This is a genomic window from Streptomyces sp. H39-C1 (assembly GCF_027158125.1).
Classification (GTDB): Bacteria; Actinomycetota; Actinomycetes; order Streptomycetales; family Streptomycetaceae; genus Actinacidiphila; species Actinacidiphila fildesensis.
Genome location: NZ_JAPVLS010000063.1, coordinates 1 through 57,671, shown reverse-complemented (window position 1 = coordinate 57,671; position 57,671 = coordinate 1). Strand labels below are relative to the sequence as shown.

General features: G+C 70.9%; 47 protein-coding genes and 1 tRNA gene (1 of these 48 running past the window's edge). 33 read left to right on the top strand and 15 right to left on the bottom strand.

What is annotated here, in order from left to right:
• From hisI to O3W51_RS32775, 7 genes are all read left to right on the top strand, one after another.
• Nucleotides 1-236, top strand: the 3' portion of a protein-coding gene (hisI, locus tag O3W51_RS32805; RefSeq protein WP_138356923.1) for a phosphoribosyl-AMP cyclohydrolase. Its footprint begins 148 nt before the window's first position; only the last 236 of its 384 coding nucleotides appear in the window; its start codon lies off the left edge, out of view; the stop codon is at nt 234-236.
• A 121-nt stretch (nt 237-357) separates the two neighbouring features.
• Nucleotides 358-657: a hypothetical protein gene (locus O3W51_RS32800; RefSeq protein ID WP_138356922.1), complete on the top strand. Its 300-nt coding sequence runs from the start codon at nt 358-360 to the stop codon at nt 655-657.
• Nucleotides 654-1,304: a hypothetical protein gene (locus tag O3W51_RS32795; RefSeq protein WP_138356921.1), complete on the top strand. Its 651-nt coding sequence runs from the start codon at nt 654-656 to the stop codon at nt 1,302-1,304. The genes O3W51_RS32800 and O3W51_RS32795 overlap by 4 nt, the downstream gene beginning before the upstream one ends.
• Nucleotides 1,301-3,124 (top strand): putative T7SS-secreted protein, encoded by a 1,824-nt coding sequence (locus O3W51_RS32790; protein ID WP_198357164.1) that lies wholly within the window; start codon nt 1,301-1,303, stop codon nt 3,122-3,124. Before O3W51_RS32795 ends, O3W51_RS32790 begins: the two co-directional genes overlap by 4 nt.
• Before the next feature lie 8 nt (nt 3,125-3,132).
• The gene (locus tag O3W51_RS32785; protein ID WP_138356919.1) at nt 3,133-3,486 is read left to right on the top strand and encodes a hypothetical protein; all 354 of its coding nucleotides are present in this window, start codon (nt 3,133-3,135) and stop codon (nt 3,484-3,486) included.
• Nucleotides 3,483-4,166: an enhanced serine sensitivity protein SseB C-terminal domain-containing protein gene (locus O3W51_RS32780; RefSeq protein ID WP_138356918.1), complete on the top strand. Its 684-nt coding sequence runs from the start codon at nt 3,483-3,485 to the stop codon at nt 4,164-4,166. Before O3W51_RS32785 ends, O3W51_RS32780 begins: the two co-directional genes overlap by 4 nt.
• A 36-nt stretch (nt 4,167-4,202) precedes the next feature.
• Nucleotides 4,203-5,726 carry an anthranilate synthase component I gene (locus O3W51_RS32775; RefSeq protein ID WP_138356917.1) on the top strand — a complete coding sequence of 508 codons (1,524 nt, stop codon included), beginning with the start codon at nt 4,203-4,205 and terminating at the stop codon, nt 5,724-5,726.
• A 76-nt stretch (nt 5,727-5,802) separates the two neighbouring features.
• Here the strand turns inward: O3W51_RS32775 and O3W51_RS32770 are convergent, their stop codons facing one another.
• A complete protein-coding gene (locus O3W51_RS32770) occupies nt 5,803-7,110 on the bottom strand; it encodes a S53 family peptidase (RefSeq protein WP_138356916.1) in 1,308 nt (435 codons plus the stop codon).
• A gap of 283 nt (nt 7,111-7,393) precedes the next feature.
• Between O3W51_RS32770 and O3W51_RS32765 the strand changes: the two genes are divergently transcribed.
• The 12 genes from O3W51_RS32765 to O3W51_RS32715 all read left to right on the top strand — a co-directional run bounded on the left by O3W51_RS32765 (nt 7,394) and on the right by O3W51_RS32715 (nt 21,617).
• On the top strand, nt 7,394-8,116 hold the full coding sequence (locus O3W51_RS32765; RefSeq protein WP_443048365.1) for a TIGR02234 family membrane protein: 723 nt from the start codon (nt 7,394-7,396) through the stop codon (nt 8,114-8,116).
• Between the two features lie 135 nt (nt 8,117-8,251).
• Entirely contained in the window at nt 8,252-8,461 is a 210-nt protein-coding gene (locus O3W51_RS32760; RefSeq protein ID WP_138358680.1) for an HGxxPAAW family protein, read from the top strand.
• Between the two features lie 92 nt (nt 8,462-8,553).
• Complete coding sequence (locus O3W51_RS32755; RefSeq protein ID WP_381587654.1) at nt 8,554-9,042, top strand: DUF2752 domain-containing protein; 489 nt, start codon at nt 8,554-8,556, stop codon at nt 9,040-9,042.
• Between the two features lie 296 nt (nt 9,043-9,338).
• The gene (trpC, locus tag O3W51_RS32750) at nt 9,339-10,148 is read left to right on the top strand and encodes an indole-3-glycerol phosphate synthase TrpC (RefSeq protein ID WP_138358678.1); all 810 of its coding nucleotides are present in this window, start codon (nt 9,339-9,341) and stop codon (nt 10,146-10,148) included.
• Nucleotides 10,149-10,153: 5 nt separating this feature from the next.
• Complete coding sequence (gene trpM / locus O3W51_RS48990) at nt 10,154-10,297, top strand: tryptophan biosynthesis modulator TrpM (protein WP_368860168.1); 144 nt, start codon at nt 10,154-10,156, stop codon at nt 10,295-10,297.
• A 57-nt stretch (nt 10,298-10,354) separates the two neighbouring features.
• Nucleotides 10,355-11,602 carry a tryptophan synthase subunit beta gene (gene trpB, locus O3W51_RS32745; RefSeq protein ID WP_138358677.1) on the top strand — a complete coding sequence of 416 codons (1,248 nt, stop codon included), beginning with the start codon at nt 10,355-10,357 and terminating at the stop codon, nt 11,600-11,602.
• On the top strand, nt 11,599-12,435 hold the full coding sequence (gene trpA, locus O3W51_RS32740; protein WP_138358675.1) for a tryptophan synthase subunit alpha: 837 nt from the start codon (nt 11,599-11,601) through the stop codon (nt 12,433-12,435). The genes trpB and trpA overlap by 4 nt, the downstream gene beginning before the upstream one ends.
• Before the next feature lie 82 nt (nt 12,436-12,517).
• Nucleotides 12,518-13,324: a DsbA family protein gene (locus tag O3W51_RS32735; protein ID WP_138358674.1), complete on the top strand. Its 807-nt coding sequence runs from the start codon at nt 12,518-12,520 to the stop codon at nt 13,322-13,324.
• 109 nt (nt 13,325-13,433) lie between these two features.
• A complete protein-coding gene (lgt, locus tag O3W51_RS32730) occupies nt 13,434-14,414 on the top strand; it encodes a prolipoprotein diacylglyceryl transferase (protein WP_138358672.1) in 981 nt (326 codons plus the stop codon).
• Nucleotides 14,415-14,585: 171 nt separating this feature from the next.
• Nucleotides 14,586-15,320: a VIT1/CCC1 transporter family protein gene (locus O3W51_RS32725; RefSeq protein WP_138358671.1), complete on the top strand. Its 735-nt coding sequence runs from the start codon at nt 14,586-14,588 to the stop codon at nt 15,318-15,320.
• Nucleotides 15,321-15,625: 305 nt separating this feature from the next.
• The gene (gltB, locus tag O3W51_RS32720; protein ID WP_138358669.1) at nt 15,626-20,164 is read left to right on the top strand and encodes a glutamate synthase large subunit; all 4,539 of its coding nucleotides are present in this window, start codon (nt 15,626-15,628) and stop codon (nt 20,162-20,164) included.
• Nucleotides 20,157-21,617 (top strand): glutamate synthase subunit beta, encoded by a 1,461-nt coding sequence (locus O3W51_RS32715; RefSeq protein ID WP_138358668.1) that lies wholly within the window; start codon nt 20,157-20,159, stop codon nt 21,615-21,617. The genes gltB and O3W51_RS32715 overlap by 8 nt, the downstream gene beginning before the upstream one ends.
• A gap of 114 nt (nt 21,618-21,731) precedes the next feature.
• Here O3W51_RS32715 and O3W51_RS32710 read toward each other — a convergent pair whose 3' ends face one another.
• On the bottom strand, nt 21,732-22,628 hold the full coding sequence (locus tag O3W51_RS32710) for a hypothetical protein (RefSeq protein WP_381587666.1): 897 nt from the start codon (nt 22,626-22,628) through the stop codon (nt 21,732-21,734).
• A 214-nt stretch (nt 22,629-22,842) separates the two neighbouring features.
• Here O3W51_RS32710 and O3W51_RS32705 point away from each other — a divergent pair, with 214 nt between their 5' ends.
• The 7 genes from O3W51_RS32705 (at nt 22,843) to O3W51_RS32675 (ending at nt 34,610) form a co-directional block, all read left to right on the top strand.
• Nucleotides 22,843-23,526 (top strand): response regulator, encoded by a 684-nt coding sequence (locus tag O3W51_RS32705; protein WP_269287994.1) that lies wholly within the window; start codon nt 22,843-22,845, stop codon nt 23,524-23,526.
• Complete coding sequence (locus tag O3W51_RS32700; protein WP_307811231.1) at nt 23,523-24,668, top strand: sensor histidine kinase; 1,146 nt, start codon at nt 23,523-23,525, stop codon at nt 24,666-24,668. The genes O3W51_RS32705 and O3W51_RS32700 overlap by 4 nt, the downstream gene beginning before the upstream one ends.
• A 267-nt stretch (nt 24,669-24,935) precedes the next feature.
• Nucleotides 24,936-28,034, top strand: a complete 3,099-nt coding sequence (locus tag O3W51_RS32695; RefSeq protein ID WP_138358663.1) for an endo-alpha-N-acetylgalactosaminidase family protein — start codon at nt 24,936-24,938, stop codon at nt 28,032-28,034.
• 82 nt (nt 28,035-28,116) lie between these two features.
• Complete coding sequence (locus tag O3W51_RS32690) at nt 28,117-29,010, top strand: helix-turn-helix domain-containing protein (RefSeq protein ID WP_269287996.1); 894 nt, start codon at nt 28,117-28,119, stop codon at nt 29,008-29,010.
• Nucleotides 29,011-29,042: 32 nt separating this feature from the next.
• Nucleotides 29,043-31,562 (top strand): aminopeptidase N, encoded by a 2,520-nt coding sequence (gene pepN / locus O3W51_RS32685; protein WP_187144831.1) that lies wholly within the window; start codon nt 29,043-29,045, stop codon nt 31,560-31,562.
• Nucleotides 31,563-31,806: 244 nt separating this feature from the next.
• A complete protein-coding gene (locus O3W51_RS32680; protein ID WP_198357166.1) occupies nt 31,807-33,195 on the top strand; it encodes a pyridoxal phosphate-dependent decarboxylase family protein in 1,389 nt (462 codons plus the stop codon).
• On the top strand, nt 33,192-34,610 hold the full coding sequence (locus O3W51_RS32675) for a lysine N(6)-hydroxylase/L-ornithine N(5)-oxygenase family protein (RefSeq protein WP_269287993.1): 1,419 nt from the start codon (nt 33,192-33,194) through the stop codon (nt 34,608-34,610). The genes O3W51_RS32680 and O3W51_RS32675 overlap by 4 nt, the downstream gene beginning before the upstream one ends.
• Here O3W51_RS32675 and O3W51_RS32670 read toward each other — a convergent pair.
• Entirely contained in the window at nt 34,582-36,411 is a 1,830-nt protein-coding gene (locus tag O3W51_RS32670) for a bifunctional metallophosphatase/5'-nucleotidase (protein ID WP_138359079.1), read from the bottom strand. The genes O3W51_RS32675 and O3W51_RS32670 overlap by 29 nt on opposite strands.
• Before the next feature lie 130 nt (nt 36,412-36,541).
• Here O3W51_RS32670 and O3W51_RS32665 point away from each other — a divergent pair, with 130 nt between their 5' ends.
• Together O3W51_RS32665 and pyk are read left to right on the top strand one after the other, a co-directional pair.
• Nucleotides 36,542-37,255, top strand: a complete 714-nt coding sequence (locus tag O3W51_RS32665; RefSeq protein WP_138359077.1) for an SIMPL domain-containing protein — start codon at nt 36,542-36,544, stop codon at nt 37,253-37,255.
• A gap of 160 nt (nt 37,256-37,415) precedes the next feature.
• Complete coding sequence (gene pyk, locus O3W51_RS32660) at nt 37,416-38,849, top strand: pyruvate kinase (protein WP_138359075.1); 1,434 nt, start codon at nt 37,416-37,418, stop codon at nt 38,847-38,849.
• A 19-nt stretch (nt 38,850-38,868) separates the two neighbouring features.
• Here pyk and O3W51_RS32655 read toward each other — a convergent pair whose 3' ends face one another.
• Together O3W51_RS32655 and O3W51_RS32650 are read right to left on the bottom strand one after the other, a co-directional pair.
• On the bottom strand, nt 38,869-39,633 hold the full coding sequence (locus tag O3W51_RS32655; RefSeq protein ID WP_269287992.1) for a helix-turn-helix domain-containing protein: 765 nt from the start codon (nt 39,631-39,633) through the stop codon (nt 38,869-38,871).
• A gap of 108 nt (nt 39,634-39,741) precedes the next feature.
• A tRNA-Leu gene (locus tag O3W51_RS32650) sits at nt 39,742-39,814 on the bottom strand.
• A gap of 147 nt (nt 39,815-39,961) precedes the next feature.
• On the opposite strand from O3W51_RS32650, the gene O3W51_RS32645 reads away from it, so the two are divergent.
• Nucleotides 39,962-40,537, top strand: coding sequence for an ANTAR domain-containing response regulator (locus tag O3W51_RS32645; protein WP_232484844.1), 576 nt, complete (start codon nt 39,962-39,964; stop codon nt 40,535-40,537).
• Between the two features lie 63 nt (nt 40,538-40,600).
• On the opposite strand, the gene O3W51_RS32640 is transcribed toward O3W51_RS32645, so the two are convergent.
• From O3W51_RS32640 to O3W51_RS32605, 8 genes are all read right to left on the bottom strand, one after another.
• Entirely contained in the window at nt 40,601-41,317 is a 717-nt protein-coding gene (locus tag O3W51_RS32640; RefSeq protein WP_138359069.1) for an ABC transporter ATP-binding protein, read from the bottom strand.
• On the bottom strand, nt 41,314-42,183 hold the full coding sequence (locus tag O3W51_RS32635; protein WP_269287991.1) for an ABC transporter ATP-binding protein: 870 nt from the start codon (nt 42,181-42,183) through the stop codon (nt 41,314-41,316). Before O3W51_RS32635 ends, O3W51_RS32640 begins: the two co-directional genes overlap by 4 nt.
• An 8-nt stretch (nt 42,184-42,191) precedes the next feature.
• Complete coding sequence (locus O3W51_RS32630; RefSeq protein WP_138359065.1) at nt 42,192-44,033, bottom strand: branched-chain amino acid ABC transporter permease; 1,842 nt, start codon at nt 44,031-44,033, stop codon at nt 42,192-42,194.
• A gap of 4 nt (nt 44,034-44,037) precedes the next feature.
• Nucleotides 44,038-44,967, bottom strand: a complete 930-nt coding sequence (locus tag O3W51_RS32625) for a branched-chain amino acid ABC transporter permease (protein WP_138359063.1) — start codon at nt 44,965-44,967, stop codon at nt 44,038-44,040.
• 117 nt (nt 44,968-45,084) lie between these two features.
• Complete coding sequence (locus O3W51_RS32620) at nt 45,085-46,320, bottom strand: branched-chain amino acid ABC transporter substrate-binding protein (RefSeq protein WP_138359061.1); 1,236 nt, start codon at nt 46,318-46,320, stop codon at nt 45,085-45,087.
• Between the two features lie 273 nt (nt 46,321-46,593).
• Nucleotides 46,594-47,262 (bottom strand): hypothetical protein, encoded by a 669-nt coding sequence (locus O3W51_RS32615; protein WP_138359059.1) that lies wholly within the window; start codon nt 47,260-47,262, stop codon nt 46,594-46,596.
• A 183-nt stretch (nt 47,263-47,445) separates the two neighbouring features.
• Nucleotides 47,446-47,919 carry a PaaI family thioesterase gene (locus O3W51_RS32610; RefSeq protein ID WP_138359385.1) on the bottom strand — a complete coding sequence of 158 codons (474 nt, stop codon included), beginning with the start codon at nt 47,917-47,919 and terminating at the stop codon, nt 47,446-47,448.
• A gap of 83 nt (nt 47,920-48,002) precedes the next feature.
• Nucleotides 48,003-50,291 carry an FdhF/YdeP family oxidoreductase gene (locus O3W51_RS32605; protein WP_138359381.1) on the bottom strand — a complete coding sequence of 763 codons (2,289 nt, stop codon included), beginning with the start codon at nt 50,289-50,291 and terminating at the stop codon, nt 48,003-48,005.
• A 113-nt stretch (nt 50,292-50,404) separates the two neighbouring features.
• Between O3W51_RS32605 and polA the strand changes: the two genes are divergently transcribed.
• Nucleotides 50,405-53,143, top strand: coding sequence for a DNA polymerase I (gene polA / locus O3W51_RS32600; protein ID WP_269287990.1), 2,739 nt, complete (start codon nt 50,405-50,407; stop codon nt 53,141-53,143).
• Here polA and O3W51_RS32595 read toward each other — a convergent pair.
• Nucleotides 53,074-53,937 carry a DUF4184 family protein gene (locus O3W51_RS32595; protein ID WP_269287989.1) on the bottom strand — a complete coding sequence of 288 codons (864 nt, stop codon included), beginning with the start codon at nt 53,935-53,937 and terminating at the stop codon, nt 53,074-53,076. The genes polA and O3W51_RS32595 overlap by 70 nt on opposite strands.
• A gap of 138 nt (nt 53,938-54,075) precedes the next feature.
• Between O3W51_RS32595 and O3W51_RS32590 the strand changes: the two genes are divergently transcribed.
• The 3 genes from O3W51_RS32590 (at nt 54,076) to O3W51_RS32580 (ending at nt 56,746) form a co-directional block, all read left to right on the top strand.
• Nucleotides 54,076-55,359, top strand: coding sequence for a lytic transglycosylase domain-containing protein (locus O3W51_RS32590; RefSeq protein ID WP_269287988.1), 1,284 nt, complete (start codon nt 54,076-54,078; stop codon nt 55,357-55,359).
• Between the two features lie 179 nt (nt 55,360-55,538).
• The gene (locus tag O3W51_RS32585; RefSeq protein ID WP_138356297.1) at nt 55,539-55,673 is read left to right on the top strand and encodes an SPW_0924 family protein; all 135 of its coding nucleotides are present in this window, start codon (nt 55,539-55,541) and stop codon (nt 55,671-55,673) included.
• A 74-nt stretch (nt 55,674-55,747) separates the two neighbouring features.
• On the top strand, nt 55,748-56,746 hold the full coding sequence (locus O3W51_RS32580) for a DUF3068 domain-containing protein (protein WP_138356298.1): 999 nt from the start codon (nt 55,748-55,750) through the stop codon (nt 56,744-56,746).
• A 27-nt stretch (nt 56,747-56,773) separates the two neighbouring features.
• Here O3W51_RS32580 and O3W51_RS32575 read toward each other — a convergent pair.
• Nucleotides 56,774-57,671, bottom strand: an 898-nt coding sequence (locus O3W51_RS32575; protein ID WP_331284106.1) for an ATP-dependent helicase C-terminal domain-containing protein, incomplete at its 5' end; no start/stop codon positions are given.

Genomic DNA, 57,671 nt, shown 5'->3' with positions numbered 1-57,671 from the left:
TGGACGACGAGGCGCTGCACCGCACGCTCACCACCGGCCGCTGCACGTACTGGAGCCGCAGCCGTGGCGAGTACTGGGTCAAGGGCGACACCTCGGGGCACGTCCAGCACGTCAGGTCCGTCGCCCTCGACTGCGACGGCGACACCCTGCTCGTCAAGGTCGACCAGACCGGTGCCGCCTGCCACACCGGCGACCGCACCTGCTTCGACGCCGACCCGCTGCCGCTGGGCCCCTGACCCCCTGATGCGGGGGGTCCGCCCTCGTCCGTCCCACCATCCCGGTGACCTTCCGGCCTGGCCGTAAACGTTATCGGCCACTGTGGCAAGCTGTCGGTCCGCGGATCGATGGGAGGGTTCGATGACGGACCTGGGGTACGACCTGGGGGCACTGGACGCGTTCACCGGCCAGCTCACCCGGATCAAACAGGGGCTCGAATCCAGCCACTCGGTGATCGACTCCTTCGACTCCGACTACGGCGACGGCCGGGTCCGCGACGCGATGCACCACTTCGAGAAGCGCTGGCGCGACGGGCGCGGCCATGTCGAGAACACGGCCGGCGTCCTGTCCTCCATGGTCACCGAGGCCGTGAAGGCCTACACCAAGGTCGACGAGGACCTCGCCAAGCAGCTGCGCGACGGCACCAAGGCACCGCAGTGAGCGGCCCCAGGTTCGACACGGGCGTCGGCTACACCCTGCGCGTCCCCGGCAGCTGGTTCGAGGTCGACGTCCGCCCCGCGACCCGCGCCGCCTCGGCGGCCGACCTCGTCAGCCGGCGCCTCACCGATCTGCCCGAACTGCGCGAGCGCCGCTCCGACATCGTCCGGCTGCTGCGCAACCAGGCGGCGGCCGCCTGGAACGCCGGCGCGGTCTACTGCGCGGTGATGGCGGAATCGGTCGCGGACGGCCTGCTGCCCGCCTGCGTCACCGTCTCCTTCGTCGCCGGGCCGGTCGACGCGAGCAGCGACGCCGAGGACCGGCTGTCCCCGCTGCTCGCACCGCTCACCGCGAAGACGGCCAAGGCCGAGGGCGACACCTGGACCGAGCTGTCCACCGTCGAACTCCCGGACGCCGGGCCCGCCGCCCGCAGCCACGGGGTCGAGGACATCGAGGACGAGTCGGGCCGCCCGATGCGCGTCGTCACCATGCAGACCTTCGTACCGCTGCGGGACGTGAACCGCGTCGCCATCGTCTCGTGCAGCAGTCCCGCCGTGGAGGTGGCGCCGGCGCTGCTCGACGTCTTCGACGCGATCAGCTCCACCTTCCGCCTGTTCCGCGCAGCCGACCTCGTGGAGACCACATCGTGAGCCGCCCGGCCGACTGGTACATCCTCGACCTGCACGAGGACCCGACCCCGGGGGACGTCTTCCGGGTCCGCCAACTCGCCACCACCACCCGCCGGATCGCCGACGACGCGGAGGCCGCGTCCCGCAACGTCCGGGCCCTCGCCGGTGACCACGCGACGATGACGTGGGTGGGCGCCGCCGGTGACGTCTTCAAGGAGGCGATCGGCAAGTTCCCCGGGCAGCTCGACAAGGTCGCGCACTCCCACCACCTGGCCGCCGACGCACTCGACGGCTACGCGACGTCCCTCGACTCGGCGCAGAGCCAGGCGGACCGGGCGCTCTCCCAGGGCCGCCAGGTCTACGACCAGGTGAAGAGCCTGCACGCGCAGCTCGTCACGGCCAACGGCTCGCTCACGACGCTGGACAAGGCGGTCGCCCCGCCCGACCCCGACCAGGTCAAGGAGCAGGCCCGCAAGCACACCGCCGCCCAGGGCCAGGTCACGTCCCTGCAGTCGCAGCTCAGCGGTCCCCAGGCACAGCTGGACGCCGCCAAGCGGCTCGCCGGGCAGGCGGCGGAGCTGCGGAACACCGCCGCCGACACCGCGAGCAGGTCACTGCACGAGGCCGCCGACGCGGGCATCCCGCCGGACTCGTTCTGGCACAAGCTCGGGGACCTCGCCGCCAAGGCGTGGAACGGCGTCATCGTCGTCGCGAAGATCGTGGTCGCGGTCGGCGGCATCATCGCGCTCATCATCGGCGGCCCGATCGCGTGGATCGTCTTCGCGGCGGCACTGCTGGTGCTCGCGGACACCATCGCCAAGTACACCCAGGGGAAAGCGACCCTGTGGGATGTGGCCCTCGCGGCGCTGAGCTGCATTCCCATGACGAAGGGCCTCACCTCGCTGGGCGCGCTGAAGGGCGCCTTCGCGGCCGAGGGGCTGCTCGGCGTGGGCAGCCATCTGCTGGGTGCCGGATGGGGTGCGATCAAGGGCATCGGCACCGGCGCGATGGCCCTGTGGAAGGGCCGCTCGGCCATCCCGGGACTGCTGCGCGCCCTGCCGTTCACCGCACTGGGCAAGCTGACGTCGATGGCCACCGAGCTGCGGTACGGGGCCTCCGGCGCGCTGACCGGGTTCGGGGCCGGCTTCGGTGACGGGGCGGGGCTCTTCGGCTCGTTCCGGTCCAGCCTCTCCGAGGGTCTCCAGGGCTGGCGCGGCGGCACCCAGGCGGCGTCGGAACTGCCGTCCCAGGGAGCGCGCGCCTGGCAGGGCTCGGGCGGCTACCCGGGGATCGACCTGTGGCACGACACCGTCATCCCGGCAGGCACCAACACGGAGGCGCTGCACCCGCGCATCACCGGATTCGTGATGCCGGAGGGGACGATGGCGTCACTGGGCGCGGATTCCACCGAGATCAGCAAGGGAGTTCAAGTAGGACCGTCCGACAAGGGCGGCTTCATCCTGCATGAGTACCGGACCGAGGGCGTCACCCTGCGGTTCAACTCCGACGTGCCGGCGGCCGGCGCCTACGCGAACGCCAACCCGCAGTTCGGAGGAGGCGGCCTGCCGCAGTACTTCGTTCCCGACGTGATGTCGCACATCGACTCCGGCGCCATCTCGGTCATCGACCACAGCGGCAACGTCCTGCCGGTCGCGCCGAACGGTGTCGCCACGGTCGGTCCCGGGCAGAACATCCCGCTGAACAACTTCGACCGGGTGCCCGGCTCGCCCATCCTGACCAACAACGTCACGGCCGCTACGGCCCGGGGCGGTATCACCATCGTCGGCGGGATCACCCAAGGAGCGGTCCACGGCGCCAGAATCACCGAGCCGAGCAGGTGAGCGAAGAGATGACGGAAGACCCCCGGCTGCGTATCGCGGCTTCGAGTGCGGGCGGGACCGAGTGGGCGCACCTGGACGCGCTGGTGGCCGCCGAGGTGTCCTGGGGAAACCGGGTCAAGAAGTACTGGTATGTCGTCGACCCGCACTTCGGGGACTGGGAACTCACCTTTGACAAGCCCTTCCACGTGGCCCGGCTCAGGGAGACGTTCATCTTTCCCCCCAGCATTCAACTGATGACCGTCGAGGCGCAGCCGAACGGCCTCGGTGCCAGGATGTTCCTGAGCGACAACCTGAACAGGCTCGGGATCTCGGCGCCGCTGTCCAAGGACCTGCCCGCCGTCAACGCGGAGATCGAGCTATGAGCGAGCACGCCGAACAGGGTCCCCGGCCGATCGAGGTCTCCCCGCTGATCTACCGGCTGGCCGACAGCGTCGTGCTGATCGGTGTGCGGACGGGCGACCGCGGCCCGGAACCGCTCTACACGGATGTCTCCGGAGCGCTGTGCGCCGTCGCGTACACCGACCCGGAGGAGATCCGGCGCGATCTGCCCGAGGGCTACCGGCTGTTCCAGATCACCGTTCCCGAACTGCTCGCCCAACTGCCGCCCGCGGCCGGGCTGATCATCGATCCGCGCGCCGCCTCGCCGATCCACGTGGCCGCCGAGGAGCGCGATGTGGTGATCGCGGCGGGCCTGCCGTTCCCGGCCGGCGCGTACATCAAGGTCAAGGCGTCCGCGGACCCGCAGCCCCGGCTGCTGGCCGCCGCACTGCCGCGGATCGAGGCGCTGGCCGCGGTGCGGCGGCTGTACCTCACGCGCTACCGGGTCGCGGACGCCCGGGAGAAGATCCTGGTGGTGTACGAGGTCGACGCGGTGCCCGGAGCCGACACCGCGGCCGCGGACGCGGTGATGGCCGCCGCGGCCGACATCGCCCTGGCCGACCCGATGCAGATCGTGGCCCTCGGCGACGTTCCGGAGGACCTGCGCGCCGTCGTTCTCGCCGACGTCGAGCCCGCGTACGTCCGGCCGGATCTGCGGGGCTGAGCGGGCGCCCGCCCGCAGGCCCATTACGCTGCCGCTATGACCACCGCTACTGTCGCGCCCGACCTCGAAACGTTCCGCAAGCTGGCGGAGGACCGCCGGGTGATCCCCGTCAGCCGGAGGCTTTTGGCGGACGGCGACACCCCGGTCGGGCTGTACCGCAAGCTCGCGGGCGAGCGTCCTGGGACGTTCCTGCTGGAGTCGGCGGAGAACGGCCGCTCGTGGTCGCGGTACTCGTTCGTCGGGGTGCGCAGCGCCGCGACGCTGACCGAGCGCGACGGGCAGGCGCACTGGCAGGGGACCCCGCCGGTGGGCGTGCCCACCGGCGGCGATCCGCTGGAGGCGCTGCGGGTCACGGTCGAGACCCTGCACACCCCGCGCGACCTGCACGCGGGCGGCGGGCTGCCGCCGTTCACCGGCGGGATGGTCGGCTACCTCGGCTACGACATCGTGCGCCGCCTGGAGAAGATCGGCGAGCACGGCGAGGACGAACTGCGGCTGCCCGAGCTGACGATGCTGCTCACCTCGGACCTGGCGGTGCTGGACCACTGGGACGGCAGCGTGCTGCTGATCGCGAACGCGATCAACCACAACGACCTGGCCACCGGCATCGACGAGGCGTACGCCGACGCCGTCGCCCGGCTGGACGCGATGGCCGCGGACCTGGCCCGGCCGGCCGGGTCGGCCGCCGTCGAGCTGCCCGCCTCGGAGCTGCCGGAGTTCACCGGGCGCTGGGGATCGGCGGCCTACCAGGCGGCCGTCGAGGACATCAAGGAGCGGATCCGGGCGGGCGAGGCGTTCCAGGTGGTGCCCTCGCAGCGGTTCGAGACCCCGTGTCCGGCGAGCGCGCTGGACGTGTACCGGGTGCTGCGGGCGACCAACCCGAGTCCGTACATGTACCTGTTCCGCTTCGACGGCTTCGACGTCGTGGGCTCCAGCCCCGAGGCGCTGGTCAAGGTCGAGGACGGCCGGGCGCTGGTGCACCCGATCGCCGGCACCCGGCCGCGCGGTGCGACCCCGCAGGAGGACGCGGCGCTCGGGGAGGAACTGATGGCGGATCCCAAGGAGCGTGCCGAGCATCTGATGCTGGTGGACCTGGGCCGCAACGACCTGGGGCGGGTGTGCGAACCGGGCAGCGTCGAGGTCGTGGACTTCATGTCCGTCGAGCGCTACAGCCACGTCATGCACATCGTCTCGACCGTCACCGGCCGGGTGGCCGAGGGCCGCACCGCCTTCGACGTGCTGACGGCCTGCTTCCCGGCCGGCACCCTCTCGGGCGCCCCCAAGCCGCGCGCGATGCAGATCATCGACGAGCTGGAGCCGGTCCGCCGCGGTCTGTACGGCGGCTGCGTCGGCTATCTGGACTTCGCCGGCGACTCCGACACCGCGATCGCCATCCGCACCGCGCTGCTGCGCGACGGCACCGCGTACGTCCAGGCGGGCGCCGGTGTCGTCGCCGACTCGGACCCGGTCGCTGAGGACACCGAGTGCCGAAACAAGGCGGCGGCGGTGCTGCGCGCGGTGGCGACCGCGAGCCGGCTGCACACCGACGCGCAGGCGTGACCGCGGGAACGCCGGTGGGAAAACGCGAAGGCGGGGCGGCCCGGATCGGGCCGCCCCGCCGTGCTTCACGGGGCCGTCAGCCCGTGAAGGCCGAGGTGCCGTTCGGGGTGCCGAGTCCCGTCGGGCCGTCGTATCCGGCCTTGGCGGTGCACAGGTACGAGCCCGAGCAGCTGCCGTTGGAGCCGCTCGTCACGTCGTTGAGCGCCGAGGTGTGGGCGTACGGGAACGAGGTCGGGTACGAACCGGACGACGGGGCGCCGGCGATGGCGTACACACCCGCGATGATCGGCGCCGAGGCGCTGGTGCCACCGAAGGTGTAGTAGCCGGCGGCGATCCCGTACGAGTCGTAGATCGCGACACCGGTGGCCGGGTCGGCGACCGCCGAGACGTCGGAGATGGTCCGCTTGGCGCAGCCGGTGTCCTGCTGCCAGGACTGCTTGGCGTCGTAGGCGGAGCAGCCGGAGCCGGTGCCCTCGGTGCTGTTCGTGGACCAGACGGTCTCGGTCCAGCCGCGGGCGTTGGAGGCGGTCTTGAGGGCGGTGCCGCCGACCGAGGTCACGTACTTGGAGGCGGCGGGGTACTCGGCGCCGTAGGCGGAGTCACCGGCGCTGACCGTGATCGCCACACCCGGGTGGTTGAAGTAGCTGCTGTCGTAGGAGGCGTCGGAGGAGGACTCCCCGCCGCCGTAGCTGTTCGAGACGTACTTCGCGCCCAGGGTGACGGCACGGTTCACCGCGGTGCCGAGGTTCGCCATCGAGGGGGTCTTGGCCTCGACGAGCAGGATCTTGCACTTGGGGCAGATCGCGCTGGCCATGTCGAGGTCGAGGGATATCTCCTCCGACCAGCCGGCGTCGGCGGTGGGCAGCGCGGTGGTGCTGCCGGTCTGACTGACCTTCTTGAAGCAGCCGTTGGCCGTGGTGCAGGCCGGCAGTCCGTAGTGCGCGCGGTAGACGCCGAGGTCCGCCTCGGCGTTCGGGTCGTCGTAGGCGTCGACGATCGCGATCGTCCGCCCGGCGCCGTTGGCGGCCGCCGCGGAGGTCAGCCCGTAGGCCTTCTGAAGATCGCTCGGGCCGTAACCTGTGGGGGCGGCGGCCGCATTGGGGGTGATCGTCGTGCCTCGGACGTTGGTGGTGTGCACCGTGCCGCTGGTGACGCGGAGCGCCTTGCACGCCATCTCGCCCGCCTTGGGCAGGGCACAGGCGCGCGCGGTGTGCACGGCCTGGTCCGCGTTCACTGCGACGTTCCGGGCGGTCGCGGCGGTCCGCGCGACCGGCTGCGCGTCGGCGGACGGGGCGATGGCGAAGCCCGCCAGGGCCAGTGCCGCGACGGCGGTGAGGGAGAGTCCGGCGCGCCGAAGCGACGCCGGAGTAAGGGTTGTGCGCAACGTACTGCCTCCTGGGGCGGTAACCCGGGGGCTGTGCGGGGGGAATTGATCCGCTGGAGCGAGGTGGTCGCACGGGGGATCGGCGCGAACGTATGGTGACGGGCGCACGTCAACAAGACGGCAGACGGAGTCTCTACCTCCGCTTTGCTTTCGGCAGTGATCGCATGGGTGAAAACTTGCTCACTCATGGGCTGGTCGGTGCATGAAATCGACTCGTGGTGGTCTGTCCCTGATCGGTCCCCCGCCTGTGCCGCCCGCGGGCCGACGCGCGATAGTGGTCTACGTGACTGCCGTGCCCCAGCCCCGCCCCGCCGAAGAATCCGCGACCACCGCGACCGTCCCGGTTCCGCCCGCGCCCGCCCCGGAACCCGCCGCCGACCCCGTGGTGACGGGGCCGCCGGCGCGCACCCGCGCCGCGGGCCGCCGCAGCCTGGCCCTCGCGCTGCTGCTCGGCGTCGCCGGCGCCGCCCTCACGCTGCTCGCGGCGGGCAAGACCTGGGCCCACGGGACCGCGAAGTACGCCGAGGGCTCGGTGGCGCTCACCGTCTCCGGCAGCGAGATCACCGGCGTGCCCGGCGCGCTCGCGCTCGTCGGCCTCGCCGCGCTGGTCGCCGTGTTCGCCGTCCGCGGGATCGGCCGCGCCGTCGTCTCGGGACTGCTCGTGCTGTGCGGCGCGGGCATCGTGACCGCAGCCCTCACCGACGGCCCCGGCTCCGCCCTGGACGCGGCCGCCACGGCCGCCACGACGCTGGCCAGTACGACCGTCGTCGGTGAGAGTTCCACCACATGGCCATGGGCCGCCGCCGCCGGGGGAGCGCTGCTGCTCGCGGCCGGAATGCTGGCCGTGCTGCGCGGCCGCCACTGGCCGGGGATGTCCAACCGCTACGACCGGGACGGGGCCACCGGCCTGCCGTCCCGCAAGGCGCAGCGCCCCGCCCCGGACCCCGAGCGCCCCGAGGAGCTGTGGAAGGCCCTCGACCGCGGCGAGGACCCGACCGGGGGCTGACCGGGGCTGACCGGGGGCCGGCGTGGGGCCGACCTGGGGCCGGCCCACGCCGCACCCCCGTGCACAAGGCGCTCCGGGAGCGCGCAAGAATGGACGAGGACAACTTCCCCGACCGAGAACATAATGGGAGCACTCATGGCGGGCACCAACCACGGCCACACCCCTGCCGCCTGGACCGGCGTCATAATCGCCTTCATCGGATTCTGCGTCTCGGGTGCCTTCATGGTGATGGCCGAGCCGCTCGGATTCTGGGCGGGCCTGGTCGTGGTCCTGCTCGGCGGCGTCGTCGGCCTCGTGATGCGCGCGATGGGCCTGGGCCAGCCCCGGAAGCCCGCCCACAGCTGACGTCCGGCTCCAACGGCACGACACGCACGACAGGCGCGGCCCCGGCTGATCCGGGGCTGCGCCTTCGTACGTCCCGGGGCACAATCAGGCACGTGACCGACAAGCTGACCGCCGTGCCGCCGCCCGCCGGCACCGCCGCGCCGCATCACGAGCCGTGGTCCGCCCCGGAGCCCGCGCCGCCCGCCGGCCGGCTGCGGCGGGCCGCCGTCCCGCTGGGGGTGCTGGCGGGAGTCGTCGCCGCCTTCGCGTACGTCGGAGCGGTCGACCCGAACACCCCCGGCCACTACCCGGTCTGCCCGCTGCTGAAGTACACCGGGATCTACTGCCCCGGGTGCGGCGGGCTGCGCAGCGCCCACGCGGTCGCGCACGGTGACTTCGGCGCGGCTCTCGGTCTGAACGCGCTGGCGGTGGCGGCCTATGTGCTCTTCGCCGTGGTCTGGGTGGTGTGGCTGTCGCGGACGCTGCGCGGCCGTCCGTTCGAGATCCGGATGCGGCCCGCGTACTGGTGGGCGATCGGCGCGGTGGCGCTGTTCTTCAGCGTCGCCCGGAACCTTCCGTTCGGATCGGCGCTCGCCCCGTAGCGCTCCAGCGCTCCAGCGCCCCGGTACGCCGGGTGATGGCAGGAACCGGCCATCTGCTGTCCGGTCCGCCCCCCTGGCGGCCGGAGGAACCGTGCCACGCAGGGCGGACGGATACCCCCGGTGGCCGCATTTGTCCAGGTAGTGGGACCGGGATCGACCGGATGCGCGCCCTCCGCCCTCGGCCGGATACCATCAGTGAGCCGAAGCAGGCATTTGCCGGCTTGATCGTTGACTGGCTTGATCGTTTCGGTGTACGGACCGTGCTCCACCACCCAGCCCGGAAGGGGACCGCTCGCGTGAGTGTGCTCGACGAGATCATCGACGGAGTCCGCGCCGACCTCGCCGACCGGCAGGCTCAGGTCTCCATCGACGAGCTCAAGGAGCGGGCCGCCAAGGCACGCGAAGCGATGGACGGAGTCGCCGCGCTGCGCGGTGACAGCGTCAAGGTCATCTGCGAGGTCAAGCGCTCCAGCCCCTCCAAGGGCGCGCTGGCCGCCATCGCCGACCCGGCCGGGCTCGCCGCCGACTACGAGGCGGGCGGCGCCGCGGTCATCAGCGTCCTCACCGAACAGCGCAAGTTCGGCGGCTCCCTCGCCGACCTCGAAGCGGTCCGCGCCAAGGTCGACATCCCGGTGCTCCGCAAGGACTTCATCGTCACCGCGTACCAGCTGTGGGAGGCCCGCGCCTACGGTGCCGACCTCGCCCTGCTGATCGTCGCCGCCCTGGAGCAGGACGCGCTGGTCTCGCTCATCGAGCGTGCGACCTCGATCGGGCTCACCCCGATCGTCGAGGTGCACGACGAGGAGGAGGTCGCCCGCGCGGTCGACGCCGGCGCCCGGATCATCGGCGTCAACGCCAGGAACCTCAAGACCCTCGAGGTCGACCGCGGCAACTTCGCGCGCATCGCGCCCGAGATCCCGGACGAGATCGTGAAGATCGCCGAGTCCGGTGTCCGCGGCCCGCACGACCTCATCGCGTACGCCAACGACGGCGCCGACGCCGTGCTCGTCGGCGAGTCCCTGGTGACCGGCAAGGACCCGCGGGCGGCCGTCGCCGACCTCGTGGCCGCCGGCGCCCACCCCGCCCTGCGGTTCGGGCGGAAGTAACCCCCATGTCGATCTCGACGCGCCTCGCCCCCGGTTGCCGCCCCCGCGGCTGCCGGGCGCCGGCGCGTCGCGTATTGGGCCGTCGGGTGCGTTATGTGATCGGCGGCGAGCCCGGACAGGTCAACGGAATGCGATGGCGTCGCGGCTGAGCCGCGACACTTCCATCAGCCATCGCATTTCACTGTCAGGGGACTCCTGTGTCTGCCATGTCAGAATTCTTCATTCCCGATCCTGAGGGTCGGATCCCGAGCGCCGAAGGCTACTTCGGCGCGTTCGGCGGCAAGTTCATCCCGGAGGCGCTGGTCGCCGCCGTGGACGAGGTCGCCGCGGAGTACGAGAAGGCCAAGGCCGATCCGGCCTTCGCCGCCGAGCTGAACGACCTGATGGTCAACTACACCGGCCGGCCGAGCGCGCTCACCGAGGTCGCGCGGTTCGCCGAGCACGCGGGCGGCGCCCGGGTGTTCCTCAAGCGCGAGGACCTCAACCACACCGGCTCGCACAAGATCAACAACGTGCTGGGCCAGGCGCTGCTCACCAAGCGGATGGGCAAGACCCGCGTCATCGCCGAGACCGGCGCCGGCCAGCACGGCGTCGCCACCGCCACCGCGTGCGCGCTCTTCGGCCTCGAGTGCACCATCTACATGGGCGAGGTCGACACCAAGCGCCAGGCGCTGAACGTCGCACGGATGCGGATGCTCGGCGCCGAGGTCGTCTCCGTGACGTCCGGCAGCCGCACCCTCAAGGACGCCATCAACGAGGCGTTCCGCGACTGGGTCGCCAACGTCGACCGCACCCACTACCTCTTCGGCACGGTGGCCGGACCGCACCCCTTCCCGGCGCTGGTCCGTGACTTCCACCGGGTCATCGGCGTCGAGGCCCGCCGGCAGATCCTGGAGCGCACCGGACGGCTCCCGGACGTCGCCGTCGCCTGCGTCGGCGGTGGCTCGAACGCCATCGGGCTCTTCCACGCCTTCCTCCCCGACGCGGGCGTACGCCTCGTCGGCTGCGAGCCCGCAGGCCACGGCGTGGAGACCGGCGAGCACGCCGCGACCCTCAGCCAGGGCGAGCCCGGCATCCTGCACGGCTCCCGCTCCTACGTCCTGCAGGACGACGAGGGGCAGATCACCGAGCCGTACTCGATCTCGGCGGGACTGGACTACCCGGGCGTCGGCCCGGAGCACTCCTACCTCAAGGACACCGGCCGCGCCGAGTACCGCGCGGTCACCGACGACGACGCGATGCAGGCACTGCGCCTGCTGTCGCGCACCGAGGGCATCATCCCCGCGATCGAGAGCGCGCACGCGCTCGCCGGAGCGCTGGAGATCGGCCGCGAACTGGGCCCGGACGCCCTGCTCCTGGTGAACCTCTCCGGACGCGGCGACAAGGACATGGACACCGCGGCCCGCTACTTCGGTCTGTACGAGAACGAGAACGAGCAGGGGGAAGCCAAGTGAGCGGCAACATCGCGCTGTTGAACGCGGCCCTGGCCGCGGCGAAGGCCGAGAACCGGGCCGCGCTGGTCGGCTACCTCCCGGCCGGATTCCCCACCGTCGACGGCGGCATCGAAGCCGTCAAGGCGATGCTCGAAGGCGGCTGCGACGTCGTCGAGATCGGCCTGCCGCACAGCGACCCGGTGCTCGACGGACCGGTCATCCAGACCGCCGACGACATCGCGCTGCGCGGCGGCGTCCGGATCAAGGACGTGCTGCGCACCGTCCGCGAGGCGCACGCCGCCACCGGAGCGCCGGTGCTGGTCATGACGTACTGGAATCCCGTCGACCGGTACGGCGCCGATCGGTTCGCCGCCGACCTCGCCGAGGCGGGCGGCGCCGGCTGCATCCTGCCCGACCTGCCGGTCGAGGAGTCCGAGGTGTGGCGCAAGGCCGCGGAGCTGCACGGTCTGGCCACCGTCTTCGTGGTCGCGCCGAGCAGCCGCGACGCGCGGCTCGCCAAGATCACCGCGGTGGGCACCGGTTTCGTCTACGCGGCGTCGCTGATGGGCGTCACCGGCACCCGGGTGAGCGTCGGCGAGCAGGCGGCCGACCTCGTCCTGCGCACCCGCGCCACCACGGACCTGCCGGTCTGTGTCGGCCTGGGCGTCTCCAACCCCGAGCAGGCCGCCGAGGTCGCCGCCTTCGCGGACGGCGTCATCGTCGGCTCCGCGTTCGTCAAGCGGCTTCTGGACGCGCCCGACCTGGAAGCGGGTCTGGCCGGGGTGCGGGAGCTGGCCGGCGAGCTGGCGGCGGGCGTCCGCAAGCGCACCGGGGCGGTCCGGCAGAGCCGGTAGGACAGATCGTTTTAGTCCCTCATTAGGGCGAATCAGGACCGGGGAGGCGCAGCGGCGCCTCCCCGGTTCGTTGTCCAGGGGTGTGAGCCAGAAGAACCGTGAGGGAAAGCGCACCGCCCGTGAGGCGATGCATGGACAGCGCGAGAAGGACAAGGCGCGCGACAAACGCAAGAGGACACTGATCGTCGGCGGTGCCGTCGTCGTGGTCCTGGCGATTGCCGGGGTGGTGGCCGGGGTGCTGGCCAACCACAAGAGCGAACCGGCCAAACCGGTGGCGTCCCCCAAGGGCGCGACCGGCAACGACAACCTCGTCATTCCCACCGGCGCGGCCGACGCGCCGTCCACCCTGACCGTCTACGAGGACTTCCGCTGCCCCGGCTGCGGCATGTTCGAGAAGACCTTCCGCGACACCGTGCACTCCCTGGAGGACAGCGGCGCGCTGAAGGCCGACTACCACCTGGTGACGATCATCGACGGCAACATGGGCGGTACCGGCTCGCTGAACGCGGGCAACGCCGCCGTCTGCGCGCAGGACGCGGGCAAGTTCCGGGCGTTCCACGACGTTCTCTACGAGAACCAGCCGGACGAGCGGGAGGACAAGTTCGGGGACAAGGCGTATCTGCTGGAGCTCGCCGACAAGGTGCCGGGGCTGAAGACCGACACCTTCACCGCGTGTGTGAACAACGGCACGTACGACAGCTGGATCAAGAAGTCGGCCGCCGCCTTCGGCGGCTCCGGCTTCAGTTCCACCCCGACCGTGCTGCTCAACGGCAAGAGCGTCTACGGAAACCAGACCGACCCGCTGACCCCGGACAAGCTCAAGCAGCAGGTCGAGGCGGCCAACAAGGGCAAGAAGGCGGGCACCGTCACGCCGACCCCCACGTCCTGACACCCGTCCCGACCGCATCACGACCGCATCACGACGGCAGGGCCGTTACGCGTCCGTAGCCGGGCTGGTTGCCACTCCACCCGCCCGGCACGGTAGCGTCGGCCCTGCTATGGAGATCCTCGCTTTCATTCCCAGTCCGTCCAGCGGTGTGGTGTACCTCGGACCCATCCCGCTCCGCGGCTACGCGTTCTGCATCATCATCGGCGTCTTCGTAGCCGTCTGGCTCGGAAACAAGCGGTGGGTGGCCCGCGGTGGCCAGAAGGGGACCGTCGCGGACATCGCCGTGTGGGCGGTGCCCTTCGGACTCGTCGGCGGCCGGCTCTACCACGTCATCACCGACTACGAGCTGTACTTCGGTGACGGCAAGGACTGGGTCAACGCGTTCAAGATCTGGGAGGGCGGCCTCGGCATCTGGGGCGCGATCGCGCTCGGTGCGGTCGGCGCCTGGATCGGCTGCCGCCGCCGGGGCATCCCGCTGCCGGCCTGGGCGGACGCCCTCGCCCCGGGCATCGCGCTGGCGCAGGCCTGCGGCCGCTGGGGCAACTGGTTCAACCAGGAGCTCTACGGGCGCGCCACCGACCTGCCGTGGGCGCTGAAGATCAGCGCCACCGACAGCCACCCGGGCGGCACCTACCACCCGACGTTCCTGTACGAGTCGCTGTGGTGCGTCGGTGTCGCGCTGCTGGTGATCTGGGCGGACCGCAAGTACGGCCTCGGCCACGGCCGGGCCTTCGCGCTGTACGTCGCGTCGTACTGTGTGGGCCGCTTCTGGATCGAGTACATGCGCGTCGACGACGCCCACCACATCCTGGGTCTGCGGCTGAACGACTGGACCTCGATCGTCGTCTTCATCGGCGCCGTGGTCTACATGGTGCTGTCGGCGCGGTGGCACCCGGGCGTCGAGACGGTCGTGGAGCCGGCGGCGGCGGGCGGCGACGTGAGCCTGGACAAGGGCACCGCGGACGCGGACGCCGGGAAGAACGGCAAGGACGCCGATTCCCAGGGCTCCGACGCCGAGGATTCCGAAGCCTCGAACTCTGGCGCGAAGGTGTCGGAGAACGACGGCGCAGAGGCGTCCAAATCCTCCTGAACCCCCTCGCTCCTCCCGCGGCCGCCGGCTCTTCCGAGTCCGGCGGCCGCGGTGTTTTCGCAGGTAGGACAGCCTTTCCTAGCTGGAATGCGGCGGAATTCGCGCGTACCTTCGGGGTGTTCGCAGGGAGGGGACCGGGGCGCGTGCTCCGGTCGGAGGGAGTACCGCCACATGTCGACGGCCGTCGAGACCGACGAGAAGCCCGCGCCGTACCACGTCGCGCACCACACCCACCGGGACGTCAGCGGTGGCTGGCTGCGGCCCGCGGTGTTCGGGGCGATGGACGGACTGGTGTCGAACCTCGCGCTGATGACCGGTGTCGCCGGCGGTGACGTCGACACGAAGGTGATCGTGGTCACCGGGCTGGCGGGGCTGGCGGCCGGCGCGTTCTCGATGGCGGCGGGGGAGTACACCTCGGTGGCCTCGCAGCGCGAGCTGGTCGAGGCGGAGCTGGCCATCGAACGGCTGGAGCTGAGCCGGCACCCCAAGGACGAGCTGCGGGAGCTGGCCGCGCTGTACGTGTCCCGCGGTGTGGAGCCCGAGCTGGCGATGGAGGTGGCCCGGCAGATGTCGGCCGACCCCGAGCAGGCGCTGGAGATACACGCCCGCGAGGAACTGGGCATCGACCCGGCGGACCTGCCGTCGCCGCTGGTGGCGGCCGGCTCCTCGTTCGTGTCCTTCGCGCTCGGCGCGCTGCTGCCGGTGCTGCCCTATCTGCTGGGCGCCACGGCGCTGTGGCCCGCGCTGGTGCTGGCGCTGATCGGGCTGTTCGGCTGCGGTGCCGCGGTGGCCCGGGTGACGGCCCGCTCGTGGTGGTTCAGCGGAATCCGGCAGCTCCTGTTGGGCGGAGCGGCTGCCGGGGTTACCTTCGTACTGGGTTCATTCATCGGTACCGCCGTCGGCTGAGCCGCGTGATCGAGGCCACAAGCCTCCTGTTGTTTCCCTCTCGTTTCAGGTACCGCGCCACCGGGCATCAGACCGTGGCGCCGGGCGGGATCCGTCCCGGGCAACTCTGTAACGACATGGTCCGTAGGTACTGCGTACTCCCTGCATACACCGCACCTTGTCCACATGATGGAACTGAGTATCCGCTTCTCGAACACTCGGTCATCATGTAACCTGCACGAAATCGCAGAGGGCCAACGTCGTCCCTATTGCGCATGCCTATGACAGGCACTGCATATATGCCAATGACGACGACGGGAGAGCCGATGCGTTCCGCGTTCATGGACGGGCGACCCGCCCCGCAGGGAATGTACGACCCCCGCAACGAGCACGACGCCTGTGGCGTCGGCTTCGTGGCCACCCTGACGGGCGAGGCCAGCCACGCGCTGGTCGAGCAGGCACTGACCGTTCTGCGCAATCTGGAGCACCGCGGTGCCACCGGTTCCGAACCCGACTCGGGTGACGGCGCGGGCATCCTCCTCCAGGTCCCGGACGCGTTTCTGCGCGAAGCCGCCGGGTTCGCCCTCCCCGGGGCCGGCCACTACGCCGTAGGCATCGGATTCCTGCCCGTCGACACCGAGGACCGCACCAAGGCCGTCGACGCGATCGAGAGGATCGCCGTCGAAGAGGGCCTCAGCGTCCTCGGCTGGCGCGAGGTCCCCGTCGCGCCGCAGCTGCTGGGTGCCACGGCCCGCTCGACGATGCCGCACTTCGCCCAGCTCTTCGTCGCCGACGCCTCGGGCACCAGGTCCGGCCTGGCGCTGGACCGGCCCGCCTTCGTGCTGCGCAAGCGCGCCGAGCGCGAGGCCGACGTCTACTTCCCGTCGCTGTCCGCGCGCACGATCATCTACAAGGGCATGCTCACCACCGGGCAGCTGGAGCCGTTCTTCCCGGACCTGTCGGACCGGCGGACCGCCACCGCGATCGCCCTGGTGCACTCCCGCTTCTCCACCAACACCTTCCCGAGCTGGCCGCTGGCCCACCCGTACCGGTTCGTGGCGCACAACGGTGAGATCAACACCGTCAAGGGCAACCGCAACTGGATGCGGGCCCGCGAGTCGCAGCTCGACAGCGACCTGTTCGACGGCAGCCTGGAGCGGGTCTTCCCGGTCTGCACCCCGGGCGCCTCGGACACCGCGTCCTTCGACGAGGTGCTGGAACTGCTGCACCTCGGCGGCCGCTCGCTGCCGCACAGCGTGCTGATGATGATCCCCGAGGCATGGGAGAACCACGCCTCGATGGAGCCCGCCCGCCGCGCGTTCTACCAGTACCACTCCACGATCATGGAGCCCTGGGACGGGCCGGCCTGTGTCACCTTCACCGACGGCACCCAGGTCGGCGCGGTCCTGGACCGCAACGGTCTGCGCCCCGGCCGCTACTGGGTGACCGACGACGGCCTCGTCGTGCTCGCCTCGGAGTCCGGCGTCCTGGACATCGAGCCCGGCAAGATCGTCCGCAAGGGACGGCTGCAGCCCGGCAAGATGTTCCTCGTCGACACCGCCGAGCACCGCATCATCGAGGACGACGAGATCAAGACGGCGCTGGCCGCCGAGCACCCGTACGCGGAGTGGCTCGACGCCGGGCTGATCGCCCTGGAGGACCTGCCCGAGCGTGAGCACATCGTGCACACCCACGCCTCGGTCACCCGCCGCCAGCAGACCTTCGGCTACACCGAGGAAGAGCTGCGCGTCATCCTCGCCCCGATGGCCAAGACCGGCGGCGAGCCGCTCGGCTCCATGGGCACCGACTCGCCGATCGCGGCGCTGTCCGACCGCCCCCGGCTGCTCTTCGACTACTTCACCCAGCTCTTCGCGCAGGTCACCAACCCGCCGCTGGACGCCATCCGCGAGGAGCTCGTCACCTCGCTGATCTCCACGGTCGGCCCCGGCGGCAACCTGCTGGAGCCGTCACCGGCCTCCTGTCGCAACGTCGTGCTGCCCTTCCCGGTGATAGACAACGACGAGCTGGCCAAGCTCATCCACATCAACGCCGACGGCGACCTGCCCGGCCTCGGCGCCGCGACCCTGTCCGGCCTGTACCGGGTCGCGGGCGGCGGCGCGTCCCTCGCGGCGCGCCTCAGCGAGATCTGCGCCGAGGTCGACACCGCGATGGAGGACGGCGCGCGCCTCATCGTGCTGTCCGACCGGCACTCCGACGCCGAGCACGCGCCGATCCCGTCGCTGCTGCTCACCTCGGCCGTCCACCACCACCTGATCCGTACCAAGCAGCGCACCCAGGTCGGCCTGATCGTCGAGGCGGGCGATGTGCGCGAGGTGCACCACGTCGCGCTGCTCATCGGCTACGGTGCCGCGGCCGTCAACCCGTACCTGGCCATGGAGTCCGTCGAGGACCTGGCGCGCGCGGACACCTTCCTGCAGGGCATCGAGGCCGAGGACGCGATCCGCAACCTCATCAAGGCGCTCGGCAAGGGCGTCCTGAAGGTCATGTCCAAGATGGGCATCTCCACCGTCGCCTCCTACCGCGGCGCTCAGGTCTTCGAGGCCATCGGCCTGGACACCGAGTTCGTGGACACCTACTTCCACGGCACCGACACCAAGCTCGGCGGCTCCGGCCTCGACGTGGTCGCCCAGGAGGTCGCCGCCCGGCACGCCAAGGCCTACCCGGTCTCCGGCATCGCCGCCGCGCACCGCCGCCTCGACATCGGCGGCGAGTACCAGTGGCGCCGCGAGGGCGAGCCGCACCTGTTCGACCCGGACACGGTCTTCCGGCTGCAGCATTCCACGCGCACCCGCCGCTACGACATCTTCAAGCAGTACACCAGCCGCGTCGACGAGCAGTCGGAGCGTTTGATGACGCTGCGCGGGCTGTTCAACTTCAAGGAGGGCCGTACCCCGATCTCCATCGACGAGGTCGAGCCGGTCTCCTCGATCGTCCGGCGCTTCTCCACCGGCGCCATGTCGTACGGCTCCATCTCCATGGAGGCGCACGAGACCCTCGCCATCGCCATGAACCAGCTGGGCGGCAAGTCCAACACCGGTGAGGGCGGCGAGGACGCCGAGCGGCTCTACGACCCGGCCCGGCGCAGCGCCATCAAGCAGGTCGCCTCCGGCCGCTTCGGCGTGACCAGCGAATACCTGGTGAACTCCGACGACATCCAGATCAAGATGGCGCAGGGCGCCAAGCCCGGCGAGGGCGGCCAGCTGCCCGGCCACAAGGTCTACCCCTGGGTCGCCAAGACCCGGCACAGCACGCCCGGCGTCGGCCTGATCTCGCCGCCGCCGCACCACGACATCTACTCGATCGAGGACCTCGCCCAGCTGATCCACGACCTGAAGAACGCCAACCCCAAGGCGCGCATTCACGTCAAGCTGGTCTCCGAGGTCGGCGTCGGCACCGTCGCCGCCGGTGTCTCCAAGGCACACGCGGACGTCGTCCTGATCTCCGGCCACGACGGCGGAACGGGCGCCTCGCCGCTCACCTCGCTCAAGCACGCGGGCGGCCCCTGGGAGCTCGGCCTGGCCGAGACCCAGCAGACGCTGCTGCTCAACGGGTTGCGCGACCGTATCGTCGTGCAGACCGACGGCCAGCTCAAGACCGGCCGTGACGTCGTCATCGCCGCCCTGCTGGGCGCCGAGGAGTTCGGCTTCGCGACCGCACCGCTGGTCGTCTCGGGCTGCATCATGATGCGCGTCTGCCACCTGGACACCTGCCCGGTCGGCGTCGCCACCCAGAACCCGGTGCTGCGCGAGCGCTTCAGCGGCAAGGCCGAGTACATCGTCAACTTCTTCGAGTTCATCGCCGAAGAGGTCCGCGAGATCCTCGCCGAGCTGGGCTTCCGCACCATCGAGGAGGCCGTCGGCCACGCCGAGCTCATCGACGCCGGCCGCGCCGTCGACCACTGGAAGGCGCAGGGCCTGGACCTGGCCCCGCTGCTGTACGTGCCGGAGCTGCCCGACGGCGCGGTCCGGCACCAGGTAACGGTGCAGGACCACGGTCTGGAGAAGGCGCTCGACAACACGCTGATCCAGCTCGCCGAGGAGGCGCTGGCCACCGGCGCCCCGGTCCGTATCCAGCTCCCGATCCGCAACGTCAACCGCACGGTCGGCACCATGCTCGGCCACGAGGTGACGAAGAAGTACGGTGGCGCGGGCCTGCCCGAGGACACCATCGACGTCACCCTGACCGGCTCCGCCGGCCAGTCGTTCGGCGCCTTCCTCCCCCGGGGCATCACGCTCCGCCTGGAGGGCGACGCCAACGACTACGTCGGCAAGGGCCTGTCCGGTGGCCGCGTCATCGTCCGCCCGGACCGCGGTGCCGACCACCTCGCCGAGTTCTCCACCATCGCGGGCAACACCATCGCGTACGGTGCGACCGGCGGCGAGCTGTTCCTGCGCGGCCGGACCGGCGAACGGTTCTGCGTCCGCAACTCCGGTGCCACCGTCGTCTCGGAGGGCGTGGGCGACCACGGCTGCGAGTACATGACCGGCGGCCGGGCCGTCGTCCTGGGCGAGACGGGCCGCAACTTCGCGGCCGGCATGTCCGGCGGTATCGCGTACGTCCTGGACCTCGACCCGGACAACGTCAACACCGGCATGGTCAATGTCGAGGCGCTCGACGCCGAGGACATCACGTGGCTGCACGATGTCGTGCGCCGCCACCAGGAGGAGACCGGCTCCACCGTCGCCGAGAAGCTGCTCGGCGACTGGGGAACCACCCTCACCCGCTTCGGCAAGGTCATGCCGAGGGACTACAAGGCAGTGCTCGCCGCCAAGAACGCCGCCGAGCAGGCCGGACTCTCCGAGTCCGAGACCACCGCGAAGATGATGGAGGCGGCTAATGGCTGACCCCAAGGGCTTCCTCACCACGCCCCGCCAGCTGTGCGACCGGCGTCCCGTCGAGGAGCGCAAGCAGGACTGGAACGAGGTCTACATCCCCGGCGGGCTGTTGCCGATCATCAGCAAGCAGGCCGGCCGCTGCATGGACTGCGGTATCCCGTTCTGCCATAACGGCTGTCCGCTCGGAAACCTCATCCCCGAGTGGAACGACTACGCCTACCGCGAGGACTGGACCGCGGCCAGCGAGCGGCTGCACGCGACCAACAACTTCCCGGAGTTCACCGGGCGGCTGTGCCCCGCGCCCTGCGAGTCCGCCTGTGTGCTGGGCATCAACCAGGACGCCGTCACCATCAAGAATGTCGAAGTCACCATCATCGACAAGGCCTGGGACAGCGGTGACGTGACGCCGCAGCCGCCGGAGCGGCTGTCCGGCAAGACCGTCGCCGTCATCGGCTCGGGCCCGGCCGGTCTGGCCGCCGCCCAGCAGCTGACCCGCGCCGGCCACACGGTCGCGGTGTACGAGCGCGCCGACCGCATCGGCGGCCTGCTGCGCTACGGCATCCCCGAGTTCAAGATGGAAAAGCGGCACATCAACCGCCGTATCGAGCAGATGCGCGCCGAGGGCACCAAGTTCCGCACCGGTGTCCAGATCGGCACCGACCTGCTGGGCGACAAGCTCAAGAAGCGTTATGACGCCGTCGTCATCGCCGCCGGCGCCACCCAGGCCCGCGATCTGCCGGTGCCCGGCCGTGAGCTCGGCGGCATCCACCAGGCGATGGAGTACCTGCCGCTCGCCAACAAGGTGCAGGAGGGCGACTTCGTCGCTCCGCCGATCACCGCCGAGGGCAAGCACGTGGTCGTCATCGGCGGCGGCGACACCGGTGCCGACTGCGTCGGCACCGCCCACCGCCAGGGCGCGGCCTCGGTCACCCAGCTGGAGATCATGCCGCGGCCGTCCGACGACCGCCCGGAGAACCAGCCCTGGCCGACGATGCCGATGACGTACAAGGTCACCTCGGCGCACGAGGAGGGCGGCGAGCGCGTCTACGCCGTCAACACCGTGAAGTTCGAGGGCGACGAGGACGGCAACGTCCAGTCGCTGCACCTGGTCGAGGTGGTGTTCCAGGACGGGAAGTTCGTGCCGCAGCCGGGCACCGAGCGCTCCATCCCGGCCCAGCTCGTCACGCTGGCCATGGGCTTCACCGGCACCGACCAGAAGAACGGCCTGATCGACCAGCTCGGCCTGGAACTGGACGCGCGCGGCAACATCGCCCGCGACCAGGACTACGCGACCAACGTCGGCGGCGTGTTCGTCGCCGGTGACGCGGGCCGCGGCCAGTCGCTCATCGTGTGGGCCATCGCCGAGGGCCGCTCGGCCGCCAGCGCGGTGGACCGCTTCCTGACCGGCGCCAGCACCCTGCCGTCCCCGGTCCGCCCGACGGACCGCCCGGTCTCCGTCTGATCCGCACCACCCCGAGCTGTCCCGCACAACGAAGTGCGGAACATGACGCGGCGCCTGCCCACCCCGACCACGGGGGCAGGCGCCGCGCACCTTTTCCGGACCCGCCGGCCGATCTCAGGTGTCGCACTCCAGCACCGTCCGGCAGAGCGTGCAGCGGGCGGTGACGCGGCCGCGCACCGGGACCCGGATCCGCTGATGGCAGGTGGGGCAGGGGAAGGAGACCCGCGGCGGGTTCGTCGCCTCGAAGGAGTAGCCGCCCAGCGGTGCCGCGGGCTGCGCGGTGCCCGCGCGCCGGTCCCTGGCGTAGCGCCGCCGGGCCGTCCAGCCGGCGGCGAGCAGCGGCGGCTGCCGCCGCTCCTGCTCGGCGAGGACCAGCCCGGCCCGGTAGGCGTCACGCGCCAGCGGGCTGCTGAACCACGGCTCGATGTCGTCGCCGAAGACCAGCGCCCGCTTCGCGAGCACATAGCCGTACTCCTCCGGCGTCAGATAGCCCAGCTTGTACGCGGACATCATCAGCCGGTCCTCCCGGATCGCCGGCTCCTCCCGGTACGAGTCCAGCAGCAGCCAGCCCGCCCCGAGGAACGCCGTCGCGGTGTCGGTCAGGATCTCGTTGTCGCGGGTGCCGGGCAGTTCCAGACCGAGCCGGTGCAGGTAGACGTGCATGACCTCGTGCGCCAGCGCCGCGCCCACATCGCGGCGGTCCGTCTTGAAGCGGGAGTGCAGCTCGACGAAGTACTCGGGGCCCGCCGCCAGTTCGACACTGCCCGCGTGCACCATGTCGCGGAACCCCACCACCATCCGGGCGTCCGGCAGCCGGAAGTGCTGCAGCATCACACGCGCCACGCGCTGCGCCCCCAGATACGGGTCCTCGTCCGGCGGGAACTCCACCGACTCCGGGCGCACGCTCGCCGGGTACTGCTCGACCGTGTCGGCGGACAGCCGCCGGTACAGCGCGGTGAGCGAGCTCTGGATCGTGGCCAGGTGCGGGAACCCGTGCTCGATCTCGGTCACAGCCATCTCCCCCCGCCGGCCACCGTGCGGACCGGTGGCCTTTCGAGATTACGCGTCCGCACCGGGGGAGACGCGGAAACCACTGGTGGTGCCTCCGTGCGGGGGCACAAAGATCGCGGGACCGTACGGTGTGCCCGCTCTGCGGTTGCGGGGGCCGAGGACCCCCGGTCCCATGGAGGAACACGGGAACCCGGGACCGGCCCGAAGGGAACGCATGACGATCAGCGTGGTCATCGCCGATGACCAGGAGATGGTCAGGACCGGTTTCCGGATGATCCTGGACAGCGAGCCGGACATCGACGTCGTCGCCGATGTCGTCGACGGTGAGGCCGCCCTCGACGCCGCCCGCCGGCTGCACCCCGACGTCTGCCTCCTCGACATCCGGATGCCGGGACTCGACGGCCTGGAAGTGACCCGGCTGCTGTGCGCCCCCGAGGTGGTCCGGCCGCCCCGCGTCGTCATCGTCACCACCTTCGACCTGGACGAATACGTGCACACCGCGCTGCGCAACGGCGCCTGCGGCTGCCTGCTCAAGGACTCCAGCCCCGCCATGCTCGTCGAGGCGGTGCGGGCCGCCGCGGTCGGCGACTCGCTGATCTCGCCCGCCATCACCGTGCGGCTGCTGCGCGACATGGCACCGGCCGCCGGCTCGCCGGGGGCCGGTCCCGTACGGCAGCCCGCCGAGCCGCTCACCGAACGCGAGCAGGACGTCGTGCGGTGCCTGGCCCGCGGTATGACGAACGCGGAGATCGCCTCCGAGCTGTTCGTGTCCCTCTCCACCGTCAAGACCCACCTGGGCCATGTGCAGATCAAGCTCGAGGCCCGCAACCGGGTCGAGATCGCGGCCTGGGCGTGGGAGAGCGGGCTGGCCGCCGGGCCGGGAGGCGGGCCCGCGTGAACAATCTGCCCGGGTGGGCGGTCCGGCACCCGGGGCTGGCCGTCGCGGCCAAGATCACGCTCTGCGCGGTGCTGCTGTTCCTGGTCAGCTTCGAGGGCGTGGTCCTCGCCCAGCAGCCGAGCCGCCCGCACGCGATCGTCTGGGCCGCGGGCATCATCGTCTGCCTGTGCGTCGTGCCCTACACCCGCGTCCCGCTCGTCCCCCGGGCCTGCGTGGCCGTCGCCGTCTCCTGGACCGCCTCGATCATCCTCATGGCGGGGGAGCACCCGGAGGTCACCTGGGGCCTGGGCGAGGGCATCGCCCTGCTCGTGCTGCTCGCCGCCGTGGTGCAGCGCTGCCCCGCCCGCACGGCGGCGATCCTCGGACCGATGCTGGGCGTCGCCTGCGTCACCGCCCCCATGCGGGACGTCAGCCCCGGCGCCTTCACCGTCCTGTACGGGGTGCTGACCGTCCTCGTCACCGCGTACTCCCTCATCCAGCGCCAGCAGGCCGGCCAGCGCGTCAACGACCTCGCCGCCGTCCGCTCAGCCGAGCGCCTGGAACTCGCCCGCGAACTGCACGACCTCGTCGCGCACCACGTCACCGGCATCGCCGTCCAGGCGCGCGCCGCCCGCTACACGGGGGTGTCGGGCGAGCAGGCGGACGCCACCTTCGCCCGTATCGAGAACTCCTCGGGCGAGGCGCTCGCGGCGATGCGGCGGCTGGTGCGGGTGCTGCGCGAAGGCGCCGCCGAGACCACGCCGGTCGCCGGCATCGTCCAGGTCAGGGAGCTGGCCGAGGCCTTCTCCGAGGTCGGGCCGCCCGTCGTGCTGTACGTGGAGCGGGGTCTGGACGAACGGATCCCCTCGGACGTCGCCGCCGGAGTGCACCGCATCGTCCGCGAGGCGCTCACCAACATCCGCAAGCACGCCGCCGACGCCACCGCCGTCCGCATCGGCCTGCGCTCCGTGCCCGCGGGGCTCGAACTGCGCATCACCGACGACGGCACCGGCGCCGCCCGCCTCTCCGCGCAGGCGTTCGGCGGCGGCTACGGCCTGGTCGGGCTCCAGGAGCGTGCCGAGGCGCTGGGCGGCGAACTCACCGCGGGCCCGGCCCCCGAGGGCGGCTGGCAGATCCTGGCGACGCTGTCACTCGACGCGTGAACCCGCCGGCCGCGCGGACCCGGCCGGAAGCGTGCACCCGGCGGATGCGCGGGCAGTCGATTCCGGCCCGACCCATGAGTCCAACAGCGGCCCACCTTTGTCCATGGGCGCGCCGGGTCCCCGCGACGCAAGGTGTAGGGCGATCGACCTGTGAAGCAGCTGTACAGCCGGTGGTCACCGGCTGTGCCGCCCACGGCAACCGGCGGTGCGTCCAGCAGCACCGCCATGCCGTGGCGATGCCGTAGTTATGCCGTAGTGAGGAGTGCGATGTCCGCCCCCGACACCAGCATGGAAGCCGGTCCCAGCCGCCGCGCGGTGGTGCTCTCCACCGCAGCCGCCGGACTGGCCGCGGCGCTCGTCCCCGGACAGGGCAGCGCCGCCGCCGCGACGGCCGCCGCGGGCCGAGCGGTGATCCGCTCGGCGCAGCTGGACGTCCGCGTCCACACCGCCTTCCCCGGCATCGCCTCCTACACCGACCGCGGCACCGGCGCCGTCATCCACGGCGCGCCCGCCCCCGCGAGCACCGTCCTCATCGACGGCGCCGTCCACACCCCGCAGGTCACCAGCGCGGTCCGCGCCCACCGCATCGCGTACACCCTCACTTTCGACGGCGGGACGCGCATCGAAGCGCAGATCGCCGTCGACGGCTGGACCGCCGAATTCCGTGTCACCGCCATCGCCGACACCGACAGCCTGCGCGTGGGCACCCTGCAGATCCCCGGACTGCGGCTGCTGAGCGTGCGCAGCGACCAGCCGGGGGCCACCCTGCTCGCCGCGAAGCTGCAGCTCGACAAGGCCACCAGCGGCGACACCCTGGTCCGCGTCACCGCCACCACACCCGCCGAGGCGGCGGCCACCGGCTGCGCGTACGCGGTCGTCGCCACCGACGCGCTCGGCGCCGCGATCGAGAGCAACACCGTCTACGACAAGCCGGTCGGCGCGCAGGGCACCACCTGGGAGAACGGCCGCTTCTGGCGGCAGACCCTGGCCGGCGACGGCTGGATCGAATCCGGGCTGGCGCCCGGCCAGTGGACGTACCGGGCCGCCGGCGCCGCCACCACCGACACCGAGCCGCTGCCGTACGCCAAGGTCATCGTCACCCGGGACCGCAACGGCGACGGGAAGGCCGACTGGCAGGACGCGGCGATCGCACTGCGGGACATCGCCGTCACCCCGCTCGGCGCCGACACCCAGCACCTGCGGGTCGTCCCGCACATCCCGTTCAACTTCGCCAGCCAGGCCACCAACCCGTTCCTGGCCACCCTCGACAACGTCAAGCGGATCTCCCTGGCCACCGACGGGCTGCGGCAGTTCACCCTCCTCAAGGGCTACCAGTCCGAGGGCCACGACTCCGCGCACCCCGACTACGGCGGCAACTACAACCGGCGTGCGGGCGGCCTCGCCGACCTCAACACCCTCGTCGCCCGCGGCGCCCGCTGGAACAGCGACTTCGCCGTCCACGTCAACGCCACCGAGTCCTACCCGGTGGCCAACGCCTTCTCCGACCAGCTCGTCGACAAGACCGACCAGCAGTGGGACTGGCTCGACCAGTCCTATCGGATCAACGCCCGCCGCGACCTGATCAGCGGCGACATCGCCGCCCGCTTCCAGCAGCTGCGCGACGAGACCCACCCGGCGCTCAACACGATCTACCTCGACGTGTTCCGCGAGTCGGGCTGGACCTCCGACCGGCTCCAGCGCCATCTGCGCGCCCAGGGCTGGAACGTCACCAGCGAATGGGGCCACGGCCTGGAGCGCTCCTCCCTGTGGTCGCACTGGGCGAACGAGACCGACTACGGCGGCGACACCTCGCGCGGCATCAACTCGCAGCTCATCCGCATGGTGCGGCACCATCAGAAGGACGTCTTCGCCGACAAGTGGCCGCTGCTGGGCACCGCCAAGCTCGGCACCTTCGAGGGCTGGGTCGGCAAGACCGACTGGAACGCCTTCTACCGCACCGTCTGGACGGAGAACCTGCCCGCCAAGTACCTCCAGGCGTACCCGATCAGCACCTGGACCGACCACGAGATCACCTTCTCCGGACCCACCGCCACCTCGGTGACCGACGCCGACGGCACGAAGACCATCACCACCGACGGCCGCACCGTCTACCGCGGCGGCAGCTACCTGCTGCCCTGGGAGCCGCGGCAGGCCAAAAACCCGCCGAAGCTCTACCACTACAACCCGGCGGGCGGCGCCTCCACCTGGCGGCTGCCGGCCGGCTGGGCGGCGGCCCGCACCGTCAGCCTCTACCGCCTCACCGACCAGGGCCGCCGCTTCGAAGGCGACCTGCCGGTCCGGTCCGGCTCCGTCACCGTGCCCGCCGAGGCCGGACAGCCCTACGTCGTGTACCGCGACCGGGCGCCCCGCCAGGCCGCCCCCGGCTGGGGCGAGGGCACCGTGATCCACGACCCCGGCTTCCACTCCGGCCGGCTCGACGACTGGCACGTCAACGGGCCGGCGACCGTCGTCCGCAACCCCATCGGCGACTACGAACTCGTCATCGGCGCCGGCCCCGCCGCCTTCGTCGGCCAGCGCCTGACGCGGCTGCGGCCCGGCAGCTACGCGGCCTCCGTCCAGGTCGAGGTCGGCGCCACCGCGGGGGAGCGGCGCAGGGCGGCCCTGGAGGTCCGTACCGCCGACGGCGTCACCGCCGTCAACTGGACCGACACCTCCACCGCGGGCAACTACGTCGCCGCCGACCGCAAGCACGGCTCCCGCATGCAGCGGATGTTCACCTGGTTCACCGTCCCCGAAGGCGGCGGCCCGGTCACCCTCGCCCTGCGCGCCGACGAGGGAGCGGCCCGCGTCACCTTCGACAACGTCCGTGTCGTCGCCGCCCTCCCCACCCGCAGCCCCGGCGCCCTCGTCCACGAGGACTTCGAGAACGTCCCCCAGGGCTGGGGCGCCTTCGTCAAGGGCGACGCAGGCGACGTCACCGACCCCCGCACCCACATCGCGCAGCGGCACTCCCCGTTCACCCAGGCCGGCTGGAACGGCAAGGTGATCGACGACATCATCGACGGCACCCAGTCCCTCAAGTCCCGCGGCGAGAACGACGGGCTGATCTACCGGACCGTCCCGCACACCGCCCGCTTCGCCCCCGGCCGCCGCTACCGCGTCACGTTCCGCTACGAGAACGAGGAAGCCGGCCAGTACGCCTGGATCACCGCCACCGACCGCCCGGAAACCACCGAACTGTCCCGGACGCTGCTGCCCGCCGCCCGGACGCCCGCCACCCACAGCTATGAGTTCACCGCCCCCGCCGACGGCGACGCCTGGGTGGGGCTGCGCAAGGCCGGCGACAGCGGCACCGCCGAGTTCTCCCTCGACACCTTCACCGTCACGGACCTCGGTCCTGCATAACACCCCAAACCGCCAGGGGGCCGGGGGCGTGGCCCCGACCCCCTGGCCAGCACCGCACTCCATGAGCCAAGATCAGTCCTCGATGTTCCACACATGGATGCGCTACTTCTCCCCGAACCCGGTCCACCACCGGCTCGGCCTGGTATGCCTCGGCGTCGGCATGCAGCACGGAGCGCTGCCCACCGTCGGGCCGCGCACCATCGACCACCACGTCGCCGTCGTCATCAGCGCCGGCTCCGGCTGGTTCCGGCACCGCGGCGGCGACGCCGTGGAGATCACCGCGCCCACCCTGCTGTGGCTCACCCCCGACGCCGAACACCACTACGCGCCGCACCCCGGCAGCGGCTGGGACGAGAGCTTCGTCGACTTCACCGGACCGGCCGCCGCCACCTACACCGAACTCGGCTACATCGAGCCCGACCGGCCCCTCGTCCCGCTCAGCGACACCACGGGACCGCGCGCCGTCATCGCCCGCATCGCCCGCGCGGCCCGCCCCGGAAACCCGCTCCTGGAAGTCGAGAGCTCCGCCGCCGTCCATGAACTCCTCGTCGCCCTGCGCCGCGCCCGCGCCGACACCACCGGCGACGGCGACCGGGTGCTCGACGCCCTCGCCCGCGACGCGTTCCTGCCGCTGACCATCGCGGAACACGCCGCCCGGCACGGCATGACGCTGGCCGAACTGCGCGCCGCGGTCCGCCGCAGCGCCGGCTGCAGCCCCACGGACTACCTGCTCGGCATCCGGCTCGGCCGCGCCAAGGAACTCCTCGCCGCCACCGACCTGCCGGTCGCCGCCGTCGCCCGCCGCGTCGGCTACGAGGACCCCGCCTACTTCAGCCGGCTGTTCACCCGCCGGGTCGGCGCCGCCCCCGTACGCTTCCGCGAACAGCAGTACCGCACCGTCCCCGGCGGCTGGTCCACCGACCACCTCGACCCCCGGAAGATCACCCGGCAGGCCGCAGATCACCCCGGGCCGTGACCTGGACCACCTCGTACGGCAGCATGTCCGGCATGCCAGCCCTGACTCGCGCCGAGGCCGAGACCCGCGCCCGCCTGATCGACGTTCACCATTACGCGATCCACCTGGACCTCACCCGCGGCGACGCGACCTTCCGCTCCACCACGGTGATCCGCTTCAGCGCGCGTGAAGCCGGCGCCGCCACCTTCATCGACCTCAGGCCCGCCGCACTGCACAGCGCCGCACTCAACGGCCACGCGCTCGACCCCGGCACCCTGGACGACGGCCGGCTCCCGCTCACCGGGCTGCGGGCCGACAACGAACTGCGGATCGACGCGGACATGCACTACTCCCGCACCGGCGAAGGCATGCACCGCTTCACCGACCCCGCCGACGGCGAGGTCTACACGTACTCCCAGCTCGGCCTCGACCACAGCCCCGCGTTCGCCGCCACGTTCGACCAGCCCGACCTCAAGGCCGTCTTCGACGTCACCGTCACCGCCCCGCCCGCCTGGACCGTCCTCGGCAACGGCATAGCGCAGCGCACCCGCGCCGGCGAAGGGCACTGGCAGCTCGCCAAGACACCGCCCATCAGCACCTACCTCCTCGCGGTCGCCGCGGGCCCCTGGTACAGCATCCGCACCGAACACGCCGGACTGCCCTTCGGCCTGCACGCCCGCAAGAGCCTGGGACCGCACCTGGAGAGCAACGCGGCCGAGCTCCTCGACACCACCCGCCGCTGCTTCGACCGTTACCACGAGATCTTCGACGAGCCCTACGCCTTCGACTCCTACGACCAGGCGTTCGTCCCGGAGCTCAACTGGGGCGCTATGGAGAACCCCGGCCTCGTCACCCTCCGCGACGAATACGTCTACCGCTCCGCCGTCACCCACACCGAACGCCAGAGCCGGGCCGTCGTCATCGCCCACGAAATGGCCCACATGTGGTTCGGCGACCTCGTCACCCTGCGCTGGTGGGACGACATCTGGCTCAACGAGTCCTTCGCGGAGTACCTCGGCTACCAGGTGCTCGCCGAAGCCACCGGCTTCACCAGCACCTGGACCGACTTCGCCATCGCCCGCAAGATCTACGGCTACGACGCCGACCAGCGCCCCTCCACCCATCCCGTCGCCCCGGAAGCCGTCCCCGACACCGCCTCCGCGATGCTGAACTTCGACGGCATCTCCTACGCGAAGGGCGCCTCCGCACTGCGGCAGCTCGTCGCCTGGCTCGGCACCAGGGACTTCCTCGCGGGCGTCAACGACCACATGGCCCGGCACCGCTTCGGCAACGCCACCCTCGACGACTTCATCGAGTCCCTCGCCGGCGCCACCGACCGCGACGTCCGCAAATGGGCCGCGCAGTGGCTGCGCACCACCGGCGTCGACACCCTCCAGCCGCACTTCGACGGCCCCGCCGCACCGTTCATCGCCCGTACCGGCAGCCGCCCGCACCGCATCGGCGTCGGCCTGTACGACCGCGCCGTGACCGACCCGTGCCGGCTCGTCCTGCGCGAACGCCTCGCAGCGGACCTCGCCGCCCCCCGCGTCCCGCTGCTGCCCGAAGGCCGCCCCGTCCGCCCCGACCTGGTGCTGCTCAACGACGGCGACCTCAGCTACACCAAGATCCGCTTCGACGACCAGTCGTGGACCACCGTCACCGAATGCCTCAGCGGCCTGCCCGACCCGCTCTCCCGCGCCGTGGTCTGGAACGCCGCCCGCGACCTGGTACGCGACGGCGAACTGCCGCCCGGCGACTACTTCGAGCTCGTGCTGCGGCACCTGCCCGCCGAGACCGACCCCGCCATCGTCCAGGGCGTCCTCGCCTTCACCCGCGGCCAGCTCATCGACCGCTACCGCGGCCCCGCCCGCCGCACCGCCGACCTCACCCTGCTCGCCGGTGTCTGCCGCACCTTTCTGTACGGAGCCGACACCGCCCTGCACCTCAGCGCTGCCCGCACCCTCATCGACTGCGCCGTCACCGGATCCGACACCGCACGGCTGCGCGACTGGCTCACCGCCGGCCGGATCACCGACGGACCCGCCCTCGACCCCGAACTGCGCTGGCAGCTGCTGCTCCGCCTCACCGTCCTCGGCGCCGCCACCCCTGGGGACATCGCCGCGGAACTCGCCCGCGACCCCAGCGCCTCCGGCGAGGAGGGCGCGGCCCGCTGCCGCGCCGCCCTCCCCGACCCGCAGGCCAAACACGCCGCCTGGACCTCGATGTTCGGCGACGACTCCCTGTCGGTCTATCTGTTCACCGCCACTGCCCAGGGCTTCTGGCAGCCGGAACAGCACCATCTGCTGCACGGGTACGTACCGCACTACTTCGCGGCGGCCACCGCCGTCGCCGCCCGCCGCGGACCCGCGCTCGCCACCGCCGCCGGCCGGCACGCCTTCCCCACCACGGCCACCGACATGTCCACCCTGCGGCTCGGCGGCGAATGCCTGCGCGACGCGAACCCGCTGCCGGCCCTGCGCCGCCAGCTCGCCGACCAACTCCACGACCTGCAAAGGGCGTTGAAGATCCGGGCGACATACCCCGAGCCGGCCGACGACACCGTCCGCGGCTAGGCCACGGCGACGCCACGGCCCAGGACCGTTCCACCAGGGTGCCCGCCGGCCGGGCGGGCACCCTGCGCCAAACCCTGCCACGAAGCGTCCGACCTGCCCGATCACACCGCCCTGACCACCCCCCCGCACGGCCGGAATCCGATCCTCCGCACCGGCCCCGCAATACCCCTGACCGGTGGCTCTCGTTGAGCACACCGGGCGGAACCGCCCGCCCGACAGGCAGCGACCGCGAAGGGGCCACCCCATGCCACCCCAGCTCGCCGGAGGGATCACAGGACCCGGCCACCTGCGCCCCCTGCTGGACACCGTCCTCGACGCACTGACCGCCGGCGCCACCGCCCGCGGCGGACCCCTCCCCGCCGGCGGCCCCGACACCGTCGCCCGGCACGTACGCGACGCGTGCGCCCCCGTCATCCCACACACCGGAACCGGCGCGGAACACGCGCTGCGCACCCTCGTCCACGCCCTCGCCGCCGGAGCCGCCGACCCCGCGCACCCGCGCTGCGTCGCCCATCTGCACTGCCCGCCGCTGGCCCTCGCCGTCGCCGCGGACCTCGCCGCGAGCGCCCTCAACCAGTCCCTCGACTCCTGGGACCAGGCACCCGCCGCCAGCGCCCTCGAAGCCGAGACCACCGCCGCCCTCGCCGCCCTCGTCTACCCCGGCCACCGCGCCCCCGACGCCCTCGTCACCAGCGGCGGCACCGAGTCCAACCACCTCGCCCTGCTGCTCGCCCGCGAACGCCACCCCGGCGGACCGGCCCTGCGGGTCGTGTGCGGAGCCAACGCCCACCACAGCATCCAGCGCGCCATCTGGCTCCTGGGCCTGCCACCGGCCCACGTCCTGCCCACCCCCGCCGGCACCCTCGATCCGGCCACCCTCCACACCGCCCTCGGCGAGCTCCGCGACCCCGGCCCCGTCCTCGTCGTCGCGACCGCCGGAACCACCGACACCGGCGCCATCGACCCGCTCCCCGAGATCGCCCACCACACCGCCGCCCACGGCGCCGAACTCCACATCGACGCCGCCTACGGCGGACCCCTGCTGTTCAGCGACCGCGCGGCACACCGCCTCGACGGCCTGCCGTTCGCCGACTCCGTCACCCTCGACCTGCACAAACTCGGCTGGCAGCCCATCGCCGCCGGCCTGCTCGCCGTACGCGACACCACCGCCCTGCGGCCGCTCGCCCACCAGGCCGACTACCTCAACGCCGACGACGACACCGAAGCGGGCCTCCCCGACCTCCTCGGCCGCTCCCTGCGCACCACCCGCCGCCCCGACGTGTTCAAGATCGCCGTCACCCTCCGCGCACTGGGCCGCGAAGGACTCGGCGCCCTCGTCGACACCGTCTGCGACCAGGCCCAGCACCTCGCCGACCTCATCGACGCCCACCCCGCCCTCACCCTGCGCGGCCGCCCCGAGATCAGCACCGTCCTGTTCCGCCCCACCCACGCCGACGACACCCACGTCGCCGCCCTCCGCCGCCGCCTCCTGCACGAAGGCCACGCCGTACTCGGCCGCGCCCACGCCGACGGACGCCTCTGGCTCAAAGCCACCCTGCTCAACCCGCACACCCGGCCCGCCGACCTCACAGCGCTCCTGCACCTCACCACGGAAGGCACCACGGCCCGATGACGACAGCGCCCCCCACCCCGGAACCCACCGAACCCGCCACCCCCGAAGAACCCCTCGACCTCCTCGGCATCGGCATCGGCCCCTTCAACCTCTCCCTCGCCGCCCTCGCCGACGGCATCCCCCACCTCACCGCCGCCTTCTACGACCAACGGCCCTCCTTCCAATGGCACCCCGGCCTGCTCATCGACGGCGCCACCCTCCAGGTCCCGTTCCTCGCCGACCTCGTCACCCTCGCCGACCCCACCAGCCGCTGGTCGTTCCTCTCCTACCTCAAAACCCGCGAACGCCTCTTCCCCTTCTACTTCGCCGAGCGCTTCCACATCCACCGCGCCGAATACGACGCCTACTGCCGCTGGGTCGCCGACACCCTCACCACCACCCACTTCGGCCAACAGGTCGACACCGTCCGCTGGAACCCCGGCCGCGCCCTGTTCGAGGTCGACCACACCCACCTCGACCGCAACGGCGAAGCCGAAGCCCTCGGCCGCACCCACGCCCGCAACCTCGTCATCGGCATCGGCACCAGCCCCTACGTCCCCGAACCCCAGCGCCCCCTCGCCGAAGCCCCCACCGTCCCCGTCATCCACTCCAGCGACTACGTCAACCAGCGCGCCCGGCTCCTCGCCACCGACCACATCACCGTCGTCGGATCAGGACAGTCCGGCGCCGAAGTCTTCCTCGACCTGCTGCGCGCCCGCCCCGCCGGCCGCGAACGCCTCACCTGGATCGCCCGCACCCCCGCCTTCGCACCCATGGAATACAGCAAACTCGGCCTCGAACAGTTCACCCCCGACTACACCCGCTACTTCCACGGCCTCGCCGAACCCGTCCGCGACCAGCTCGTCCCCCAGCAGTGGCAACTCCACAAAGGCATCGACCACGACACCATCAACGCCATCCACGACGAGCTCTACCGCCGCACCCTCGACGGCGGCTGGCCCGACGCCACCCTCACCCCCGGCGTCACCGTCCGCACCGCGGGACGCCTCGGCAGCACCGGCATCGAACTCCACCTCGAACACGAACAACAAGGCACCCGCAGCCGCCTGCAGACCAGCGCCGTCATCCTCGCCACCGGCTACCGCGAACGCTCCGTCGACCAACTGCTCGCCCCGCTCCACCCCTACCTGCGCCGCGACGCCGCCGGCCGGCCCCGCATCGACGCCGACCACCGGCTCGCCCTCGACCCGTCCATCAGCGGCGCCGTCCACATCCAGAACGCCAACCGCCACACCCACGGCGTCGGCGCCCCCGACCTCGGCCTCGTCGCCTGGCGCTCCGCCGTCATCCTCAACGCACTGACCGGCAAGGAGCCCTACCCCCTGCCGGCCAGAACGTCGTTCACCACCTTCGGCCTCGACGGGACGGCCGCCTCCAACGTGCCGACTAGAACAGCGGCACTCCGTCGCGGGTGAGCTTCCAGCTGTCACCGCCGAAGGCGGACGGATCGATCGAACCGTTCGCCTTCACCCACGCGATGATCGTGTTCCGGATCTCGTCCGAATTCGCCCACACCGACGGCGTCGCCGCCACATGCGGGAAATTGCCGCCACCGTTCGCCCGGTAGTTGTTCACCGCCAGCACGAACTTCGCCGACGGATCCAGCGGCGCGCCCTGGAACGTCAGATTGGTGATCCGCGAACCCACCGGCTTCGCGATGTCGATCTCGTACGACACCCCGCCCACCACGTCGTAGTTGTAGTCCGGAGTGCTGTCCGCGTTCGTCAGCTTCGACACATCCACCACCGCACCCGCCGCGGTCTGCACGAAGTACTTCGCCGAGAACTCCAGATAGTCCTTCACCTGCGCACCCGTGAGCACCCGCGCGTCCAGCGTGTTCTCGTACACATACAGACCCGCCACATCCCGCAACGACACCTGACCCGCCGGAATCGCCGCCGTCCGCGAGAAACACGCCGCCTGCGACAGCACCGGCAGCGCCGCGTACGCCGTCCCCGCCAACGCAGCCTTCACCGTCTGGCTCTGCACCGCGTTGATGAAGTCGATGATCGGCGTGTCCTTGTACGGTGCCTCGGTCGCCGCCATCGCGACCGTGCACGTACCGACCACCTGGTTCACATACGCCACGACCTTGTCGTGCTCCGCCTTCACCAGCTTCACCACATGCGGGTCCTCCGCCACCGCGTTCGCGTTGCGGACCTCCGCCACCACCGACGTCACCGACCAGCGGCCCCGCGAGAACTCCAGCCCGATGTCGAAGACACTCAGCCGCATCCCCCACATCAGCGGCTCCGACAGCACCACGTTCTTGCCGGACACCGTGTTGACGACCGTGCGCGACGCGACCTCCTTGTGCGTGTGCCCCACCAGGATCGCGTCGATCCCCGGCACCTGCTCCGCCACCAGCGACGACGCGTTCTCCGGATACGGCAGCGCGTCCCCGTACGACGTACTGCCGTCAAGACCCGAGTGATCCGTACAGATCACCACGTCACAGCCCAGCGCCCGCAGCTTCGGCACATAGATCTTCGCCTGCTCCACCAGACCCGGGAACGCCATCTTCCCCTGCACATTGGCCTTGTCCCAGATCGCGATCCCCGGATTCGTCAGCCCCAGGATCCCGACCTTGATGTCCTGCCCGCCGTGCACCCTGATCCGCTTGATCGTGTACGGGGGGAACGCCGGCTTCAGCGTCTTCGCGTCCACCGCGTTCGCCGCCAGCAGCGGGAAGTCGCACTGCTCCTGGAATTTGCGCAGCACCGGAATGCCGTAGTTGAACTCATGGTTGCCCAGCGCCGCCGCGTCGTACCGCATGTGGTTCATCGCCAGCGCCATCGGGTGCACCGGTGCGCGCTTGCCGGCGGTGCCGGTGATCGGGTCCACCCGCGCGTAGTAGTACGACAACTGCGTGCCCTGGATGATGTCGCCCGCGTCGATCAACAGGGTGCGGTCGCAGCCCTTCTCGGCACGCGCCTGCTCCACCAGCGTGGAGATCTTCGCCAGACCCACGTCGTTGTGGGTGCTGTCGTCGTACTCCTTGTCCGTGAAGTAGTCCCAGTTGAAGACATGGCCGTGCAGATCCGTCGTGCCCAGCACCCGCAGCGAGTACGTCTTCGGGCCGTGCCCGTGCCCACGCCCCTCGTCGTGCGCCTGCGCCGGCGCGGCGCCGGCAACGGCCCCCGTGGCGCCCGCGAGCGCCACCCCCGCACCCGTGGCGGCGGAACGGTTGAGGAAGGTCCTTCGGTTGAGCGGCATGTCGGCTCCTGGTCTGTCCGGTGATGTAACGCGCGTAGATTCTGGCGCAGGAACACCGCCCCGCAACACCCCCCAGGCGTTTCCATCAGATGTCCCGCCGGAGAATGCCCCGCCTGCGACAGTGGGGCACATGGCCACAGAAACGGACAGGACCCACCCGACCGCCGAAGCCCCGCACGTCGGCGTCCGCGGCGAAGCCACCCTCGAGGTCGAACCCGAACTCGCCCGCATCGCCGTCACCGTCAGATCCCGCGGCGCCGACCGCCGCCACACCCTCGACGACCTCACCCGGCGCAACACCCAGGCCCTCGACCTCATCAAGAGCTACGGCGAAGCCGTCGAGAAGATCGAAACCGGCACCTTCGGCCTCACTCCGGAACTCCGCGAAAAAGGCCGCGACCGCGGCGAGAAGATCCGCGCCTACCACGGCGTCGTACGCATCGGCGCCACCCTCACCGACTTCACCGCCCTCGGCGAACTCACCACCCGCCTCGCCGACCTCGAACTCACCTCCGTCGACGGCCCCTGGTGGTCGCTGCGCCCCCAGTCGACCATCTACCGCGAAGCCCGCAGGCAAGCCGTCCACGACGCCGTCCAACGCGCCCGCGAATACGCCGAAGCCCTCGGCTCCACCCTCACCGCCCTCATCGAACTCGCCGACGAAGGCGTCCAGCAGGCCACCCCCTACCCCCGACAGGCCTTCGGCGCCATGAGCTCCCGCGCCGCCGGCGGCCCCGGCATGGCCGACTTCGCCCCGCAGTCCCTCGACCTCGAACCCGAACGGCAGAACGTCTCCGCACACGTCACCGCACACTTCACCATGACCCCGCCCCCGCTCGGCTGACCCGGCGGCCCTCCACCCGGCCCCCACCGGGACCCGCCACGCTGCTCACATGAGCACTGCCATGCACGTTCGACACTTGTCAACAACCGTTAATCCAGCCGACGTTGGACAGTCGCCTCCACCCATCTGCCTACCCGTCAGTAAGTCATAGGCTCGAAACATGCGCCGAGCAAAAATTGTCTGCACCCTGGGCCCCGCCACCGACAGCTACGACCAGATCAAGGCACTCGTCGAAGCCGGAATGGACGTCGCCCGCCTCAACCTGAGCCACGGCTCCTACCCCGACCACGAGGACCGCTACCACCGCGTACGCAAAGCCTCGGAAGAGACCGGACGCAGCGTCGGCGTCCTCGCCGACCTTCAGGGCCCGAAGATCCGCCTCGGCCGCTTCACCGAAGGCCCCGTACTCCTTGAACGCGGCGACGAATTCACCATCACCGTCGAAGACGTCGAAGGCGACCGCCAGCGCTGCGGCACCACCTACAAAGGACTCGCCGCCGACGTCACCAAAGGCGAACGCATCCTCGTCGACGACGGCCGCGTCACCCTCGAAGTCACCGAAGTCCAGGGCTCCCGCGTCCACACCATCGTCATCGAAGGCGGCATGGTCTCCGACAACAAGGGACTCAACCTCCCCGGCGTCGCGGTCTCCGTCCCCGCCCTCTCCGAAAAAGACATCGAAGACCTCCGCTGGGCCCTGCGCATCGGCGCCGACATCATCGCCCTCTCCTTCGTCCGCAGTGCCCAGGACGTCATCGACGTCCACCGCATCATGAAGGAAGAGGGACGCCGCGTCCCCGTCATCGCCAAGATCGAGAAGCCGCAGGCCGTCGACAACCTCGAAGAGATCGTCGACGCCTTCGACGGCATCATGGTCGCCCGCGGCGACCTCGGCGTCGAAATGCCCCTCGAAGCCGTCCCCATGGTCCAGAAGCGCGCCATCAAACTCGCCAAGCGCAACGCCAAACCGGTCATCGTCGCCACCCAGATGCTCGACTCCATGATCGACGCATCCCGCCCCACCCGCGCCGAAGCCTCCGACGTCGCCAACGCCATCATGGACGGCACCGACGCCGTCATGCTCTCCGGCGAAACCAGCGTCGGCAAACACCCCATCGAAACCGTCAAGGTCATGGGCCGCATCATCTGCGCCTCCGAGGAAGAGATCCTCTCCTCCGGCCTCCCCCCGCTCACCGAACGCAACAAGCCCCGCACCCAGGGCGGCGCCGTCGCCCGCGCCGCCGCCGAAATGGGTGACTTCCTCGGCGCCAAGTACCTCGTCGCCTTCACCCAATCAGGCGACACCGTCCGCCGCCTCAGCCGCTACCGCTCCCCGATCCCCCTCCTCGCCTTCACCCCCGAACCCGCCACCCGCTCCCAGCTCAACCTCACCTGGGGCGTCGAAACCCTCCTCGGCCCCATGGTCCAGACCACCGACGAGATGGTGGACCAGGTCGACGAAGCGCTGCTCCGCATCGGCAAGTGCCGCAAGGGCGACGTCGTGGTCATCACCGCCGGCTCCCCGCCGGGCGTGCCCGGCACGACGAACATGGTGCGCGTGCACCACATCGGCGAGGACGACTCCCCGAAGTAGCCGGACCACTCCGTGGGGCTCAGTACTTGGGCCCCACATGCAGGTCCATCAACGCGACGGACGCGCGGCGCGCGACGGAAACGTTGTACGGGTCCTTGCCGCGACGGGTGACTTTCCATTCGACGCCGACCTTGTCGAGGGTGTCGCTGAACAGGGCGCGGATGTCGTCCGACTTGTTGGTGAAGAAGTACCGCGGGTACTCGTAGCGCTTCGGCTCGCCGCCGACGATCCGGGTGGTCCAGTTGGTGATCCGGCACCCGTCGGAGTGGATGAGCCCCCGGATGAACTCCCACGGGTGGGCGTCGACGATCTCCTGCTGCCAGGGTTCGAGGACGATGCGCCGCTCGTGCTTCTTGCCCGGGGCGTGCTGCGGGAAGAGGCACGGCCAGTGCTTGCTGGTGGACGTCACCATGGTGCAACCCGCCCTGCGTACGCGGCAGACGGCGTTGTCCGGGTGAATCGCGCGGATCGCCGCTTCGCAGGACTCGATGAGACCCGGCCATGAGTCCGCGCAGGCGATCCGGAGGGCGAAGACGCCGCGCGGCTGGGCGCTGAGGCATCCGTCGCCGAGGTAAAGGCCCAGAAGATAGGTGTAGGCAGGGCGTCGGAGAGCGGTAGATGTGGTGCAGCGAAAGCATTCGGCCTTCCGCTGGATCGGCTCAACGCAGACGTGCCAATCGCGGATCGTGGCGCGGGATATCCCGGTCAGGCCGCTGATGGAGTTGAGGCTGCGCCCTTCGGCGACCAGGGCGAGCACTCGATGCCTGGTTTCGATGTCGTACACACGGGCGATCTTGGCCTGGCATTTGTGCCAGCAGGCCGAATCGAAGCCTTGTTCACTCCGACTGGTGAAGATCGCCAAGCCGCGAAGGCCTTGGAATTGAAGGGAAAGTGCCCCGAGTCGGATTCGAACCGACGCTGGATGGGTTTTGAATCCATGGCCTCTACCGCTGGGCTACCGGGGCCCCCTTCGAAACAAAGGGTAGCGCAATCCCTCCGTGCTCCAAAGATACAGGAGCTAGGTAGGCTCAGGGGGCAGTACCCCCCGCCATGATCGAGGAGTCCCGTTGAGCGCCGCCGAGCCCATAGACGAGCAGTCGCACGTACCGCCGATGACGACGCGCGTCGTCATCGCCGAGGACGAGGCACTGATCCGGCTCGATCTCAAGGAGATGCTGGAGGAAGAGGGCTACTCCGTCGTCGGCGACTGCGGCGACGGTGAGACCGCCGTCAAGCTGGCCGAGGAGCACCGGCCGGATCTGGTGATCCTGGATGTGAAGATGCCCGTCCTGGACGGGATCTCCGCCGCCGAGCTGATCGCGAAGGCGAAGATCGCGCCGGTGCTGATGCTGACCGCGTTCTCCCAGCGGGAGCTCGTGGAGCGGGCTCGGGATGCCGGGGCGATGGCGTATCTCGTGAAGCCGTTCAGCAAGAGCGATCTGGTGCCGGCCATAGAGATGGCGGTGAGCCGCTTCCAGGAGCTGCGGGCGCTGGAGCTCGAGGTCGCGGATCTGTCGTTGCGGCTGGAGACCCGGAAGCTGGTGGACCGGGCGAAGAGTGTGCTGCAGACGAAGTACGGGCTGTCCGAGCCGGCGGCGTTCCGCTGGATCCAGAAGACGTCGATGGACCGCCGGATGTCGATGCAGCAGGTCGCGCAGGCCGTGATCGACGAGGTTCCGGAGAAGTAGCGCGCGCTGGACATGGCGAAGGGCCCGCACCGTTTCCCGGTGCGGGCCCTTCGTCGTGGCGGGTCAGTCCTCGCCGAGGTACGCCTTCCGCACGGATTCGTCGTGCAGGAGGTTGGAGCCGGTGCCCGACAGGACGATCTTGCCGATCTCCATGACGTGGCCCTGGTCGGCGAGCGAGAGCGCGGCCTGCGCGTTCTGTTCGACGAGCAGGATCGTGGTGCCCTGGGCCTTGAGTTCCACGATGGTGTGCATGATCTTCTGCATCATGATCGGGGAGAGGCCCATGGAGGGCTCGTCGAGCATGAGCAGCTTGGGCTGGCACATCAGGGCCCGGCCCATGGCGAGCATCTGCTGTTCACCGCCGGAGAGGGTGCCGGCGGCCTGCTTCTGCCGTTCCCCGAGGATGGGGAAGAGCTCGTAGGCGCGCTGGATGTCCTTGGTGATGCCGGCGGAGTCCTTGCGGAGGAACGCGCCGAGTTGCAGGTTCTGCTCGATGGTGAGGCGCGGGAAGATGTGCCGGCCTTCGGGGGAGTGTGCGAGCCCGAGGGAGACGATCTTGTGCGCCGGTACCCGGGCGAGCGGCTGGCCGTCGAAGACGATACGGCCGGCGACGGGCTTGATCAGCCCCGACAGGGTCCGGAGCGTGGTGGTCTTGCCCGCGCCGTTGGTGCCGATCAGGGTGACGATCTGGCCGGCCTCGACGCTGAACGAGATGCCCTTGACGGCCTCGATCTTGCCGTAGGCGACGCGCAGGTCCTCGACTTCGAGAAGTGCGGTCATTGGTCGTCCTCCGTCTTGCTGATGTTGCGCGCTTCCGCGGCTTCGATCTCGGCGCCGGCTTCGTCCTCGGGTGCGCCTTCGAAGGGTTCGCCGAGGTACGCGGCGATGACGCGGTCGTCGCGCTGGACGACCTCGCTGGTGCCTTCGACGAGTTTCTCGCCCTGGACGAGGACGGAGACGCGGTCGCAGAGGTTGAAGATGAAGCGCATGTCGTGCTCGATGACGAGTACGGAGATGCCCTGGTCGCGGACGGCGAAGACGAGTTCTTCGGTCGCCCGGGTCTCCTGGGGGTTCATGCCCGCGGTGGGTTCGTCGAGGAGCAGCAGTCCGGGTTCGCTGGCGAGGGCGCGGGCGATTTCGAGCTTGCGCTGTTCGCCGTAGGGCAGGTTGCGGGCGAGGTGCTCGGCCTTGTCGGCGAGTCCGGTGAACTCGAGGAGTTCCATGGCGCGTGCGCGGGATTTCGCTTCGGCGCGGTGGTAGCCGGGTCCGCGGATGAGGGCGGAGAGCAGGCCTTCCTTGGTGCGGGTGTGGCGGCCGACGAGCACGTTCTCCAGGACGGTCATGTTGGCGAAGAGCCGGATGTTCTGGAAGGTGCGGGCGATGCCGGCCTTGGTGACGAGGTGGGGCTTGGGCGGCAGGACCTTGCCCTGGTACTTCACCGTGCCTTCGGTGGGCACGTAGAGACCGGTGAGGCAGTTGAAGAAGGTGGTCTTGCCGGCGCCGTTGGGGCCGATGAGGCCGACGATCTCACCGGTGTTGACGGTGAGGTCGACGTCGCGTACGGCGGTGAGGCCGCCGAAGCGCATGATGACGCCGCTGGCTTCGAGGAGCGGGGTCCCGGCGGGGGCTTGGGTGGTCGTGGTCATGGTGTCTTTCACGCCCCTGCCTTGCCGGGGAGGACCAGTGCGTCGTCCGCGTGGAATTCGAGCTGGCGGCGCCGGTTGGCGATGAGGCCCTCGGGGCGGAATCGCATGAGGAGGATCAGGGCGATGCCGAACGCGAACAGCTCGTAGTTCTGCAGGAAGCCGAGCTTCTCGGGGATGAGGTAGAGCAGTGAGGCGCCGAGGATCGGGCCGCTGACGGTACCCATGCCGCCGAGGACGACGGCGGCGAGGAGGAAGGCGGAGTTGGGGGGTGCGGCGCCGGCGAACTGGTACGGGCTGGGCACGACGTTGTAGGTGACGTGTGCGCTGACCGTTCCGGCGAGGCCGGCGAGTGAGGCGCCGAGGGCGAAGGCGATGAGCTTGACGCGGAAGCCGTTGATGCCCATGGCGGTGGCGGCGGTCTCGTCCTCGCGGATGGCGACCCAGGCGCGGCCGATCCGGGAGTTGGCGGAGCGGGTGAAGACGAGGACCACGATGACGGTGATCAGGAGCATCAGCAGGTAGTAGTTGGCGTACCGGCCGAGGGTGAAGCCGCCGATGTCGTGGGCGTCGCCGAGGTTGTAGCCGAACAGCTCCAGATCGGGGATCTGGGCGATGCCGTTGGGGCCGTTGGTGATCTTCGGTCCTGAGACACCGTCGAGGCTGTTGACGGCGAGGCGGAAGATTTCACCGAAGCCGAGGGTGACGATGGCCAGGTAGTCGCCGCGCAGTCGCAGGGTTGGTGCGCCGATGAGGACGCCGAAGACGAGTGAGGCTGCCATGCCGGTGAGGGCGGCGGCCCAGAACGGGAACTGGACGCCGGACCAGATGGAGAACTGGGAGCCGGAGACGAGTGCCGCGGCGTAGGCGCCGACGCCGAGGAAGGCGACGTAGCCGAGGTCGAGGAGGCCGGTGAGGCCGACGACGATGTTCAGGCCGAGGGCGACGGTGCCGAAGATGAGGATGTTGACGCCGAGGTTGGCGTAGTGCTCGTCGTTCTGGACGAACGGGTAGGCCAGGGCGGCGGTGAAGCCCATCGCGGAGGCGAAGCTGCGGTGTTCGGCGGTGAGCTGCGAGAACTGCCGGACGAGTCCGGAGGCGCCCAGGCCCCAGGCGCCGAAGGCGATGAGGATGAGGAGGCCGATGAAGATCTCGGAGTACTCGGTGCCGATGGCGAAGGTGAGCAGGCTGAGGCCGATGGCCGCGGCGAGGGTGATGATGAGGCGCTGGACCCAGCCGGGGAGGGTGCGCGGGTCGTTGACGGGGCGGTCGCTGTGGGCGAGGCGCAGGTCGCGCAGGGCCCGGTAGCCGCGGCGGACAGACGCGTTCTCGGCGAACCGGCCCAGTTCGTAGAACTCGCCGTCGGCGGGCAGCGCGGGCTGCCGGTCGAGGGGCAGGCCGAGGGCGCCGATCACGAGCACCAGGGTGCCGACGGCGGCGATGACGCCGCCGGGGTCGAGGTTGGCGAGGCCCTTCAGCTCGTAGGCGATGGCGATCACCGTGTACCAGGTGGTGACGAAGGTGCCGAGCGCGAGGAGCAGTACGGAGTTCTGCGAGTGGCTGGGGTTCAGCCAGCCGAGGCCCTTGACGCCGAACGCGGAGAGTGCGAAGAGCGTGGTGAGCAGGGCTCCGGCGAGGGTGAGCACCTGGAGTCCGCCGGGGTAGCCGGTGACGGTGAGGTCGCCGGGGAAGGCGGTGGTGTAGGTCCAGGACAGGAAGGTGGAGACGGCGCTGATGACGGCGCCGGCCAGGGTGACGGCTCGTGCCGCGCCGAGGGGGAGCGGGATGAGCCGGGCGGTCCTGGATTTCGCGGCCGGGAGGGTGTCCACGGCGGTGAGGGAGATGTCGGTCATACGATCACGCCCTGTCCGCGACGCGTTCGCCGAGCAGGCCCTGGGGACGGACGAGCAGCACGACGATGAGGAGGACGAAGGCCCAGACGTTGGCCCAGCTGCCGCCGCCGAGCTGTTCCATTCCGGGGATGTTGGAGATGTAGGCGGAGGCGCAGGATTCGGCGATGCCGAGGACGAGTCCGCCGAGCATGGCGCCGTAGATGTTGCCGATGCCGCCGAGGACGGCCGCGGTGAACGCCTTGAGGCCGGCCTGGAAGCCCATGTCGTACTTGACCTGGCCGTACTTGAGGCCGGAGGCGACGGCTGCGACGGCGGCGAAGAGTCCGCCGATCGCGAAGGCGATGACGATGATGCGGTTGGTGTCGATGCCCATGAGCTGCGCGGTGTCCGGGTCCTGCGCGGTGGCCTGCATGGCGCGGCCGGTGCGGCTGGTGCGGACGAAGGCGGCGAGGCCGGACATGCAGATCACGGCGACGACGACGAGGAAGATGTCACCGCTCTGGATGCTGATGGAGCCGACGTGGAACGGGCCGCCGGGCAGCTGGGGGAAGGACAGGGCGTTGTCGGCCTTCGGGTACCAGTTGAAGACTGCCTGCTGGAGTGCGAGGGAGAGTCCGATGGCGGTGATCAGTGGTGCGAGTCGTGGGGCTCCGCGCAGCGGTCGGTAGGCGAAGCGTTCCGCGCCGATGGCGATGAGGACGGCGACGAGGGAGCCGCCGATCACCATCAGTGGCAGCGCGACCCAGATGGATGTGCCGTCGGGGAGGCTCGTGTAGACCGTGAGGGCGCCGAACCCGCCGGTCATGAAGATCTCGCCGTGGGCGAAGTTGATGAGCTGGACGATGCCGTACACCATCGTGTAACCGATGGCGATGAGCCCGTACATCGAGCCGAGGAACAGCCCGTTGGCCAGCTGTTGCGGCAGGGTGTTCACCGCATGGCCTCCATGTCGCTGAGGGGAGCAGGGGGATAACAGAAGGTGGGTCCGGGTATGCGCGGGCCGCGCGGTCGGTGGTGACCAGCCGCGCGGCCCGGGTGGTGCGAGAGACGGTCAGCCGGTGTAGGTGCCGCTCTTCACGGGCTCCCACTTGCCGCTCTTGACCTGGTACACGGTGAGCTGCTTGTTGGTGGTGTCGCCGAACTGGTCGAAGGACACGTGTCCGGCGATGCCGTCGAAGTCGGTCTTCTGGACGGCTTCGACGAGCTTGCCGCGGGCGTCGTCCATGGCGGGGAGCTTGCCGCCGTTGGCGTCCATGACGGCCTTGACGCCCTTGATGATGGCGGTCGCGGCGTCGTAGGAGTAGCCGCCGTAGGTGCCGTAGTCGCCCGGGTAGCCCTTGGACTTGTACGTGGCGATGAAGTCCTTGGCGCCCTGGAGGGTGGTGACCGGGACACCGACGGAGGTGGACAGGTCGCCCTCGGCGGCTGCGCCGGCGGTCTTGATGTAGGTGTCGGAGAACATTCCGTCACCGCCCATCAGCGGGATCTTGACGTCGGCGGCCTTGAGCTGCTTGGTGATCAGCTCGGACTCGTCGTACTGGCCGCCGTAGTAGAGGATGTCGGCGCCGGAGTTCTTGATCTTGGTGACGAGGGTGGAGAAGTCCGTGTCACCGGTGTTGACGTGGTCCTCGCCCGCGGACTTGCCGCCGAGCGCGGTGAACTTGCCCTTGAAGATGCCGGCGAGGCCGGCTCCGTAGGTCTGCTTGTCGTCGACGATGTACGCCTTCTGCTTGTGCAGCGTGTTGAAGGCGTAGTCGGCGGCGAAGCCGCCCTGCAGGGCGTCCGTGGTGGCGGTACGGAAGTACGTCTTGAACGGGCGGACCTTGTCGCCGGTCGCCCAGGTCTTGCCCTGCGTCAGCGTGGGGTTGGTGTTGGACGGCGAGATCTCGACCATGTTCGCCGTGCTGAACACCTGCTGCATCGACTGGGCGACGCCGGAGTTCAGGGGGCCGACCACGCCGATGACGCTCTTGTCGGCGACGAGCGCGGTGGCGTTCTGCTGGCCGGAGGCGGGCAGGGCCTTGTCGTCGAGGGCCTTGACCTTGAACGTCACGCCGGGCACGAGCTTCTTGGCGTTGGCGTCGTCGACCGCGATCTGCACGCCGTACTGGATGCCGAGGCCGGTCGCCGAGTTCGCGCCGGTGAGCGGGGCGTCGACTCCGATGACGACGGTGGTGGTCGCGCCGTCGTCCTTCTTGCCGTCGTCGCTGCGGGACCCGCAGGCGGTAAGTGTGAGGGCCCCAGTGGTGAGCACGGAGGTCAGTATCAGCAAGGAACGGTGTCGCACGATCAGTCCTTTCCCCTGGCGCGGCCTGCTCTGGTGAGAGGCCGAGTCGTGCGCTGGAACCCGAACTGACAAATCCGGTGGCGCGGTGACTGGCCGTGACTCTAGGCCTGTGTGGGGAACTCGGGCAGCGGTGCGGGAAGAGTGTGACTGTCTTGTTATGCCGGATGGAAACTCTTGAGGTTTTGTTGAGGTTCAGTGAGGTATTTGCGTAGATTTGTCACCCTGTCCGCATGTTTTATGGCGATGTCCGGATAGCGAGAACCCGCACTTCCGCTACGGGGTGGAAGAGCTGCTGGTGGGGGTTGGGCGGCAGATTCGGTGCAGGAAAGCCGAGAGGTCGCGGGGGTAGCCGCCGCCGAAGATGAAGCTCTGATTCTGTATTGCGCGCGTGTTACGCAGCGTTACGTCGATCACGGGCAGATCGACGTCGAGTGGCAGTCCCGCGCATTTGCGCACGATCATCTTTATCGTGATGTGCCGGGTAGTTCCCTGCTTCACCGTTAATGGTGTCGAGGGGTCGATTTCGGCACCGAGTCCCTCGAATGAGGGAGTAACGCGGAGAATCGTCACCGGAGTTCCGTCCCGCACGCTGACCACGAATCCGAACACCCCCGACGCGGGTGCGGACATGGGCTGCAGATGTCCCGACTCGTAGGCGATGTAGGTGACCTGTGCAGGCCACGGGCCGGGGTCCGGCACCGGCTCCGGGGTGCGCATCGCGTGGCCCAGGCAGAGGACCGCGACGGTGGCGAGGGCCGCGGTGGCGGCCAGGACCGTACGGCGCCCCCGGTCGGACAGTGCGGCCCGGCGCACCTGCCAGCGGCCGGCCCAGCGTCCGACCCGGCCGTCGGTCCAGCGGTCGGTCCAATGGACCGGCGGGTGGAGGGAGTTGACGCTGGGTGTTCCGCCGGCGGGACCCTCCACCGGGCCGATGCCGCTCACCGCGCCAGGACCCCGGTGCGGCCGGGCGGAGCGGGGTCGGGCCGGTGGACGGGAGTGGGGGCGTGGGCGGGCGCGCAGAGGCGCCGCACGTGCCGGATCCGTGCTGCTGCCATGGCCGCCCCCCTGCCGAAAACGCTAGGGCCTCCGGGCCCGCGCGACAACGGTGCGGGCCCGGCCGGTGGGTCAGACCGTGGTGGCGCCGGGGCTGGCGGGGCGCAGCATGCAGGTGAGGCGGGCGGTACAGACCCGCTTGCCGTTCTCGTCGGTGATGACGACCTCGTAGGTGGCCGAGGAGCGGCCGCGGTGGACCGGGGTGGCGACGCCGGTGACGTTGCCGGAGCGGATGCCGCGGTGGTGCGTGGCGTTCAGGTCCACGCCGACGGCGAGCTTGCCGGGACCGCCGTGCAGCATGGCGCCGACGGAGCCCAGCGTCTCGGCGAGGACGGCGGAGGCGCCGCCGTGCAGCAGGCCGTAGGGCTGGGTGTTGCCCTCGACGGGCATGGTGCCGACCACCCGCTCGGGGGACGCCTCGGTGATCTGGATGCTCATACGGTCACCGAGGTGGCCGGCCGAGAACAGGGCGGGCAGGTCGAGGCCGAGGCCGGACCACTGCGCCAGGATCTCCTGCGGGAACTGCGTGCTCGTCTGCTCGCCCATGCGGCCGGCTCCGATCGTCATCGTTCGGTGGTGTCGGTGGATCAGTGAATCGGTGTACTGGTCAGCTTTCTACCTGACGGTAGTCACGATCCGTGCACCGGGGCCGTCCGCTCCAGGCGGACGACCACCGACTTCGACGCCGGGGTGTTGCTGGTGTCCGCCGTGTGGTCGAGCGGAACGAGGACGTTCGTCTCCGGGTAGTAGGCGGCGGCGCAGCCGCGCGGGGTCGGGTAGTGCACCACCCGGAAGCCGTCGGCGCGGCGTTCCGTGCCGTCGGTCCACTCGCCGACGAGGTCGGCGTAGGAGCCGTCGGGCAGGCCGAGGGCTTCCGCGTCCGCGGGGTTGACCATGACGACGCGGCGGCCGCCCTTGATGCCCCGGTAGCGGTCGTCGAGGCCGTAGATCGTGGTGTTGTACTGGTCGTGCGAGCGCAGTGTCTGCAGCAGCAGCCGGCCCTCGGGGACGGCCGGGTACTCGACCGGCGACGCGGTGAAGTTGGCCTTGCCGGTGGCGGTGGGGAAGGTGCGGCTGTCGCGCGGGGCGTGCGGCAGGGTGAAGCCGCCGGGGTGCCGGACCTTGGTGTTGAAGTCGTCGAAGCCGGGCACGACGCGGGAGATCCGGTCGCGCACCAGGTCGTAGTCGGCTTCGAGCGCGGCCCACGGGACGGCGGTGTCGTCGCCGAAGACGGCGCGGGCCAGCCGGCAGACGATCGCGGTCTCCGACAGCAGGTGCGGGGAGGCGGGCCGCAGGGCGCCGTGCGAGGCGTGCACCATGCCCATGGAGTCCTCGACGGTGACGAACTGGTCGCCGCCCGCCTGGGTGTCCTTCTCGGTGCGTCCCAGGGTGGGCAGGATCAGGGCGCGCGATCCGGTGATGACGTGCGAACGGTTGAGCTTCGTCGACACGTGCACGGTCAGTGCCGCGTTGCGCATCGCGGCCTCGGTGACGGCGGTGTCGGGGGAGGCGGCCACGAAGTTGCCGCCCATGGCGAAGAAGACCTTCGCGGTGCCGTCGCGCAGCGCGCGGATGGCGCGTACGACGTCGAGGCCGTGCTCGCGCGGCGGGGCGAACCCGAACTCCTTCTCCAGGGCGTCGATGAAGGCGGGGGCGGGGCGTTCGAAGATGCCCATGGTGCGGTCGCCCTGCACGTTGCTGTGGCCGCGCACCGGGCACACCCCGGCGCCGGGGCGGCCGATGTTGCCGCGCAGCAGCAGGAAGTTGACGACTTCCTTGATGGTGGGGACGGCGTGCTTGTGCTGGGTCAGGCCCATCGCCCAGCACACCACGACGCTCTTCGCGTCCAGGACCATGGCGAGCAGCCGGTCGATCTCCGCGCGCTCCAGGCCGGTGGCGCGCAGCACCTCGTCCCAGTCGGTGGTGCGCGCGGCGGCGGCGAACTCCTCGTAGCCGTGCGTGTGCTCGTCGATGAAGGGCCGGTCGACGGCGTCGGCCTCGACCAGCAGCCGGTTCAGGGCGCGGAAGAGCGCCTGGTCCCCGCCGAGCCGGATCTGCAGGAACAGATCGGTCAGCGCGGTGCCGGAGCCGGCCAGGCCGCGGGCGTTCTGCGGGTTCTTGAAGCGCTCCAGGCCCGCTTCGGGCAGCGGGTTGACGGTGACGATCCGCGCGCCCTGCTGCTTGGCCTTCTCCAGGGCGGAGAGCATCCGGGGGTGGTTGGTGCCCGGGTTCTGCCCGGCGACGATGATCAGGTCGGCGCGGTACAGGTCCTCCAGCAGCACGCTGCCCTTGCCGACGCCGATGGTCTCGGTGAGCGCGGAGCCCGAGGACTCGTGGCACATGTTGGAGCAGTCCGGCAGGTTGTTGGTGCCCAGCCGGCGGGCGAAGAGCTGGTACAGGAAGGCGGCTTCGTTGCTGGTGCGCCCCGAGGTGTAGAACACCGCCTCGTCGGGCGACGCGAGCGCGTGCAGCTCCTGCGCGACGATGTCGAAGGCCCGCTCCCAGGGCACCGGCACGTAGTGGTCGGCGCCTTCCGCCAGATACATCGGCTGGGTGAGCCGGCCCTGCTGGCCCAGCCAGTAGCCGCTGCGCCGTGCCAGGTCGGAGACCGGGTGCTCGGCGAAGAAGTCGGGTGTGACCCGGCGCAGCGTCGCCTCCTCGGCGACGGCCTTGGCGCCGTTCTCGCAGAACTCCGCCTTGTGACGGTGCTCGGGCTCGGGCCAGGCGCAGCCGGGGCAGTCGAAGCCGTCCTTCTGGTTGACCTTGAGCAGGGTGAGCGCGGTGCGGCGCACTCCCATCTGCTGCTGGGCCATGCGCAGGCTGTGCGCGACCGCGGGAAGCCCTGCGGCGGCGTGCTGCGGGGCTGTGACGTCGGGTGCGTCCTGTACGGGGTCGCCCGCGGGGGGTTTCGCTGCCATGTCTCCGATCCTGCCACGCGGGAGGGGCGGCCGCTCCGGCGCGTCCCGGTCGGCCGCCGGGCGTTGGCGGGGGTTGGCCGGGGTTGTCAGTGGGGCATGGGAGTATCGAGAACGTGGCAGCAAAGGCATCGAAGACGAGCGCAGCGACCGGCACGGCATCCACGGCGGGAGACCGGCCGCGGCTGCTCCTGCTCGACGGACACTCCCTGGCGTACCGGGCGTTCTACGCCCTGCCGGTGGAGAACTTCAACACCGCCACCGGCCAGCCGACGAACGCCGTGTACGGCTTCACGTCGATGCTGGCGAACACGTTGCGTGACGAGAAGCCGACGCATCTGGGCGTCGCCTTCGACGTCTCGCGCAAGACGTGGCGGTTCGACGAGTTCCCCGAGTACAAGGCGACCCGTTCGAAGACCCCCGACGAGTTCCGCAGCCAGGTGGAGCTGATCGGCGAGCTGCTGGACGCGATGGGCGTCAAGCGGTTCGCGGTGGAGAAGTACGAGGCGGACGACATCATCGCCACGCTGGCCACCCAGGCGGAGGCCGCGGGGTTCGACGTCCTCATCGTGACCGGTGACCGGGACGCGTTCCAGCTCGTCAGCGAGCACACGACGGTGCTGTACCCGACCAAGGGCGTCTCGGAGCTGACGCGGTTCACCCCGGCGAAGGTCGAGGAGAAGTACGGCCTGTCGCCGTCGCAGTACCCGGACTTCGCGGCGCTGCGCGGCGACCCGTCGGACAACCTGCCGGGGATCCCCGGGGTGGGGGAGAAGACCGCCACCAAGTGGATCACCCAGTTCGGGTCGTTCGCGGCGCTGATGGAGCGGGCCGACGAGGTCAAGGGCAAGGCGGGGGAGAACCTGCGCGCGCACCTGGACGCGGTCAAGCTCAACCGCCGGCTGACCGAGATGGTGCGCGACGTGGAGCTGCCGTGCGGCCCGGTGGAGCTGGAGCGCGCGGCGTACGACCGCGACGCGCTGCACATCGTGCTGGACACCCTGGAGTTCCGTAACCAGAACTTCCGGGACCGGCTGTTCGCGGTGGATCCGGGCGCGCGGGAGGAAGAGGCCCAGGTCGCCGAGGGCGTCGCCGTGGAGGGCGCGCAGCTCGCCGAGGGCGGCCTGCAGGAGTGGCTGGAGGGGCACGGCAGCGCGCCGCTCGGCACGGCCACCGTCGACACGTGGGCGCTGGGCGGCGGCACCGTCACCCAGGTCGCGCTGGCCGGGGCCGAGGGCCCCGCGGTGTGGTTCGACCCCGCGCAGCTGGGCGAGGCGGACGAGAAGGTGTTCGCGGCCTGGATCGCGGACGCCGCCCGCCCCAAGGTGCTGCACAACGCGAAGAACGTGATGCGGGTCTTCGCCGAGCACGGCTGGACGGTGGCCGGCGTCAGCATGGACACCGCCCTCGCGGCCTATCTGATCAAGCCCGGCCGCCGTTCCTTCGCCCTGGACGCGCTGTCGGTGGAGTACCTGGGCCGTGAGCTGGCACCGGCCGGCGCCGAGAGCGGGCAGCTGGCGTTCGGCGAGGAGCAGGAGGACTCCGCCGCGCTGGACGCCCTGATGGCGCAGGCGCGCACCGTCCTGGACCTCGGCACGGCGTTCACCGGCCGGCTGGAGCAGGACGGCGCGACGGGGCTGCTGCGGGACGTGGAGCTGCCGACGTCGGCGCTGCTCGCCCGGATGGAGCGGTCCGGGATCGCGGCCGACCGCGAGCACCTCGAGGGCCTGGAGCAGCGCTTCGCCGACGCCGTGCAGCAGGCGGTGGCCGAGGCGCACGCCGCGGTGGGCCACGAGTTCAACCTCGGCTCGCCCAAGCAGCTCCAGGAGGTGCTGTTCGGGGAGCTGGGCCTGCCGAAGACCAAGAAGACCAAGACCGGGTTCACCACGGACGCCGACGCCCTGGCGTGGCTGGCCGCGCAGACCGACCACGAGCTGCCGGTGATCATGCTGCGCCACCGGGAGCAGGCCAAGCTGCGGGTGACGGTCGAGGGCCTGATCAAGACGATCGCGCCCGACGGACGCATCCACACCACGTTCAGCCAGACCGTGGCCGCCACCGGCCGGCTGTCGTCCACCGACCCCAATCTGCAGAACGTGCCGGTCCGCACCGACGAGGGCCGGGAGATCCGGCGGGGCTTCGTCGTCGGCGAGGGCTTCGAGTCGCTGTTGACGGCGGACTACAGCCAGATCGAACTGCGGGTGATGGCCCACCTGTCGGAGGACGCGGGCCTGATCGACGCGTTCAACACCGGCGAGGACCTGCACACCACCGTCGGCTCGCACGTGTTCAGCGTCCCCAAGGACGCGGTGGACGCCGAGATGCGCCGCAAGATCAAGGCCATGTCGTACGGCCTGGCCTACGGGCTGTCCGCGTTCGGCCTGTCGCAGCAGCTGGGGATCTCCCCGGGTGAGGCGGGCGCGCTGATGGACACCTATTTCGAGCGGTTCGGCGGGGTGCGGGACTATCTGCAGCGCGTTGTGGAGGAGGCCCGCGGCACCGGCTACACCGAGACGCTGCTCGGCCGCCGCCGCTATCTGCCCGACCTCAACAGCGACAACCGGCAGCGCCGCGAGATGGCGGAGCGGATGGCGCTGAACGCGCCGATCCAGGGCTCGGCCGCCGACATCGTCAAGCTCGCGATGCTCCGGGTCGGCGAGGCGCTCACCGAGGAGAAGCTGGCCTCGCGGATGCTCCTGCAGGTGCACGACGAAATCGTGGTGGAGATCGCGCCCGGCGAGCGCAAGCGCGTCGAGGAGCTGGTGCGGCGCGAGATGGCCGGCGCCTACCCGCTGCGGGCCCCGCTCGATGTCTCGGTGGGCGTCGGCAAGGACTGGGAGTCCGCGGCCCACTGACGGCGCCGCCTGCGGCGCAGACGGGCGGCGGCCGCGTACAGCAGCGCGCCGCCCGCCAGCCCGGCCCCCGTGCCGAAGGCCGCCGTGGGCACGACGTCGCCGAGCGATGACGGGGCCCTGACGGCGTACTCCCGCAGACAGCGGACGACGGAGCCGGCCACCGCGCAGCCGGCCAGCAGTGTGACCACGCCGCCGCGCCCGCGGGGCGTCAGCCGCGGCAGCCGGGCGGGCGGCGGCTCCTTCGGGGCGGCGCGCAGCGCGCGGGCGGTGAACGCGGCCAGCACCAGCAGCGCCGTCGCCGAACTGCCGTACTGCAGCCACTGGTACAGCTGCTGCCCGTGCACCACGGTGTTCAGCACCGGCAGCATCCGCACCCCCCAGCGCCCGTAATGGGTGAAAGTGTCCCATCCGACGTGGGTGGTCGCGCCGATCGTCGTGGAGAGCCAGAACCAGCCCGCCGTGCGCGCCGACCACGGCCGCCGGTCCCCGCTGAACAGCGTCGCGGTGCGCCCCTGCCACCCCTCGGGCAGCAGCGCCAGCAGCGGATCGCGCAGGAACAGCCAGCCGCCCACCAGGCCCGCGGCGATCAGCGGATCGAGGGTCGGGACCGCCGCCGGCGAGTGCGTGACGTGACCGAACCGGAAGACACCGGACACCACCGACGCGGCGAAGTACGGGATGTCGGGGGCGAAGGAACCCGCGACGAGCGCCGCCGCGACCAGCGGCCCGCGGGCGGATCCGTCCCGGCGCAGCCCCGGCAGGACCGCTGCCGCGTGGCTCAGGGTGAACGGCATCAAACCCCCTCGTGAAGTGATCCTTTCCGACCAGTATGCGGAGTACCGCACGGTGGATGCGCGCCGGAAGTTCCCGTAGGGTCCGTGGGGTTGCGGCGCGGTAACGCGCTCAGCTCGCACGTGGGAGGGACCGCGGACATGGCAGCGCGATACGGACGGCGGATACGCGCGATGCGCAGGGGGGCGGCGGGCACGGCGGTCGCGGCCCTGGCGGTCGCGGCGCTCAGCGCCTCGCAGGCACCCGGTTTCGCCCAGGCGGAGCGGGCCCGCAATGCCGTCCCCAAGCCGCCGCCCGGCCCGCAGATCGACGGCGGGTCGCCGTTCTACAGCGCGCTGCCGCCCGAGGACGGCTCCAGCGGCCTGGCCGTCGGCGGCACTTCGGCCCCCACGCCCACCGGCGGCACCGGCACGGGCATCGACACCGGCGGCACGGGCCTGCCCGGCACGGTGCTGGACGCCTACCGCAGGGCGCAGCTGGCCATCGCCACCTCCGACCAGGGCTGCAAACTGCCCTGGGAACTGCTCGCCGCGATCGGGCAGGTCGAATCCGGTCAGGCCGGCGGCGGTGCCGTCGACGCGAAGGGCACCACGTACAAGCCGATCCTGGGACCGGTGCTGAACGGCGCCGGTTTCGCGAACATCTCGGACACCGACGGCGGCACCTACGACGGGGACACCGTCCACGACCGCGCGGTGGGACCGATGCAGTTCATCCCGTCGACCTGGGCCAGTTGGGGAGCCGACGGCAACGCGGACGGCGTGAAGGACCCGAACAACATCTACGACGCCGCCCTCGCCGCCGGCCACTACCTGTGCGCCGACAACCGCGACCTTTCGGTCTCCGCGGACATCGACCGCGCGATCCTCGGCTACAACCACTCGCAGGAGTACCTGCACACCGTCCGGGCCTGGTTCCAGCACTTCAAGGACCAGGGAGCCGTCGCGGTCCCGGACAGCGGCCGCACACCCGGCGCCGGCGTCGGCCCGAGGACCTCGCCGCCGGCCACCGGCGTGCCGAAGCCGGGCGCCAGCCCGTCCGCCACGGCCACCGGCACCGTCTCGCCGGCGCCGACCACCACCGGCCGGCCGACGCCGCCGACCACCGGCCCGGGGACGCCCACCGGAACGCCGACCGGCACCGCCTCGCCGTCGCCCACGCCGACGCCCACGGACAGCGGGAGCCCCACCCCGGGCTGCCCGACGCCGACGCCGACGCCCACCCCGACGGGGTCCGCCTCGCCGACGCCCACCCCGACCGGCACGCCGACGCCGACGCCGACTCCCACGCCGACCGACGGCTCCTGCCCCACTCCCACGCCCACCACGTCCCCGACGCCGTCACCGACCGCGACGGACGCCACGACCGCGGCCGCGAGTCCGAGCGCGGCCCCGTCGACCAGCCCGGCGGCCGTCGCCGACTGACGCACCCCGCCGACTGACGCACCCCGCACCCATCGAGCCCGGCCCCGCCCTCCACGGCGGGGCCGGGCTCGTTCGCGCGGTGGCCGCATTCGATCGGTAGAACCTGTTCTCATCTGATCCCCCGATTGCTACGGTGCCCCGGCCCAGCCGACGTCGTCGTCCACAAGGGAGGTCCGGCCATGCGCGCCCTGATCGCCGCAGCCATCGGACTCGCCGCCGCTCTCGCGCTCGTCCTCACCATGACCGCGGTCGGCGCACCCGCCGGAAAGACCTCGCCCAAGCCGCTGGTGACCACGGTCCCCAGCCACCCGTAGCCGGTCGTTCCCGGCCGGTCGTCGTCCACCGCCACACAGGACGTCCGTAGCTACAAAGGAGGGGAAGCGTCCCGATGCGCCGCAAGTCCAGCCTGGTGCTGCTCGCCTTCGCCGTCTTCTTCGCGGCCCTGTCGCCCCTGATGCGCTGGTACGCCTTCCCGCGGCTGGCCAAGGTTCCGGCCAACCAGTACCAGGTGGTGGTTCTGGAGGCCAAGAACGCCACCCTGCTCACCGACACGTCGCTGGTCCCCAAGGTCGTCCCCAAGCTCAGCGTCATCCAGACGCTGAAGGGCAACGTCGAGGAGTCCAAGAAGGTCAAGGCCGACACCGGCCGGGACGTCGTGGTCTGGGACTCGCTGTCCTACATCGTCGGCCCGGACGGCAAGATGGTCAGCCAGGTCCCCGAGCGCTACATCTTCGACGCGCACTCCCAGGACCCGGTGCACACCGCGAGCGAGAGCGTCGACGGCGACCCCGTGCACCGGGAGGGCATCGAGTTCAAGTTCCCGTTCCTCACCGAGAAGCGCGACTACTTCTACTACGACGCGCAGGCACGGACGACCGCGCCCATCCACTACAAGGCGACGCAGAACTTCCGCGGCCTCAAGGTCTACTACTTCGAGCAGATCGTGCCCTGGGTCAAGGTCCCGCTGCCCAAGACGATGCCGGGCGGCATCACCCCGGCGGCACTCGGCGGCTCGGTGGAGCGCTGGTACACCACCAAGCGGATGTTCTGGGTCGACCCCACCACCGGCGCCCCGGTCAACGGCGAGGAGGTCCACCAGGAGGAGCTGCGGTTCCCGCAGACACCCGACACCAAGCCGGTGACCGTCTTCGCCGGTGATGTGAAGATGCGCGAGGACTACATCGACTCCACCGTCGAACTGGTGAAGTCCCAGCGCCAGCTCATCCTGCTGCTGACCAGCTACCTCCCCTGGGGATTCCTGATCCTGGGCGTCGTCCTGCTCGCACTCTCCCTGTTCCTGGAGGCGCGCGGCCGCCGCCCGGCCGACCCCGCCCCCGACGACACGGTGCGCGACCCGGATCCCGACCCGCGTCCGATCGCCGTCTGAGCCCGCCGCCGCGCCGTCCTGGAGGGGTCAACGCCGCTGGTTCGTCCGGCGGGTGGGCGCGGCGGCGGCCGGATCCTCCGGCCACGGGTGCTTGGGGTAGCGGCCGCGCAACTCGGCACGGACCGAGCGGTAGCCGCCCCGCCAGAACGAGGCGAGGTCGGCGGTGACGGCGGCGGGCCGGCCGGCGGGGGACAGCAGATGGACGAGGAGCGGCACCCGGCCACCCGCGATCCGCGGTGTCTCCTGCCAGCCGAACAGCTCCTGGAGCTTGGCCGCGAGCACCGGCTGGTCGCCCTCGTAGTCCACCCGGATCCGTGAACCGCTGGGCACCTCGATCCGCTCCGGAGCGAGCTCGCCGAACCGGGCGGCGGCACCGGACGCCCAGGGCAGCAGCCGGTTGAGCGGGCCGCCGGCGTCGGTCCGTTCCAGATCGGCGCGCCGGCGGGCCGCGGACAGCTCAGGGCCGAGCCAGTCGTCCATCCCGTCCAGCAGCGCCTGCTCCGAGACGTCCGGCCACGGCTCGCCCAACTCCCGGTGCAGAAAAGCCAGCCGGCGGCGGGTGTCCTGCGCGTCGCGCGACCAGCGCAGCAGCCCCGTGCCCTCCCGCCGCAGCCCCTCGGCGACGGCGGCCCGCAGCAGCGCCCGGTCCGGCGACCGCAGCGGCCGCGCCGTGAGCTCCACGGCGCCCAGCCGTTCCACGCTGCGCGCCACCACGTCGCCGTCCGACCAGCGCACCTCCTCGCCCGATGCCAGCAGCGGGGCCGCCGCCGTACGGGCGGTGGCCTCGTCGATCACCGCGGCCAGCCGCACCCGCGCCGAGACCGCCGTCACCGGCCGGTCCGCGACCGCGACGGCCAGCCAGCCCGGCGTCCCGAGCCGGGAGCCGGTGCCCAGCTCCGCCGCCGTTCCCGACGCCATCAGATAC

Bases quoted from the DNA above. Each gene is read 5' to 3' on its own strand.
- O3W51_RS32780 (WP_138356918.1), top strand. From the start codon at position 3,483: ATGAGCGAGCACGCCGAACAGGGTCCCCGGCCGATCGAGGTCTCCCCG.
- trpM (WP_368860168.1), top strand. From the start codon at position 10,154: ATGTCGATCTCGACGCGCCTCGCCCCCGGTTGCCGCCCCCGCGGCTGC.
- O3W51_RS32635 (WP_269287991.1), bottom strand. From the start codon at position 42,183: ATGACCACGACCACCCAAGCCCCCGCCGGGACCCCGCTCCTCGAAGCC.
- O3W51_RS32670 (WP_138359079.1), bottom strand. From the start codon at position 36,411: ATGCCGCTCAACCGAAGGACCTTCCTCAACCGTTCCGCCGCCACGGGT.
- O3W51_RS32605 (WP_138359381.1), bottom strand. From the start codon at position 50,291: ATGGCAGCGAAACCCCCCGCGGGCGACCCCGTACAGGACGCACCCGAC.
- O3W51_RS32715 (WP_138358668.1), top strand. From the start codon at position 20,157: ATGGCTGACCCCAAGGGCTTCCTCACCACGCCCCGCCAGCTGTGCGAC.
- pyk (WP_138359075.1), top strand. From the start codon at position 37,416: ATGCGCCGAGCAAAAATTGTCTGCACCCTGGGCCCCGCCACCGACAGC.
- O3W51_RS32800 (WP_138356922.1), top strand. From the start codon at position 358: ATGACGGACCTGGGGTACGACCTGGGGGCACTGGACGCGTTCACCGGC.
- lgt (WP_138358672.1), top strand. From the start codon at position 13,434: ATGGAGATCCTCGCTTTCATTCCCAGTCCGTCCAGCGGTGTGGTGTAC.
- gltB (WP_138358669.1), top strand. From the start codon at position 15,626: ATGCGTTCCGCGTTCATGGACGGGCGACCCGCCCCGCAGGGAATGTAC.
- O3W51_RS32675 (WP_269287993.1), top strand. From the start codon at position 33,192: ATGACGACAGCGCCCCCCACCCCGGAACCCACCGAACCCGCCACCCCC.
- O3W51_RS32590 (WP_269287988.1), top strand. From the start codon at position 54,076: ATGGCAGCGCGATACGGACGGCGGATACGCGCGATGCGCAGGGGGGCG.
- O3W51_RS32705 (WP_269287994.1), top strand. From the start codon at position 22,843: ATGACGATCAGCGTGGTCATCGCCGATGACCAGGAGATGGTCAGGACC.
- O3W51_RS32585 (WP_138356297.1), top strand. From the start codon at position 55,539: ATGCGCGCCCTGATCGCCGCAGCCATCGGACTCGCCGCCGCTCTCGCG.
- O3W51_RS32760 (WP_138358680.1), top strand. From the start codon at position 8,252: ATGGCGGGCACCAACCACGGCCACACCCCTGCCGCCTGGACCGGCGTC.
- O3W51_RS32630 (WP_138359065.1), bottom strand. From the start codon at position 44,033: ATGACCGACATCTCCCTCACCGCCGTGGACACCCTCCCGGCCGCGAAA.
- O3W51_RS32695 (WP_138358663.1), top strand. From the start codon at position 24,936: ATGTCCGCCCCCGACACCAGCATGGAAGCCGGTCCCAGCCGCCGCGCG.
- O3W51_RS32610 (WP_138359385.1), bottom strand. From the start codon at position 47,919: ATGGGCGAGCAGACGAGCACGCAGTTCCCGCAGGAGATCCTGGCGCAG.
- O3W51_RS32785 (WP_138356919.1), top strand. From the start codon at position 3,133: ATGACGGAAGACCCCCGGCTGCGTATCGCGGCTTCGAGTGCGGGCGGG.
- O3W51_RS32640 (WP_138359069.1), bottom strand. From the start codon at position 41,317: ATGACCGCACTTCTCGAAGTCGAGGACCTGCGCGTCGCCTACGGCAAG.
- O3W51_RS32595 (WP_269287989.1), bottom strand. From the start codon at position 53,937: ATGCCGTTCACCCTGAGCCACGCGGCAGCGGTCCTGCCGGGGCTGCGC.
- O3W51_RS32680 (WP_198357166.1), top strand. From the start codon at position 31,807: ATGCCACCCCAGCTCGCCGGAGGGATCACAGGACCCGGCCACCTGCGC.
- O3W51_RS32665 (WP_138359077.1), top strand. From the start codon at position 36,542: ATGGCCACAGAAACGGACAGGACCCACCCGACCGCCGAAGCCCCGCAC.
- trpB (WP_138358677.1), top strand. From the start codon at position 10,355: ATGTCAGAATTCTTCATTCCCGATCCTGAGGGTCGGATCCCGAGCGCC.
- O3W51_RS32775 (WP_138356917.1), top strand. From the start codon at position 4,203: ATGACCACCGCTACTGTCGCGCCCGACCTCGAAACGTTCCGCAAGCTG.
- O3W51_RS32645 (WP_232484844.1), top strand. From the start codon at position 39,962: ATGACGACGCGCGTCGTCATCGCCGAGGACGAGGCACTGATCCGGCTC.
- O3W51_RS32725 (WP_138358671.1), top strand. From the start codon at position 14,586: ATGTCGACGGCCGTCGAGACCGACGAGAAGCCCGCGCCGTACCACGTC.
- O3W51_RS32690 (WP_269287996.1), top strand. From the start codon at position 28,117: ATGTTCCACACATGGATGCGCTACTTCTCCCCGAACCCGGTCCACCAC.
- pepN (WP_187144831.1), top strand. From the start codon at position 29,043: ATGCCAGCCCTGACTCGCGCCGAGGCCGAGACCCGCGCCCGCCTGATC.
- O3W51_RS32580 (WP_138356298.1), top strand. From the start codon at position 55,748: ATGCGCCGCAAGTCCAGCCTGGTGCTGCTCGCCTTCGCCGTCTTCTTC.